Raw genomic sequence first — 54815 nt, forward strand, 5'->3', positions numbered from 1 at the left:
TATTTCGATCTGACCGATTGTATAATCCAAGGCGTCGCATTCTACACCGCCGGTTATGCCTGACAAGCGTTGAATTGAACTTTTTCGTGTCATCTCAACCGCTTACCACCCAGAGCCGGTTCAACCATACTCTGCAGCGGGAGGCGAATCATACAGCGCCAAACGACACTGTCAACCCCGCCTCGACCAGCAGCCCGCTTCCTCTAGCGAGCCCCCCCCCCAAGCAGATCCGAACATCCAACTCGTTGATTTACAAGGAGTTTTCAGCAGCTCTGCGCTGGAAGTGGGGCGCATTATAGGGCGCCATAATCTGCCGTCAACGGTTATTTGTAGTTTTATTACAAAAGTTCATTCGAAGACGCCTAAGGCGCTCTCACAGCATGAGGTTGCTTGCAAAGCGCTCGGCAAGCGCGGGAATGGTCAGGCTGGGATCACACCCGCATTCACCGGAAGGGCAGTTCCATCGACCACATGCGATCCGAGATAGCCAAGCATCTGGCGGTCGCGATCAATGACGCGTGCTCCGGCACTCCCTGGTGATCGATACTCGCCCAAGCACCTATCTATTGCTTGGAAATGCAAACTGCGCCGCTTCGTGACTGGCCCGTTGCGGCCATTTCTGGGTGATCGCCTTGCGCCGTGTATAGAACCGCACGCCATCCGGGCCGTAGGCATGCAGGTCGCCGAACAGCGAACGCTTCCAGCCACCGAAGCTGTGATAGGCCACCGGCACCGGCAGCGGTACGTTCACACCGACCATACCGACCTCCACCTCCTCACAGAACAGCCGGGCCGCCTCGCCGTCGCGGGTAAAGATGCAGGTCCCGTTGCCGTATTCGTGAGCGTTGATCAGCTGTATGGCCTGCTCCAGACTGCCGACCCGCACGATGCACAGTACCGGCCCGAAGATCTCCTCCCGGTAGATGCGCATGTCAGGCATGACACGGTCGAACAGGCAGCCTCCCAGGAAGAAACCCTGCTCATGTCCAACGACCGACACATTCCGCCCATCAAGCACCAGCTCCGCCCCGGCCGCGACACCGTCTTCGATATAGGAAAGCACCTTCTCCCGTTGAGCCGCGGTTACCAAGGGTCCCATGTCCATGCCGCATTCCGTGCCGGCCCCCACCTTCAGCGCTTGAATCTGCGGTACCAGCTTTGCCACCAGCGCATCGGCGACCTGATCGCCGACACATACCACCACCGAGATGGCCATGCAGCGCTCGCCGCACGAGCCGTATGCCGCGCCCATCAGTGCGCTAACCGCATTGTCCAGATCCGCATCGGGCATCAGCACCGCATGGTTCTTCGCCCCACCCAGCGCCTGCACCCGCTTGCCGCGCCGAGTACCCTCCGTATAGATGTGCTCGGCCACCGGCGTCGAGCCGACAAAGCTCAAGGCCTTGATTTCCGGTGCCTCGATCAGCGCATCCACCGCGGCGCGATCCCCGTGCACTACATTGAGGACGCCTTTGGGCAATCCGGCCTGCAGCATGAGCTCGGCCACATACATAGCTGAGCTGGGATCCCGCTCGGAAGGCTTGAGGATGAAGCAGTTGCCGCAGGCGATGGCCAGCGGATACATCCACAGCGGCACCATGGCCGGAAAGTTGAACGGCGTGATGCCCGCCACGATGCCGAGCGGCTGAAAGTCGCTCCAGGCGTCGATGTTCGGCCCCACGTTGCGGCTGTATTCACCCTTGAGCAGCTCCGGCGCGCCACACGCATACTCGACATTCTCGATGCCGCGCTGCACTTCCCCGGCGGCATCCTCGAGAGTCTTGCCATGTTCCTCGCTGATCAGCCGGGCGATCTCGTCGCGGTGCTCGTCAAGCAGTTGCTTGAAACGGAACAGCACCTGGGCCCGTCGAGCAGGGGGCGTATTGCGCCACACCGGAAAGGCCGCCGCGGCAGCCGCAACGGCCTGCTGCACCGTGGCGTGATCAGCCAGCGAGACCCGGCGAATTGCCAGCCCGCGTGACGGGTCAAAAACCTCCGCGGTGCGTTCGCCGAGCACCCGTTCGCCGTTGATCAGATGTGCAATGACTGACATGAGCGGCTCCTAATCCAGTCCATTGAGGGTTTCGCCGACCGCGTCGAACAACCGGTCGAGGTCGGTCGGACGGGCATTGAAGGTCGGGCCGAACTGCAGCGTGTCGCCACCAAAGCGCACATAGAAGCCCGCCCGCCACAGGCGCATGCCGGCCTCGAACGGGCGCACGATGGCATCGCCGTCGCGCGCAGCCAGCTGGATCGCCCCGGCCAGGCCGCAGTTGCGGATATCCACCACATGCCGGGCACCCCTTACGCCGTGCAACACCTGTTCAAAGTGGGGCGCCAGCTCGGCAGCCTGCTGGACCAGGTTTTCACCCGCCAGCAGGTCCAGGGTGGCCAGCCCGGCGGCGCAGGACACTGGGTGGGCCGAATAGGTATAGCCATGGGCAAACTCCACGGCGTGCTGCGGCAACACCTGCTCCATGAAGGTCCGGTAGACCTCCTCGCTGGCCACCACCGCGCCCAGCGGCACCGCACCATTGGTGAGCTGCTTGGCAAGGTTCATCAGATCCGGCGTCACGCCGAAGTACTGCGCACCACTGTAGGTGCCCAGGCGGCCGAAGCCGGTGATCACCTCATCGAAGATCAGCAGGATGTCGTGCTGGTCGCAGATCTCGCGCAACCGCTGCAGATAACCGGTGGGCGGCACCAGTACGCCGGCGGAGCCGGACATCGGCTCGACGATCACCGCCGCGATGTTCGAGGCATCGTGCAACTCGATCAGCTTGAGCAACTCGTTGGCCAGTTCCACGCCACCGCTGCCGGCCATGCCCCGGGTGAACGCCAGGTGCGGTTGCAAGGTGTGCGGCAGATGATCGGCTTCCAGTAGCTGGCCGAACATCTTGCGATTGCCACCGATACCGCCCAGCGAGGTGCCGGCGATATTCACACCGTGGTAGCCGCGCGCTCGACCGATCAGCCGCGTCTTGCTCGGCCGTCCCTTCAGCCGCCAGTAGGCGCGCGCCATCTTCACCGCCGTGTCGGCGCACTCGGAACCGGAGTTGGTGAAGAACACATGATTCAACGGGTCGGGCAGGCGCTCGGCGATCCGCTCTGCCAACTGGAATGACAGGGGATGGGCGAACTGAAAGCCCGGCGAATAGTCCAGGGTGCCCAGCTGGTGCGCCACTGCGGCCTGGATCTGCGCCCGGCAGTGGCCGGCCCCGCAGGTCCACAGGCCCGACAGACTGTCATAGACCTGCCGACCCTCGCTGTCGGTCAGCCAGCTGCCCGAGGCGCCGACGATCAGGCGCGGGTCTTGGTGGAACTGACGGTTGGCGGTGAACGGCATCCAGTGGGCATCCAGTTTCAACTGGCTGGCTACCGGGGCGGTGACGCTTTGATGGAGATTCATCGCAAGCCTCGCAAAGGACCAGAACCGCCTGAACAGCATGGCGCTTGCCGCCGACATTGCCAGCGACCTAAAGTCCGTTAAATACCGATATTCCGGAGCTCACTTCACTCATGGCTAAACAATGACTACCGTTCGGTCCCTCCCCCTGGCCCAGGTCACCGATTTCGATCTGCGCCTGCTGCGACTGTTTCGCAATGTGGTGGAGAGCGGCGGTTTTTCGGCCGCGGAAAGCGTGCTGGGCATCGGCCGCTCGGCGATCAGCCAGCAGATGGCCGACCTGGAGCAGCGGCTCGGACTGCGCCTGTGTCAGCGCGGCCGTGCCGGCTTCGCCCTGACAGAAGAAGGCCGCGAGGTCTACCAGGCGGCCCTGCGCCTGCTGGGGGCTGTGGAAGGCTTTCGCGACGAGGTCAATGCGCTGCATCGCCAGTTGCGCGGCGAGCTGCACATCGGCCTGCCGGACAACCTCGTGACCCTGCCGCAGATGCGCGTAACCCATGCATTGGCCCGTCTCAAGGCGCGCGGTCCGGACATACACATCCACATCCGCATGATCCCGCCGGCGGAAGTGGAACAGGGGGTGCTGGATGGACGCCTGCAGGTCGGCGTGGTGCCGCAGGCCGGCGCGCTGGCCGGGCTCGACTACCAGCCGTTGTACGCGGAACGCTCCCTGCTCTACTGCGCCGCCGGTCACCCACTGTTCGCCCTGGAGGATACGGCCATCGACGACGCCCTGCTGGAGCGCCAGGAAGCCATCGCCCCGACCTTCCGCCTGCCACCGGATGTGCAGCCCCACTACCGCGCGCTGCGCTGCACCGCCAGCGCCTCGGATCGCGAGGGCATGGCCTTCCTGATCCTCACGGGCTGCTACATCGGCTATCTGCCGGAACACTATGCCCGGCAATGGGTGGAAGCCGGTCGGCTGCGGGCACTCAAGCCCCGGGAACGCTTCCACGATCTGCCGCTGGCGGTGGTCACCCGCAAGGGGCGACGCCCTCAGCTGATTCTCGACGAGTTTCTCGCGGCACTGGCCGCCACCGGGGACACGCCCACATGACCTGGACCCTGAGTGCACCCTGCGATTACCAGGAAGACATCCGCAAGAGCCGCTTTGTCGCCCTGGCCGCGCCAGTCACCGACGCAGCTGCCGCGCAGGCCTTTATCGCGGCACACAGTGCCGCGGATGCCACTCACAACTGCTGGGCCTGGAAGATCGGTCAGCAGTACCGCTTCAACGATGACGGAGAGCCCGGCGGCACCGCCGGGCGACCGATCCTGGCCGCCATCGAGGGGCAGGATTTCGATCAGGTGGCGGTGCTGGTGATCCGCTGGTATGGCGGCATCCTGCTCGGCACCGGCGGTCTGGCGCGCGCCTATGGCGGCTGCGCTGCGAAGTGCCTGCAGGCGGGCCTGCGCCAGCCGCTGATCGAGCGCATCGACCTGCGCTGCCGCTGTGAATTCGCCGAGCATGCCCGCGTCCGCCAGCGCCTCATGGATTGCGGCGCGCTGCTCGATGGGGAGGATTTTCTGAGCGAGGGGGTGGAGCTGCGCTTCCGGCTGGCGCCCGACCGGCGGGAAACCCTGCAGCGGCAATTGGCCGACCTGAGTCGTGGCCGCATCCACCTGCAGGAAACATGACCTGAGTCGGGTGCCGCAACGCTGCCCACGCTGCGGCACCCGGCCCGTCAGTGGCCGTGGTGGTGGCCGCCCTGCATGGCGGGCGCCATGTGCCGTACCGGGACTTCCACGGTGAGCTCGCCGGCCTTTTCGAAACGCAGGGTCAGTGGGAACTGCTCGCCGCCCTTCAGTTGGCGGGGCAGTTCGAGCAGCATCACGTGGTAACCGCCCGGCTGAAAGCTCACCTCGGCACCCGCCGGCAGCGGAATCCCGCCGGCCACTTCACGCATCTGCATCACGCCGCCGACGTGGGCGTGCTCGTGCAGTTCGGCCTTCCCCGCGATCGGAGTGGCGGCGCCGACCAGGCGATCGGCACCGGCACCCGTGTTATGCAGCACGAAGTAGGCGGCGGCCGCCGGGGCGGTGGGCGGCATGGCCCGCGACCAGGGCTGCTCGACCCGGATATCCTGAGCCTGCGCCCAGGCGGTGGATAGACAAAGCGCCGCACCCAGCAGCGCGCGTTGAAATTTCAGCATGTGAACACCTTGATCGAATGAAGGAGAGGTAATGACCGGAAGTAAGAGGTCGCGATCAAGGTGCGCGGGGACACGCCAGGGTGTAACGGCGACGTGAACGCCGAACGGCACGCCCCGCCAGCAGGAGAAGCCCGGTTCCCGCCAGCATCGGTCCATCCGCGTTCCAGCCGCCATCGCTCGCCCCGGGGTTCTGACACAGCGGACAGCTCCAGTCACCCAGCGGTTCGGCGTCCTCTGCCGGAGACGCATCGAAGCCCGCGCTGTCACTGGAGCAGAAACCGCCCGCCAAGCCACTCAGTGCCAGTGCGCTGGACTGGCCGTGACGCAAGCCGCACAAATGCAGGCTCAGCAGCACGCTCAGGCACAGCGTCCAAAGCAGCAGGGGATGAGGTCGACGGGTGGCAATCATGCGCGCGACTCTACCAGCCACGGGCGCGACTGCAAGGCCACCCCTGAGCGACGTGATGTCACGGGGCCTCGGCCGACAGCTCGCCCCGGAGCACCCCGGCCAGCTCTTCGAGGATCGCCGGATCGTCGATGGTGGCCGGCGGCGCGTAAGGCTCGCCAGCCGCGATCTTGCGCAGCACCGCACGCAGGATCTTGCCCGAACGCGTCTTCGGCAGCCGGCGCACCACCCGCACCTGCTGGAAACAGGCCAGCGCGCCGAGCTCCTCGCGCACCCTGGCCACCAGTTCGGCCTGCAGAGCAGCCGGATCGATCGCGACCCCTTCCTTGCAGACCACCAGCGCAAGGGGCAGCTGTCCCTTGAGGTCGTCCGGCACACCGATCACCGCGCATTCGGCCACTGCCGGATGACGCGCCACCCGGTCCTCCATCTCCCCGGTGGACAGGCGATGGCCGGCCACGTTGATGACATCATCGGTGCGGCCCATGACGTAGACGAAACCGTCGGCGTCCAGGTAGCCGCCATCACCAGTCAGGTAATGCCCGGGCACCGCCTGCAGATAGGCCTGCCGGTAGCGCTCAGAATCGTTCCACAGCGTCTGCGCGCACCCCGGCGGCAACGGCAGCGAGACCACGATGGCGCCCTCCTGACCTGCGTCCAGCAGCTCGCCCTCCTCGTTCACCACCAGCACGTGGTAGCCCGGTACTGCCGCGTTGCTCGAGCCGGCCTTGCGTCGATAGTCGTCCAGCCCCACGCAGGGCGCGGTCACCGGCCAGCCGGTCTCGGTCTGCCACCAATGGTCGTGTACCGGCCGGGCGGTCTGCTCCTCGAGCCACTGGTGCGTGCTGGAATCCAGCCGCTCGCCGGCCAGGAACAGCGCGCGCAACGAACTCAGGTCGTGGCGCGCGAGCCGTTCGCCAGACGGGTCTTCCTTGCGCACTGCGCGAATGGCGGTCGGCGCACAGGTCAGCGCATTCACCCGGTACTCCTCGATCACCCGCCAGATCGCCCCGGCATCCGGCGTGCGCACCGGCTTGCCTTCGTAAAACACCGTCGCGCAACCGGCCATCAGCGGGCCGTAGACGATCATCGAATGGCCGACCACCCAGCCGATGTCCGACAGCCCCCACCAGACGTCGCCCGGCCGCATGCCGTAGACCCGTTCGAAGCAGTAGCGCAGCGCCACCGCGTGGCCGGCGTTGTCGCGCACGATGCCCTTCGGCCGCCCCGTGGTGCCCGAGGTGTAGAGGATGTACAGCGGATCGCCGCCGAGCACCGGCACTGGCTCCACAGGCGATGCCTGTGCCACCTGTTGCGCCCAGTCCAGATCGCGCCCCCCGCGCAATTGCGCCGGCGCCTGCGGACGCTGCAGCACCATCACCCGTTGCGGCGGATGCTCGGCCAGCGCCAGCGCCGTTTCCACCAGCGGCTGGTAGGGAATGACCCGGTCGAACTCGATGCCGCAGGAGGCCGTGAGCAACAGCTTCGGCCGCGCATCGTCGATGCGCACCGCCAATTCCTGAGGCGCGAAGCCGCCGAACACCACCGAATGCACCGCCCCCAGGCGCGCGCAGGCCAGCATGGCCATGGCCGCCTCCGGCACCATGGGCATGTAGATGACCACCCGGTCGCCCTTCTCCACTCCCAGTGCGCGCAACGCACCGGCCAGCCGGGCGACCTCGTCGCGCAACTGGCGGTAGCTGTACTGACGCTTCACGTCGCTGACCGGCGAATCGTAGAGCAGCGCGGGCTGTTCACCCCGGCCGTTCTCGACATGCCGGTCCAGCGCCAGATAGGCAGTGTTGAGTAGCGCATCGGCAAACCAGCGGTGCGTCCCATCGTCCAGCGCACGCAGGGTTTCGCGCGGCGCCCGGAACCAGTCCAGATCACGGGCCTGCTCGGCCCAGAAGTCGGCGGGCTCCGCCAGTGAACGCCGGTAATCCTGTGGGTAACTCATGGATGTCTGCCTCGCCGCCACGCCCTTGATGGCTTCGAGTATGGTTCGCCTGCCACACCTCGCCAGAACCTGCCGAGATGGGAAAGCGCTATCAGCGGGCCTCCACCTGGCCGCTGTACCAGGCCAGCAGCGCCGCCAGCAGCGCGCAGCCGGCGATCACCAGGGCCATCGGCAGCGCACTGCCATCATGCAGCACGCCAACCAGCGCACTGGCCAGCGCCGCCACGGCAAACTGCAGACTGCCCATCAAGGCCGAGGCACTGCCCGCCTGGCCGCCCTGGCGCGCCATCGCGCAGGCGGCGGCGTTGGGCAGGATGCAGCCCAGGCAGCCCATGGCGAGGAACAGCGGCAGCATCAGCAGCCAGAGCGGCGCGCGCCAGGCCGCAAACAGCAGCAGCAACAAAGCGCAGAACAGGAACAGAGCGCTCAGCCGGCGCAGCCAGAATCCCGGGCCGCGGAAGCGCATCAGCCAGGCGTTCACCTGGGCGGAGAGGATGAAGCCGGCGGCATTGACGCCGAACAGCCAGCCGTAGTGCTCGGCGGGCACGCCGTACAGTTCGATGAACACGAACGGCGAGCCGGCCACGTAGGCGAACATGGCGGAGATCGACAGCCCGCCTGTCAGGGCGAAGGTGAGGAACTCGCGGTCACGGAACAGTCCCAGGTAACGGCCCAGGCTACCGCGTAGCGGCAAGCGCTCGGCGCCGGCCGGCAGGGTTTCCGGCAGCCAGCGGTACAGCGCCAGGCCGACCAGCGCACTGAACAGCGTCAGGCTGTAGAAGATCGACTGCCAGCCGAACAGCTGCAGCAATAGACCGCCGGCGAGCGGTGCGAGAATCGGCGCCACCCCCATGACCAGCATCAGCTGCGAGAACACCTTGGCGGCGTCGCGTGGCTCGCAGAGATCGCGCACCACCGCGCGTGACACCACCATGCCGGCGCAACCGCCCAGTGCCTGGGCCAGGCGCGCGGCGATCAGCGCGTCGAGGCTCGGCGCCAGCGCGCAGGCCAGCGACGACAGCACGAACAGCGTCACGCCGAACAGCAGCGGCCCGCGCCGGCCGTAGCGGTCGGCCAGGGGCCCGTAGATCAGCTGGCCGAACGCCAGGCCGATGAAATACACCGCCAGCGACTGCTGCACATGCTCGACGTCGGTGCTGAACGCCTGAGCCAGGGCGGGAAAACTGGGCAGATAGAAATCGATGGCCAGCGGCCCGAAGGCCGACAGGGCACCCAGAATCAGCAGCAGACGAATGGGCATGAGCTACATATTCCTGACTGGAGCGCGCCGCGAGGCTGCGACTCTCTTACATACATTGACGTTTGTAAATCATGAATCGACAATGCCGCCTCCTTTCCTGCTGCCGAGGCCCCGGACCCACCCCATGCGTCGAACCAAAGAAGATGCCGAGAAGACCCGCGCCGCCATTCTGAACGCCGCCGAACAGCTGTTTCTCGAGCGCGGGGTGGCGCACACCAGTCTGGAGCACATTGCCCGGGCCGCCGGGGTCACCCGGGGCGCCGTCTACTGGCACTTCCAGAACAAGGCCGACCTGTTCACCGCCATGCTTAACCAGGTGCGCCTGCCGCCCGAGCAGATCGCCGAGAAACTCAGCGCCGATCCGCAGCTGTCGCTGGGCTCGCTGCGCGACATGTGCGTCGGCGGCCTGCAGATTCTGGTGCAGAACGAGCAGAAGCGACGCATCCTCACCGTGCTCATGCAGCGCTGCGAGTTCACCGACGAGTTGCGTCCGGCCGAGGAACGTCACAACCAGTTCGTCAATCAGTTCATTGCCATCTGCGAGCGTCTGCTGGAGGACTGCGAACGCCTTGGCCAATTGCATCCGGGCATCAACGCCCACCAGGCCTCACGGGCGGTGCATGGCCTGCTGATCGGCCTGATCGGCGACTGGTTGCGCGACCCGCAGCAGTTCGACCCGGAGACCGATGCCGGGCCCATGTTCGACGCACTGTTCCGCGGACTGATTCGCGAGCGCGCCTGAACGGTGGAACGCTTGACCTTGCCACGAGGTCAAGGTCGAGCATAGGGTCACTCGCAAGGAGGAACCCATGTCCGCCACCCTCGATTTCCCCATCAGCGGCATGACCTGCGCCAGCTGCGCCGGCCGGGTCGAACGCGCCCTGAACAAGCTCACCGGCGTGCGCCACGCCGAAGTCAACCTGGCCAGCGAACGCGCCCGCGTCGAAACCGACGGCGCCACGCTGGACGAGCTGATCGCCGCCGTCGAGCGCGCCGGCTACCAGGTGCCGGCGCGCAGCCTGGAGCTCGCCATCACCGGCATGACCTGCGCCAGCTGCGCCGGGCGCGTCGAACGCGCGCTGGGCAAGGTGCCCGGCGTGCGCGCCGTCAGCGTCAACCTGGCCGGCGAGCGCGCCCATCTGCAACTGGTCGGCGAGGTGCGCGACGCCGCGCTGATCGCCGCCGTCGAGAAGGCCGGCTACCAGGCCAGCCTGGCGGCCCGCGACAGCACCGACGGGGCAGACGCCGAGCGGCGCCTGCGCCGCGAACGGCTGGCGGTGATCCTCGCCCTTTTGCTGGCCGCGCCGCTGGTGATCCCGATGTTCGGCGATCTGCTGGGCCAGCACTGGATGCTGCCGGCCTGGGCGCAGTTCCTGCTCGCCACACCGGTGCAGTTCGTGCTCGGTGCGCGCTTCTACCGGGCCGCCTGGAAGGCCGTGCGCGCCGGCAGCGGCAACATGGACCTGCTGGTGGCCATGGGCACCAGCGCCGGCTACGGCCTGAGCCTCTACCAGTGGTGGGCCGCCCCGGCCGGGCAGATGCCGCACCTGTATTTCGAAGCTTCGGCGGTGGTCATCGCCCTGGTGCTGCTCGGCAAGTACCTGGAAAGCCGCGCCAAGCGCCAGACCAGCGCGGCCATCCGCGCCCTGGAAGCCCTGCGCCCGGAACGCGCCCGGCGCCTGGTGGACGGTCGCGAGGAGGAGGTGCCCCTTGCCCAGTTGCGGGTCGGCGATCTGGTGGTGGTGCGCCCGGGCGAGCGCTTCCCGGTGGACGGCGAAGTGGTCGAGGGCGAAAGCCAGGCCGACGAGGCGCTGATCAGCGGCGAAAGCCTGCCGGTGGCCAAGCAGCCCGGCAGCACGGTCACCGGCGGCGCCATCAATGGTGACGGTCGCCTGCTGGTGCGTACCCAGGCCGTCGGGGCGGAAAGCGTGCTGGCGCGCATCATCCGCCTGGTGGAAGACGCCCAGGCCGCGAAGGCGCCGATCCAGCGCCTGGTCGACCGCGTCAGCGAGGTGTTCGTGCCGGCCGTGCTGGTCATCGCCCTGCTCACCCTGGGCGGCTGGCTGCTGGCCGGCGCCGCGCTGGAAACCGCGCTGATCAACGCCGTGGCGGTGCTGGTCATCGCCTGCCCGTGCGCCCTGGGCCTGGCCACCCCGGCGGCGATCATGACCGGCACCGGCGTGGCGGCCCGCCACGGCATCCTGATCAAGGACGCCGAAGCCCTGGAGCGCGCCCACGCGGTGACGGTGGTGGCCTTCGACAAGACCGGCACCCTGACGTCCGGCCGACCGCGCGTCGTGCACCTGCACGCCGTGGACGGCGACGGGGCCGCGCTGCTGCGCCAGGCCGGCGCCCTGCAGCGTGGCAGCGAACACCCGCTGGCCCGCGCGGTGCTCGACGAGTGCGCCGAGCGCCAGCTGCAGGTGCCGGAGATCCGCGCCAGCCAGGCCCTCGGCGGACGCGGCATCGCCGGCGAGCTGGACGGCCGGCGCCTGGCCCTGGGCAACCGCCGGATGCTGGAGGAACAGGGCCTGCAGCCGGGCGCCCTGGCCGCGCAGGCCGCCGACTGGGAAGCCGAGGGGCGCACCCTCTCCTGGCTGATCGAAACGGCGCCGCAGGCGCGCGTGCTGGGCCTGTTCGCCTTCGGCGACACACTCAAGGACGGCGCTGCCGCCGGCGTGGCCGCCCTGCAGCAACGTGGCATCCACACCCACCTGATCAGCGGCGACAACCGCGGCAGCGCCCACAGCGTGGCGAAGCAGCTGGGCATCGAGCAGGTGCACGCCGAAGTGCTGCCGGCTGACAAGGCCACCGAGGTCGCGCGCCTGAAGGCGGGCGGTGCGGTGGTGGCCATGGTCGGCGACGGCATCAATGACGCGCCGGCGCTGGCCGCCGCCGACGTGGGCATCGCCATGGGCGGCGGCACCGATGTGGCCATGCACGCCGCCGCCATCACCCTGATGCGCGGCGACCCGCGCCTGGTGCCGGCGGCCCTGGAGATCAGCCGGCGCACCTACGCGAAGATCCGCCAGAACCTGTTCTGGGCGTTCATCTACAACCTGATCGGTCTGCCGCTGGCAGCGCTGGGCTTCCTCAGCCCGGTGGTGGCCGGCGCGGCCATGGCGCTGTCCAGCGTCAGCGTGGTGAGCAACGCGCTGCTGCTCAAGCGCTGGAAACCCGAGGAGTAAGGCGATGAACATCGGTCAGGCGGCAAAGCACAGCGGGTTGTCGGCGAAGATGATCCGCTACTACGAATCCATCGGCCTGCTGCGCCCGGCCGGGCGCAGCGCCAGCGGCTATCGCACCTACGGCACGGACGACCTGCATCGCCTGGGCTTCATTCGCCGCGCGCGGGATCTGGGCTTCTCCCTGGAGGAAGTGGGCCGCCTGCTGAGCCTCTGGCAGGACCGCCAGCGCGCCAGCGCCGACGTGAAGGCCCTGGCCAGCGCCCATGTGCAGGAACTGAACCGCAAGATCGCCGAGCTCAGCGAGCTGCGCGACACCCTGCAATCCCTGGTGGAGCATTGCCACGGCGATGACCGGCCGGACTGCCCGATTCTCAGCGAGCTGGAATCGGGCCCGTGCTGCTCCACAAAACAGGCGAGCTGATGCTCAGCCGCGCAGCCAGGGCGGCGTAGGTTCTTCCAGGCCGACCGGCGCGTCCGCCTCGGCCAGCGCCGCCTGGCGCCGGGCCTGATCGGCCAGGGCCGCCTTGATCTCGCGCAGCACGGCATCCAGGTCGGCTTCCTCCTCCGGCTCGGCGAACTCGCCGGTCAGCATGCTCTGCGGGGTCAGCTCACCCTGTTCATAGAGCGCCCACATTTCCTGGGCGTAACGGGTGTGCAGGAGTTCAGGCGCGTATTGGCCGAAATACTCGGCCATGTTGGTGACATCGCGCTCCAGCATGCGGAAGGCGTGGTTGTTGCCCGCGGCATCGACCGCCTGGGGCAGGTCGATGATCACCGGGCCGTCCGGGTCGAGTAGCACGTTGAATTCAGACAGGTCGCCATGCACCAGTCCGGCGCAGAGCATCTTGACGATTTCGCCGATCATCACGCCATGCAGCTCGCGGGCGTCCTCGGCGCTCATGTCGACATCGTTCAGGCGCGGTGCGGCATCGCCCTCGCCGTCGCTGACCAGCTCCATCAGCAGCACGCCATCGACGAAGTCGTAGGGCTTGGGCACGCGCACACCGGCGCTGGCCAGCCGGAACAGGGCGGAGACCTCGGCGTTCTGCCAGGCCTCCTCGCGCTCGCGCCGACCATGCTTCGAGCCCTTGGCCATGGCACGCGCGTCGCGGCTGTTACGCACCTTGCGGCCTTCCTGGTATTCGGCGGCCTGGCGGAAGCCCCGCTTGTTGGCCTCCTTGTAGACCTTGGCGCAGCGCAGCTCGTCGCCACAGCGCACCACGTACACGGCGGCTTCCTTACCGCTCATCAACGGGCGCAGGACCTCGTCGATCAGGCCATCTTCCAGCAGGGGTTCGAGACGTTTCGGGGCTTTCATGCGCAGGCGGCGGGCTCGGTGAAAAGATGGGCCGACTTATACGGCATTGCGGGAGGCTGCGGCTATTCGCAGCCTCCCGGCGGTGGCACACAGGTTCGTCAGGACAGACTCAGCTGGCCTGGGACTGCAGGTAGTTCTGCAGGCCGATGCGGTCGATCAGCCGCAGTTGCTGCTCCAGCCAGTAGGCGTGGTCTTCCTCGGTGTCGTGCAGCTGCGCCACCAGCAGGTCGCGGCTGACGTAGTCGCCCGCCTGCTCGCACAGTTCGATGCCCTTGGCCAACGCGGCGCGCACCTTGTATTCCAGCGCCAGGTCGCTACGCAGCATGGCCGGCACGTCGGCGCCGGGGTGGATGGCTTCCGGTGTCATATCCGGGCTGCCTTCCAGGAACAGGATGCGCTGCAGCAACACGTCGGCGTGCTGGGTCTCCTCTTCCATTTCGTGATTGATGCGCTCGTACAGTTTGGTGAAGCCCCAGTCGGCGTACATGCGCGAATGCAGGAAATACTGATCACGCGCGGCCAGCTCGCCCTTGAGCAGGACTTTCAGGTAATCGACGACGTTCGCTTGGCCTTGCATGGTTCAACTCCTCGGGCGTCCACGGCTCTGACTGTCCCGGCAAGCTTCGGCTTGTGCCGCCCCCAGGTCAAGCCGCGCTTACCCACAAAGCCTGGGGATAACCCCGTGGAGAAGCTGTCCACCCTACCCGTGCAGCCCGTAGGCTGCGAGGGCCGCCAGCAAATCGTGCACTTATTGCCCAAGTGCTTGTTGGACAAGGGAAAATCACAACGCCGGATTGGCTCGGAGCAGCCGACCTTACCCACAAAGCCTGGGGATAACTCCGTGGAGAAGCTGTCGACCAGGGCGGTGCGGGCCCGTGCTGGCGGGCCCTTGCCTCAGATTGTGCAGGTTTTCGCCAGGTCAGCTTTCCAGGATGGCGACCACCCCCTGACCGCCAGCGGCGCAGATCGAGATCAGCCCGCGCTTGCCGGGGCCGGCCTGGTGCAGCAGTTTGGCCAGGTTGGCGACGATACGCCCACCAGTAGCGGCGAACGGGTGACCCGCGGCCAGCGAGCTGCCCTTCACGTTGAGCTTGCTGCGGTCGATCGCGCCCAGCGGCGCGTCCAGCCCCAGGCGCGTCCTGCAGTACTCGGCATCCTCCCAGGCCTTGAGGGTACACAGCACCTGGGCGGCGAAGGCTTCGTGGATCTCGTAGAAGTCGAAGTCCTGCAGGCGCAGGCCATGGCGGGCCAACAGGCGGGGTACGGCATACACCGGCGCCATCAGCAGTCCTTCGGCACCCTGCACGAAATCCACCGCTGCCGCCTCACCGTCACAGAACCAGGCAAGGATCGGCAGGCCGTGCGCCTTGGCCCATTCCTCGCTGGCCAGCAGCACCACCGAGGCGCCATCGGTCAGCGGGGTGGAGTTGGCAGCCGTCAGGGTGCCCCGCCCGCCCTTGTCAAACACCGGCCGCAGGGTGGCCAGCTTGTCCAGGTCGATGTCCGGGCGCAGGTTCTGGTCGCGGCTCAGACTGGCGAACGGCGTGAGCAGATCGGTGTGCCAGCCCTCGTCATAGGCGGCGGCCAACTTGCGGTGGCTGTCATAGGCCAGGCGGTCCTGCGCGTCGCGGGGTATTTCCCAGTGCTGGGCCATGCGCTCGCAGTGCTCGCCCATCGACAGCCCGGTGCGCGGCTCGCCGTTGCGCGGGATATGCGGCGCCAGGTGGCGCGGGCGCACCTTGAGCAGGCTTTTCACCTTGTCGCCGGTGGACTTGCCGCGATTGGCCTCCAGCAGGATGCGCCGCAGGCCCTCGTTGACACCGATCGGCGCGTCCGAGGTGGTGTCCACACCGCCGGCGATGCCGCAATCGATCTGCCCGAGAGCGATCTTGTTGGCCACCAGGATGGCCGCTTCCAGGCCGGTGCCGCAGGCCTGCTGGATATCGTAGGCCGGGGTCTGCGGCGACAGGCGTGAGCCGAGCACGCATTCGCGGGTCAGGTTGAAGTCCCGCGAGTGCTTGAGCACTGCGCCGGCGACCACCTCGCCGAGGCGTTCGCCATGCAGGTTGAAGCGCTCGATCAGGCCTTCCAGGGCGGCGGTGAGCATCTCCTGGTTGCTGGCGGTGGCGTAGACGGTGTTGGAGCGGGCGAACGGGATGCGGTTGCCGCCAACGATGGCGACCCGGCGCAGCTGGGCCATGAACGGACTCCTGGAGAAGGTGAAAGGCGGCTGTAGGCTAGCGGCCCGGACAGACGTCGCATTGGCCGCCTCGCCGGCTGACCGGTCAGTCCGGTCAATGCGGGCTGCGCGCCAGCCGGTAGAGTGCACGCCATTCTGCCTTCTACCGGAGTCTTTCCCATGTCCGACCGCTACCTGGAATTCGCCAACTCCACCCTCGGCCGCCGCCTGGTCGGTGCTGTCGGCCTGCCGCGTCCGATCCGTCTGGAGCGCTGGGCCAGTGGTCGTTCGCGGCCGGTGGACGGGGCGATCCTGCTCGGCGGCGGCTTGCTCGCCAGCACGCTGGCCGGCAGCCTCAAGCGCCTGAGCAGCGAGCTTTACGCCGACCGCGATGGCCTCGGCGAGCTGCCGCGCTGGCCGGGCGCGAGCCCGCTCAAGGCACTGGTGTTCGATGCCAGCGACCTGGACAGCCCGGAGCGCCTGGGCGAGCTGCGCCGCTTCTTCCAGCCCGCGCTGGCCCAGCTCGACAGCTGCCCGCACATCCTCGTGCTGGGCCGCGCCCCGGAAAGCCTCAAGGACCCGTTCGCCGCCAGCGCCCAGCGCAGCCTGGAAGGCTTCACCCGCTCACTGGGCAAGGAAGTGCGCCGGGGCGGCACCGTGCAGTTGCTATACGTCGCCGAGGGTGCCGAGGATCAGTTGGAAGGCGCGCTGCGCTTCTTCCTCTCACCGAAGAGCGCCTACGTGTCCGGTCAGGTGGTCCGCCTGCAGGCCAATCGCGCCCAGGTAAAGGACTGGAGCCGCCCGCTGGCCGGCAAGCGCGCGCTGGTCACCGGCGCCTCGCGCGGCATCGGCGCGGCCATCGCCGAAACCCTGGCCCGTGACGGCGCCGACCTGCTGCTGCTCGACGTGCCGCAGGCCGGCACCGCGCTGGAGGCCCTGGCCGCGCGCCTGGGCGGGCGCTCCCTGGCGCTGGATATCTGTGCCGAGGACGCCGCGCAGCGCCTGACCGAAGCGCTGCCGGATGGTGTGGATATCGTGGTGCACAACGCCGGCATCACGCGCGACAAGACCCTGGCGAAGATGAGCGAGGAACAATGGGATGCGGTGATCGCCGTCAACCTGCGCGCACCGCAGCGGCTGACCCAGGCGCTGCTGGACGCCGGGACCCTGCATGACGACGGTCGCGTGGTGCTGATCGCCTCGATCAGCGGCATCGCCGGCAACCTCGGGCAGACCAACTACGCGGTGAGCAAAGCCGGGCTGATCGGCCTGGCACAGGCCTGGGCGCCGCTGCTGGCGCCGCGCGGCATCACCCTCAACGCGGTGGCGCCCGGCTTCATCGAAACCCAGATGACCGCCGCCATTCCGCTGACCATCCGCGAGGCCGGCCGACGCATGAACGCCCTCAACCAGGGGGGCCTGCCACAGGACGTGGCCGAGGCGGTCGCCTGGCTGGCCCAGCCGAGCAGCGGCGCGGTCACCGGCCAGGTATTGCGGGTCTGCGGGCAGAGCCTGCTGGGCGCCTGAGCGAACCTGCACGGCGTGGCGCTGCGCTCGGCTGACTTTCGAGATCAGGACACCCGGGCGGCGGCCTTGCCGCGACGGCGGAACTCCACCGGGGTTTCGCCGACCCAGCGCTTGAAGGCGCGGTAGAAGGTGCTCGGCTCGGAGAAGCCAGTGCGTTCGACGATCACCTCGATACGCTCGTCGGTCTTGAGGAGCAGCTCCTTGGCCAGCCGGCAGCGGTAGTCGGTGACCAGGTCATTGAAGCGCACCCCCGCCAGCGACAGGCGCTCACGCAAGCGCCGCGTCGGCATCTGCAGGCGCGTCGCCACCTGTTCAAGGGTCGGCCCGCCGTCCAGCAGCAGCTCGCCGATCAGTTCACGCACCTGGCGCACCAGGTCCAGACGCTCGACTTCGTGCAACTGGCGACGCGCCAGCGACTCGTGCATGCGCAGCAGATCCGGTGCGGCATGCCGCGAAGGACGTTCCAGCACCGCGGCGTCGAACACCAGTGCATAGCGCGACGCGCCCAGACGGGCCGGGCAGCCATACACCTCGGCATACCGTTCGGCGGGAGCGCCCTGCCCATGCATGAACTGCACCTCCAGCGGTCGGAACTGGCCGTCGGTCAGCGCCGAGAACAGACGGATCGCCGCCCCCGCCAGCATTTCCGGGAAGTGACGGGAGACGTCGGGCGTCCCCCCCATCACCAACACGGCCTGGCCGTCAGCAGCTTCCAGGCCGGCGGACAGGGTGTCGGAAAGCAGCCGTGCATAACGCAGCGCATGGCGCAGGCCATCGCCAAAGGTGGGACTGGAGAGAAACAGATATTCGAGCAGCAGGCCGTGATAGGGCGCCAGGTGCGCCACCAGATGCAGGCCCACATGCTCTTCGCCACAGGCTTCCGCGCAGGCCTGCCAGAAGGGTGCCTGGGCACTGTGGGGAAACCGCCCCTGTGGCAGGCCTTGCGCGGGCAGACCCAACTGGGCCAGAACCGGAGCCGGATCGACACCACTGGCACGCAGGGCCTCGATCACCGGGCGCAGCAGCGCCGCGTCATCGGTCAGATCTCGCATCGTCATTTTTGGTTTTTCTTGTGAGGCGTGACGCCCGCATCTTAGACAGCTTTTTGCCAGCTGCTCAAGGCGACGGCACTGCGGAATGGCTGCTGCGTCACCGTTGCGCGACAGCCTGGCCAATGCCACCACCGGCAAAGCCCGGGAACCTGTGCGGTCATCGGATTCAAGGAGAGCCCCGATGCTGACCGACTGGCAAGAATTGCCCCGTGCCCCCGCCCTGCCCGGGCTGTTCGCTCGCGCCGCCCTGCGCCGGGGCAACCGGGGCCGCACGCTGCCCGGGCTTGGCCTGGCCTGTAGCCTGAGCGTGGACCCCGACAACCTGGCCCGCTACCGCACGCTGTGCGGTTTCGCCGACGACGGCCGTCTGCCGCCCACCTACCCGCATATCCTGGCCTTCGCCCTGCAGATGAGGCTGCTGACCGCCAGGGATTTTCCGTTCCCGCTGCTCGGCCTGGTCCATCTGGAAAACCGCATCCGTGTGCTGCGCACCCTCGGCGGACTGGGCCCGTTCCGCGTCAGTGTCCACACCGAGCGGCTGCTGCCCCACGAAAAGGGCGTCACCTTCAGCATCATTACCCGCCTGGAAGACCAGCTCGGCCTGCTCTGGGAAGGCGACAGCCGCATTCTCTATCGCGGCCTGCGCCTGGACGGCACGCCGCCAGCACGGGTCGAGCCGCAACCCCTGCCTCTGGAGGAGATCGCCCATTGGCGGGCACCGGCGGACATCGGCCGGCGCTACGCGCGCGTCGCCGGCGACTTCAATCCGATCCACCTCGCCGCGCCGACCGCCCGGCTGTTCGGCTTCCCCCGAGCCATCGCCCACGGCCTGTGGAACAAGGGCCGCGCGTTGGCTGCCCTGGGCGAACGCTTGCCGGACAGCGGTTACGAGGTGGAGGTGCGCTTCCAGAAGCCGGTGCTGCTACCGGGCGAGGTGCGCCTGCTGGCCAGCACCCCGGCACCGGAGGGCCAGTTCGCACTGCGTGGCCGTGATGACCTGCCACATATGAGCGGCGCCTGGCGGCCCATCGAAACGCCAAGGTAGCGTGGGCCGGACCGCGCCTTCCTATCCGCGGCGAGCAACCCGCAAGCAGCGTGCCCACCGCCTGGCGGCCAGATGAAGCGTTGTCCACCCTACGAAACCCAGCCAGGTACTGGCCCTGTAGGGCCGGCTTTACGCCGGCCGGGGGATCCAAAACCCGAACCACCGCATCTCCGGCCGGGATAAACCCGGCTTCACCAACAGCCGACGGCGCTCCGCGGCGCCGGGCTTATCCCCGCCGGCATCTTCCGGGATAATCCCCGGCTCGCACTCCGGAGCCGCCATGAACCTCGACGCCCTCACCGCCCGCCTGCACGCCATCCGCGACGCCAACGACTGGCGGCGCTTCCACAGTCCGAAGAACCTGAGCATGGCCGCCAGCGTGGAAATGGCCGAGCTGGTGGAGATCTTCCAGTGGCTGGGCGAGGACGAGTCGCACCACCTGTCGCCACAGCAACTGGAACACGCCGGCCAGGAAATCGGCGACGTGGTGCTCTACCTGCTGTTGCTGTGCGCCGAGCTCGGCCTGGACATGGACCAGGTGGTGCGCGCCAAACTGGCCGATACCGAACGGCGTTACGGAAAATGAGCGACCGCCACTTCGACGAACTGGCGACGCGCTTCGCCGAGAAGATCTATGGCGGCGCCAAGGGCGCCATCCGCCTCGCCGTGCTGCAGGCCGATCTGGCCGAGGTACTGCCGTCCTGCCCGCTGCGCGTGCTCGACGTCGGCGCCGGGCTCGGCCACATGAGCCTGTGGCTGGCCGGCCAGGGCCACGCGGTGACCCTCGCCGAACCGGCCGCGCCGATGCTCGACGGCGCCCGCGAGCGCTTCGCGGCGGCGCAGCTGCCGGCGCAGTTCCTCCAGGCCTCCTGGCAGGAGCTGGCGACGCAGGCCCACGAGCCCTACGACCTGGTGCTCTGCCACGCCGTGCTGGAATGGCTGGCCGAGCCGGCCGCCATCCTTGCGCCGCTGCGCCAGCTGACCGCCGAAGACGGCTGGCTGAGCCTGGCGTTCTACAACCGCGACGCGCTGATCTACCGCAACCTGCTCAAGGGCCACTTCCGCAAGCTGCGCAAGGAACAGTTCGCCGGAGAGGGACAGAGCCTGACCCCGCAGCGTCCGCTCGACCCGCGCGAGCTGGAGGCGCAGCTGGCACCGCACTGGCGCATCGAGGCGCGCAGCGGCGTGCGCGTGTTCCACGACTACATGCCCGCCGAGTTCCAGGGCAAGGCCACCCTCGAAGACCTGCTGGAGATGGAGCTGACCTATCGTCGCCATCCGGCCTTCGCCGGGCTGGGTCGCTATCTACACTGGATGTGTCGCCCCGTTGTATGACCGTGCGGGGCCCGGGAGTCGTGTATGCCCCGTTCAGTCCTGCTGGTCCTGTATGCGCTGCTGGTCGCCTGCCAGACAACCAGCAGCACCTCTCCCACCTCATGGCCGGCGCAAGCCGGCGCCGACAGCCCGGATGTCGTCCAGCCCGCCCCCGGGGCGTATTACCCGGCGACCCAGCGTGATTACGCTGCCTACCGCACCTGGCGATGGCAACAGGAGCCGACCGGCAGCGCCCACTACAGCGCCGCACAGGTCCGCGACGCCGTTACCGCCGAGCTGGAACGGCTCGGGCTGCGTGAACGCCACGACGCCAGCGCCGACCTTACGGTCTGGGCCGAGCTGTTCCAGACCAGCCGCCTGCAACAGGTCGTCGAGCCTTACGGCGGCAGCCAGGGTTTTGCACCTCACGTCGGCGCCTTCGGTGGCGGATGGAACGCCATGCCCAGGGTCTACGCCTATCGGCGCAACATACTGGTCTTGAACCTGGAGCTGCGCGACAGTGACGACGGCCAGGCGGTCTGGCGTGGCCATGGCGAGTCCCCCGTCGATGGCGCCGACCGAACCAGGCTATACCAGGCCGCGCGCAGAGCGCTGTCCGGCTTTCCGCCGTAGACTGACCGGCGTCACCGAACCGGAGGTTACCGCCATGCCGTACCGCCTCTTGCTGATTCCGCTGCTTATGGTGCTCGGCGCCTGCCAGAGCACCATGGAGCTGGATTACGACCCCACCCGCGACTTCGCCGCCTACCGCAGCTGGAGCTGGCAGGAGCCCGCGGTGCGCTACCGTCCGGACGATCCGGTGATCAAGAGCGACCTGACCGAGCAGCGCATTCGCGAAGCCGTCGGCCAGCAACTGGAACAACGCGGCCTGCGTCAGGCGACCAGCGGCCAGGCCGACCTGAAGGTGCAGGCCTGGTTCAGCGTCGAGCGTCGCCAGGACAGCTACACCACCTACTACGGCGGCATGTTCATGGGCTACCCGAGCGGCTGGTGGGGCGGCCCGTCCTACGCCCAGACCAACACCTACGACTATCGCGTCGGCATCCTGCAGGTCGACCTGCTGGATGGGCGCGATGGCCGGCTGGTGTGGCGCGGCAGTGACGAGCAGGTGCTGTCGCGCGGTCAGCAAAGCCCGAGCGAGCGCGCCACGCTGATTCGCGAAACGGCGGCGCGGGTGCTCAGCCAGTATCCGCCGCGCGCCCGCTGACGGAGGCGACATGGACAGTCGCGACATACTGATCCTGGTCACCAGCGGACCGAGCACCCCGGCCCGCTGCGCCGCCCCCTTCCACATCGCCACATTGCTGGCCTGCATGGATGCGCGGGTCACGCTGTTCCTCACCGGCGAGGCCACGCAACTGGCCCGTCGTGAAATGGCCGAAACGGTACGCCCGATGGCCGATGGTGAATGCGTGCTGCACTTCATCCGCCAGGCCAAGCAGGCCGGCGCGCGTCTGCTGATGTGTCGCCAGCCGGGCGTGGCGCTGGACGCGGCGCTGCTCATCGAGGAGCTGGACGAGATCTCCAGCGGCGGTGAACTGGCCCGGCTGATCCTCGAAACGGAAAAGGTACTGAGCCTGTGAATATCCAAGGACTGGAGTTCCCCGACGACTTCCAATACGCCCCGGCGCTGGGCCTGTGGCTGCGCGAGGAGGCGGACGGACAACTGACCCTCGGACTGAACGCCTACGGCTGCGCCCTGTACGGCGAAATCTTCGCCTTCACGCCCAAGCGCCTCGGCGCACGCATCGAGGAAGGACGCAGCTTCGGCGTGCTGGAATTCGCCAAGGCGGCCACCTCCTCGCGCAGCCCGCTGGGCGGCGAACTGAGCGCGATCAACGAGGCCCTGGAACAGCGCCCGGCGCTGATCCATCGCGATTGCTACGGCGCCGGCTGGCTGGTGCGCCTGCGCCCGGAGGACTGGCCCGCCCAGCGCCAGCGCTTCCCCCAGGGCGAAGCGGCGCGCGGCGCGCTGGAGGCGCAGATGCGCCTGGACGGCTTCGACCCGGACAACCCGGCGGTGCAGGCGCTGAAGTGGAAGAAGTAGCGGGACGGCGCAACCGCGTTGCCGGCCGAACCCAGAAGCTCGCGGATAAATCCGCTCCCACAGGCCGCGATCAGAGATCAATGGCGGAAGGCAGTAGGAGTCGAACCTACCCGGGAGCGGCTGCCGCCCCCAACTGAATTTGAAGTCCAGCCGCGCCACCGGACACGCTTGCCTTCCAGGCTCGGTAACCCTAGTTGCCCACCAGCCCGCTGTCACGCCGCACCCGGCGTTCGTTGCCGAAGCGGCGGGTCAGGCCGACGCGGTCGAAATGCTCCAGCAGCTGGATGCTGCGCTTGCGGCCCAGGCCGATGCGGTCGCGGAAGGCGGCGGCGCGCACGGCGCCCTGCTCGGTTTCGAGCGCCAGCAGGATGCGCGCCGCGCGCCGCAGCGTGGCTTCCGGGTAGAACAGATCGCGCACCACCTGCTGCAGCTGCCCCAACCGTGCCAGCTTGCGCAGCAGCAGGCGCATGTCCGCTTCGGTCGTGCCCGTCTCACGGGCCAGATCGCGCACCCAGGGCGGGTCGAAGCCGCCGGCGTCCAGCAGCGGCCAGATACGCGCCTTGAGCGCTTCCTCCGTCTCGCCCAGGCGCACCTGGTGGTCGGGCCGATGCAGCCAGGGGCCGCTGCTGGCCACCGCGCCAGCGGCCAGGCTCTCCTCCAGCCGGGCGATGAATACGGCGCGCTCCAGCTGCGGCAGCGCGTAGCGACGCAGGCGATCCCGGTCCGGGCCCAGCTCGTCCGGCTGTTCCTCGTGAAAGCGCTGCAGGCCGGTCACCAATGTCGCGCCCAGTTGCCGCCAGCGCTCGGCCAGCAGCAACCGGGGGCCGACGCGGGTGGCAATGCGCAGCACCCCTGCGGGCAGCGGCCAGCTGTCCGGCAGGCGGTTGAACTGCCGCTCCAGCATCGCCGGCTCCAGGCCGTTGGGCGCATGGGCCAGCAGCACAGGCAGGGCGCTTTCCAGTCCGCCATCGACCAGCGCCCGCAGTTGCGCCAGACGCTCCGGGCTGCGCCGTTGGCGACTGGGCGCAAACGGGTCCAGCACCCGGCCGCCGCCCAGGGTCTGGCGGGCGCTCTGGTCGCGCAGCACCAGGGCATCGCCGTGCCCGGCGTGCAGCGGTGCGTTCAGCACCAGTTGCGCCAGGCCCGGCGGGCCCGGCTCCAGTACCTCGCCGTCCAGCAGAGCGACGCGTCCGCTGACATCCTGCGCGCCGAGGTGCACATGCACTGGCGTCCAGTGGCGCAGCGGGCGCGCGCCGGGCAGCAGGCGCACCTGTACATCCACACGGCTGGACGGCGCATGCAGCGCCGGCGCCAGCAGCCAGTCGCCGCGCCGGATGCGCTCCGGGGACACGCGCTCGCCGGCCAGGTTCAGCGCCACCCGCTGGCCGGCCCAGGCCTGCCGGGCCTCCCGGTTCTGCGCGTGCAGGCCGCGTACCCGCACCTTGAACCCGGCGGGACTGAGCACGAGCTCGTCACCCACGCTGACCGTGCCGGCAAAAGCCGTGCCGGTGACCACCGTGCCGGCCCCGCCGATGCTGAACGCGCGGTCGATGGCCAGGCGGAAGTGGCCATCGGCACGCTGGCGGCGACAGGTGCCGGCTTCATCGGCCAATGCAGCACGCAACAGGTCCACGCCTTCACCGGTGAGCGCCGACACCGGAAACAGCGGCGCCCCGGCATACGGCCCCGGCGCCAGCAGCCGACGCACCTCCTCGGCCGCTTCGGCGACCCGCCCCGGCTCGACACGATCAATCTTGGTGAGAGCCACCAGGGCACGCGGAATGCCCAGCAGCTCGACAATCGCCAAGTGCTCGCGGGTCTGCGGCATCACGCCGTCATCGGCGGCCACCACCAGCAGCACCCGATCAATGCCGCCGGCACCGGCCAGCATGTTGTGGATGAAGCGCTCGTGGCCCGGTACATCGATGAAACCCAGCGGCTCGTCCAGCCCGAGCTCCAGGTACTGGTAGCCGAGGTCGATGGTCATGCCGCGCTCGCGCTCCTCGCGGCGGCGGTCGCCGGCCTGGCCGGTGAGGGCCTGCAGCAGCATGGTCTTGCCGTGGTCGATATGGCCGGCGGTCCCGATGATCATTCGCGCAGCAATGGCCACTGGGCCAGGAAGGCCGGTTCGTCATCCAGCTGCCGCAGGTCCAGCCACAGGGCGTCGTCGTCGATGCGCCCGAGCACCGGAATCGGCAGGCCGCGCAGGGTCTCCTCCAGCTGGCGCAGGGCGCGGCTCCTCAGGCGGCGCGGCTGTTGCGGCGTGAAGCGCAGCGCCGCGCTAGGCAGCCGTGCCACCGGCTGGGCACCGCTGCCGATCATGCCCAGGGCGTCCACCGCCTCCAGTTGCCAGTCGGCCGGCAGTGCGTCGCTCAGCGTCGGCAGCAGGCGCAAGGCCTGGGCGCGGATCTCCGCCTGCGGGCGGGTGAGCAGGCGCAGCGTGGGCAACCGCTCGGCCAGCCGCTCCGGGTCGCGGTACAGACGCAACACCGCTTCCAGGGCGGCGAGGGTCAGCTTGTCGACGCGCAGGGCGCGTTTGAGCGGATTCTTCTTCAGGCGCTGGATCAGCTCGCGCCGGCCGACGATGAGCCCGGCCTGGGGGCCGCCGAGCAGCTTGTCGCCGCTGAAAGTCACCAGCCCGGCGCCGTCGGCCAGCGCCTGGCGCACCGTGGGCTCCTGGGGCAGGCCCCAGCGCGACAGGTCCAGCAGGCTGCCGCTGCCCAGGTCCTCCAGCAGCGGCAGGCCGTGCCGGGCGGCAATGCGCGCCAACTGGTCGGTCGGCACGCTGGCGGTGAAGCCCTGCACGCTGTAGTTGCTGGTGTGCACGCGCATCAGCAGCGCACTGCGCGGGCCGATGGCAGCCTCGTAGTCGCGCGCATGGGTGCGGTTGGTGGTACCCACCTCGACCAGCTTCACGCCGGCGCGGGCCATGATGTCGGGGATGCGGAAGGCGCCGCCGATCTCGATCAGTTCGCCCCGCGAGATGATGCCTTCCTTGCGCGCGCCCAGGCTGTTGAGCGCCAGCAGCACGGCGGCGGCGTTGTTGTTGACCACGGTGACCGCCTCGGCGCCGGTCAGCTCGCACAGGAGTTCCTCGACCAGCGCGTCGCGATCACCGCGCCGGCCGCTGGCCAGGTCGAATTCCAGGTTGCCCGGATGACGGGCCGCCAGCGCCACCGCCTCGATGGCTTCCTCCGGCAGCAGGGCACGCCCCAGGTTGGTGTGCAGCACCGTGCCGGTCAGGTTGAACACCCGGCGCAATTGGCTGCGTTCCCGGCTGGCCAGCCGCTCGCCGACGCGGCCGGCCAGCACGGCGGCCTCCAGCTCCACGGCGGACAAGCGGCCCTGCAGGACGGGTTCGCGCAGCTCGTCCAGCAACTCGCGCAGACTGTGCAGCAGCGCCGCGCGCCCGTGCCGCTCCTGCAACGGAGCCATGGCCGGCGCCTGTAGCAGGCGCTCCACCGAGGGCAGGCGCACCGCCTCGTTCATCCCTCGCCTCCCGGCGCCAGCAGCAGGTTGGGCGCCAGGCGGTGAAAGCCCTGCTCATTCATCAGCATGTCCAGCTCCAGGCTGGCCAGGTCGGCGGACAGGCATTCCCCATCGGAGCGACGCTCCAGGTAGAGCAGCTTGAGGTAGCCATGGCAGCTCGGGCAGGCCTCGGCCTGCACATCGCCGGGCGTGCCGTCGCGGCGCACGTAGTCCAGCTCGCGGGTGGACAGGCACTGGCTGCACTTGAGGCGCACGAAGTGCCACTGCGCCGAGCAGAGCGAGCAGACCAGGTAGCGCAGGCCGTTGAACACGCCCCGGTGGCGGATCACCCCGGCCATGGGCGGCGCGCCGCAGCACGGGCAATGGGTCAGCTCGCCCGGTTCGGGCAGGGCTTCGAGGCGCTCGCGCAGACCGAGCAGCCAGTGGGTCCAGGCCAGTTGCAGACCGGCGCCGAGAAACGGCACCAGCGCCGCCGGCAGGCCTTCGTACTGGCCGGCCAGCAGCGCCACCGCCCAGGCCTTGCGCTGCGACTCGTCGGCGCGGTGCAGGCGCGCCAGCGCGGCGCGCACCGTGGGGTTGTCCGCGGTGTAGAAGATGTCCAGCCAGGCATCCAGCAGCGGCTGCCAGCCCCCCTCACGCACCAGGGTATCGACCGACAGCGGCGGCAGCCCGTGGCGCAGGGATTCCTGGATGCGCCGTTCGCTCAGCGCCGGCAGGGCGGGCGGCTGGTCGAGGACCTGCTGCTGGGCCCGGCAGACGCCGGCCAGCAGGCGCAGGTATTCGCCCAGCGGGTGATCGGTGGCCAGTGTGTCGAACTGCGCGGCACGCAGCGCGAAAAGGTCATGCGGTGGCAGCTGGATGAACGGCGGCCGTTCGGCCGCCGCCTCGATCTGCCCCGGTTCGAGAAGTTTCCCTGTCACACGACTGTCCTTTTCCGGGTTGGCGCATTCAGCCTAGCTGCGCGGCGGGCGATGCACGGTGCGTGTCGTCGGCGTTTCCTCGCCGGTGAGGTGCCGATACCAGAGGTAATGGTGCTTGCGCGCCCAGGCGCGACTGACGGTGCCGAACAGCATGGCGTCCATCGAGCCTTTCACCCAGATACCGGCATACACGTGCACGATGATGCTCATCACCAGCAGCCAGCCGGCCGCCGCATGAATCACGCTGGCCAGGCGCAGGCTGGTGAGGTCGAACAGGTGGCTGAACCAGGCGCGCCAGATGACCAGGCCGCTGAGCAGCAGCACCAGCATGAGCACGATCAGCACCCAGAACAGCAGCTTCTGGCCGGCGTTGTAGCGACCCACCTCCGGCAGCCGCTCCTCGCGGTTGGCCACCACGTCGTTCATCTGCCTGAGCCATTGCCAGTCGCGCCGCTCCATGCCGTTGTGGCGGGCGAAGCGGATGACCAGGAACAGGAAGAACACGAACATCGCCACGCCGAACCAGGGGTGCAGGATGCGCGTCCAGGTCCCGCCGCCGAACAGGCCGGACAAGCCGAACAGCCACGGGTGGAACAGCGCCAGCCCGGACAGGCCGGCGGCCAGGAACAACAGCGCCACCAGCCAGTGGTTGACGCGCTGACCGGCGGTGTAGCGAACGATGGGTCTGCTGCGGATCATCTCGGGGTTCCTCCGCTTCGCGGGTCGCGGGGATCGACCTGGTGCACACCGGGGTCGACCTGGTGCACTACAGGCTCGCCAGAAGGCGGCAGCGGATCGCCTGCCTCGGGGTCGTAGTCCTCCTCGACGCGGTTCGGGCCGATTCCCACGTAGTGGAAGAAACCACCGAGCACCGCCGCGCCCATGGCCAGCAGCGCCAGCGGCTTGGTGACGCCCTTCCACAGGCTGACCAGCGGACTGATGGTCGGGTCCTGGGCCAGACCGCTGTACAGCTGCGGCTGGTCGGCGTGGTGCAGCACATACATCACGTGGGTGCCCCCAACACCGGCCGGATCGTACAGCCCGGCCTGCTCGAAGCCGCGCTCCTTGAGGTCGGCGATGCGTCCGGCGGCGTGGTTGCGCATGTCGTCCTTGCTGCCGAAGACGATGGCGCCGGTCGGGCAGGTCTTCACGCAGGCCGGCTCCAGGCCCACCGCCACGCGGTCGGAACACAGGGTGCACTTGTAGGCCTTCTTGTCCTTGGCGGACAGCCGCGGGATGTTGAACGGGCAGCCGGTGATGCAGTAGCCGCAGCCGATGCAGTGGTCCTGGTTGAAGTCGACGATGCCGTTGGCGTACTTCACGATCGCGCCGGGGCTCGGGCAGGCCTTCAGGCAGCCCGGCTCGGCGCAGTGCATGCAGCCGTCCTTGCGGATCAGCCATTCCAGGTTGCCCGAGTCCGGGTTCTCGTACTCGGCGAAGCGCATCAGCGTCCAGGACTCGGCGGTCAGGTCCATGGGGTTGTCGTAGATGCCGTGGTTCTCGCCCACCTCGTCACGCAGGTCGTTCCACTCCGAGCACGCTACCTGGCAGGCCTTGCAGCCGATGCACTTGGAGGTGTCGATCAGCTTGGCCACCTCCATCGTGTCGCGCACCGAGGGCGGTTGCGTGGTGGTGGCGGAGCGGGCAATCAGGTCTTGGGTCGCCATGTCATGCCTTCTCCACGTTGACCAGGAAGGACTTGAACTCCGGGGTCTGGGTGTTGCCGTCGCCCACGAACGGAGTCAGCGTGTTGGTGATGAAGCCGTTCTTGGCCAGTCCCGAGAAGCCCCAGTGCAGCGGGATGCCCACGTGGTGCACCGTGCGCCCGTCCACGGTGAGCGGGCGGATGCGCTTGGTGACTACCGCCACCGCCTTGATGTAGCCGCGGTTGGACGACACCTTCACGCGGTCGCCGGCGGCGATGCCCAGCTCGCTGGCCAATGCCTCGCCGATCTCCACGAACTGCTCCGGCTGGGTGATCGCATTCAGCCGGCAGTGCTTGGTCCAGAAATGGAAATGCTCGGTGAGGCGGTAGGTGGTGGCCGCGTAGGGAAATTCCTCGGCGGTGCCGAACAGCTCCATGTCGTTCTTGAACACCCGCGCCGCCGGGTTGCTGCGCGCCAAGGGGTTGTCCGGGTGCAACGGGTTGCGGCCGATGGGCGTCTCGAACGGCTCGTAGTGCTCGGGGAACGGGCCCTCGGCCATCATGTCCACGGCGAAGAAGCGCGCCGTGCCCTCGGGGGTCATGATGAACGGGCTCATGCCCTCCTCCGGCGGCGAGTCGAGCTTGAAGTCGGGGACGTCCGTGCCGGCCCAGCGCGTGCCGTTCCACCACACCAGGCGCTTCTTCACCGGATCCCAGGGGTGGCCGTCCGGCCGCGCCGAGGCGCGGTTGTAGAGAATCCGCCGGTTGGCCGGCCACGCCCAGGCCCAGCCCAGGGTCTGGCCCATGCCGAAGGGGTCGGCGTTGTCGCGCCGCGCCATCTGGTTGCCCTGCTGGGTCCAGGAGCCGGACCATATCCAGCAGCCGCAGGCCGTGGAACCGTCGGCGCGCAACTGGCCGAAGCCGGCCAGCTGTTCGCCGGCACGCACCTCGACCGCGCCGGTGTTCGGGTCCGTCAGGTTGGTCAGCGCCTTGCCGCTGTACTCCATGGCGATTTCTTCGGCGCTGGGCTCGTCGGGGCGTGCGTAGTTCCAGTGCAGGCCGAGGATCGGATCGGGGAACACGCCGCCCTCGCTCAGGTAAAGCTCGCGCAGCCGGTGATACAGGCCGGCCATGATGTGCACGTCGGTGCGCGCCAGCCCTGGCGGGTCACCGGCCTGCCAGTGCCATTGCAGCCAGCGACCACTGTTGACCAGCGCGCCATTCTCCTCGGCGAAGCAGGTGGTGGGCAGGCGGAACACCGTGGTCTGGATGGCGGCGGTGTCCACATCGTTGTGCTCGCCGGCGTTGCGCCAGAACTCGGCCGTCTCGGTCTGCAGGGGGTCCATGACCACCAGGTACTTCAGCCGCGACAGCGCAGCGCTGACCTTGGCCTTGTTGGGGAACGAGCCGATGGGATTGAAGCCCTGGCAGAAGTACCCGTTGATCTGCCCCTCGTACATCATGTCGAACACTTTCAGCACGTCGTAGCCGGGGATATCCAGCTTCGGCAGCCAGTCGTAGGCCCAGTTGTTTTCCACCGTGGCGTTGGGTCCGAACCAGGCCTTCATCAGGCTGACGTGGAAGCGCTCGTAGTACTGCCAGTAGGACAGCTGGTTGGGCCGCAGCGGCCGCGGCGCCCGCCCGGCGATGTAGGCGGCGTAGTCCTGCTCGGTGTCCCGGGGCAGGGTCAGGTAGCCGGGCAGCAGGTTGGAGAGCAGGCCCAGGTCGGTGAGTCCCTGGATGTTGGAGTGACCACGCAGGGCGTTCATGCCGCCGCCCGGCATGCCGATGTTGCCCAGCAGCAGCTGCACCATGGCGCCGCAGCGGATCATCTGCGAGCCCACGGTGTGCTGGGTCCAGCCCAGGGCGTACATGATGGTCATGACCTTGCCGGGCGCCGAGGTTTCCGCCACGGCCTCCCAGACCTTGAGCATCAGGTCCTGCGGCGTGCCGCAGATGCTGCTGACCAGTTCCGGCGTGTAGCGGCTGTAGTGGGCGCGCAGCAGCTGGTAGACGCAGCGCGGATGGCTGAGCGTCGGGTCGGTCAGCGCGTAGCCGTCCGGGCCGATTTCGTAGTTCCAGGTCGACTTGTCCGGATAGCCGCGTCGCTCGGCGTCGTAGCCGTCGAACAGGCCGTTCTCGAAGCCGAAGCCCTCGCGCACGATCAGCGGCAGGTCGGTGTAGTTGCGCACGTACTCGTGCTGGATCTTGTCGTTCTCCAGCAGGTAGTTGATCAACCCGCCCAGGAAGGCGATGTCGGTGCCGGTGCGGATCGGTGCGTACAGGTCGGCCACCGAGGCCGAGCGGTTGAAGCGCGGGTCGACCACGATCAGCCGGGCCTTGTTGTGAGCCTTGGCTTCGGTCACCCACTTGAAGCCGCACGGGTGGGCTTCGGCGGCGTTGCCGCCCATGATCAGGATCAGATCGGCATTCTGGATGTCACTCCAGTGGTTCGTCATGGCACCGCGGCCAAACGTCGGGGCAAGACCTGCCACCGTCGGGCCGTGTCAGACACGCGCCTGGTTATCGAACCCCAGCATGCCGAGGGCGCGCACCACCTTGTGGGTGATGTAGCCGGACTCGTTGGACGACGCCGAGGCCGCCAGGAAGCCGGTGCTCAGCCAGCGGTTGACCGTCTGCCCCTGTTCGTTGCGCTCGATGAAGTTGGCGTCGCGATCGTCCTTCATCAGCCGGGCGATGCGATCCAGGGCGTCGTCCCAGCTGATCGGCGTCCACGTGTCGCTGCCGGGCTCGCGCACCTCCGGCTGGGTCAGGCGGTGCGGGCTGTGGACGAAGTCCAGCAGGCCGGCGCCCTTCGGGCACAGGGTGCCGCGATTGACCGGATGATCCGAGTCACCCTCGATGTGGATGATTTCCTGGCTGACGTTCTTGCCACCACTGCCCTGGCTGTACAGGATCAGCCCGCAGCCGACCGAGCAGTACGGGCAGGTGTTGCGGGTTTCCCGGGTGTGGGCGAGTTTGAAGTGGCGAATCGATTCGGCGTAGGCGGGTGGCGGAGCCATGCCCAGCGCCGCCAGGCTGGACGCCCCAAGGCCGACACCGCAGACCTTGAAGAACTGCCGACGGTTCATGTCCATCACGCATCTCCTGCTCAGGCTGGCCGGTCCCTGCGGTCGTGCGGTGCCGCAGGCTGTGCCGGCAGGCGCGACCTCTGCCAAGGTCGTCACCTCTGGTTAAACAGTAGCCAATGCCGGCCAGTTGGCAATCGACCGGCCCGACGGCCACCCCACAGGCTCGCAAAGTCACGCCGAGAGCCCCTACACTGCGCGTCCATTCAACGGAAGGTCGATGCGATGCGGGTTGAAGGCTTTTTCGAAAGCATGGGCGAGGCGCTGGGCACCCTGCTGCGCTGGATCATCGATGGCCTGTATGGACTGTTCGAGGCGATCGCCGATGCCGGCCGCGGCTTTCTCAACGGCCTGGCCAGCGCCCTGGGCATGGACGCCTCGCTGCTCAGCCTGGCGGCGCTGGTCGTCGGCCTGCTGATCCTGGTGTCGGCGGTGCGCGCCCTGCTGCGCCGCGCCTTCATTTCCGGCGTGCTGCTGTTGCTGCTGGGCCTGTGGCTGCTCAGCCTGTTCATTCACTGAACAGCCGATTGGGCAGCCTCACACGCTTCGAGTAAACTGCGCCGTCTTTTACCCCGATGAAACGATCAGTCTGATGCCCAAGACGTTCCATGAAATCCCCCGCCAGCGTCCCGCCACGCCCCTGCTCGACCGCGCCGCAACGCCCGTCGAGCTGCGCCGTCTGAGCGAAGCGGAACTGGAACAACTGGCCGACGAACTGCGCCAGGAGCTGCTCTACAGTGTCGGGCAGACCGGCGGCCACTTCGGCGCCGGGCTCGGCGTGATCGAGCTGACCATTGCCCTGCACTACATCTTCGACACCCCGGATGACCGGCTGGTGTGGGACGTGGGCCATCAGGCGTATCCGCACAAGATCCTGACCGGTCGTCGCCAGCGCATGGGCACCCTGCGCCAGAAGGACGGCCTGGCCGCCTTCCCGCGCCGCAGCGAGAGCGAGTACGACACCTTCGGCGTCGGTCACTCCAGCACCAGCATCGGCGCGGCGCTGGGCATGGCTATCGCCAACCGCCTGCGCGGTGAGAAGCGCAAGGCCATCGCGGTGATCGGCGATGGCGCACTGACCGCCGGCATGGCTTTCGAGGCGCTCAACCACGCCCCGGAAGTCGGCGCCGACATGCTGGTGGTGCTCAACGACAACGACATGTCGATCTCGCGCAACGTCGGCGGCATGTCCAACTACCTGGCCAAGATCCTTTCCAGCCGTACCTACGCCTCCATGCGCGAGGGCAGCAAGAAGGTGCTGTCGCGCCTGCCCGGCGCCTGGGAAATCGCCCGCCGCACCGAGGAATACGCCAAGGGCATGCTGGTGCCCGGCACCCTGTTCGAGGAACTGGGCTGGAACTACATCGGCCCCATCGACGGCCACGACCTGCCGACCCTGATTGCCACCCTGCGCAACATGCGCGACCTGTCCGGGCCGCAGTTCCTGCACGTGGTGACCAAGAAGGGCAAGGGCTTCGCCCCGGCCGAGCTGGACCCGATCGCCTGGCACGCCATCAACAAGCTGGAAGACGCACCCAAGGCCCCGAAGAAGCCGGCCGGCCCGCGCTATTCCAACGTGTTCGGCCAGTGGCTGTGCGACATGGCCGCCCAGGACGCGCGCCTGCTGGGCATCACCCCGGCCATGAAGGAAGGCTCCGACCTGGTGGCCTTCAGCGAGCGCTTCCCGGACCGCTACTTCGACGTGGCCATCGCCGAGCAGCATGCCGTGACCCTCGCCGCCGGCATGGCCTGCGAAGGCGCCAAGCCGGTGGTGGCGATCTACTCCACCTTCCTGCAGCGCGCCTACGACCAGTTGATCCACGACGTGGCGGTGCAGGACCTCGATGTGCTGTTCGCCATCGACCGCGCCGGCCTGGTCGGCGAGGACGGCCCGACCCACGCCGGCAGCTTCGACCTCTCCTACCTGCGCTGCATCCCCGGCATGGTGGTCATGACCCCCAGCGACGAGAACGAGTTGCGCCGCATGCTGACCACCGGCTTCCTGCACAACGGGCCGGCCGCCGTGCGCTACCCGCGCGGCACCGGCCCGAACGCGCCGCTGGAGCCGGGCCTGCAGCCACTGGACATCGGCAAGGGCGTGATCCGTCGCCAGGGCCGGCGCGTCGCCCTGCTGGCCTTCGGCGTGCAGCTGGCCGAAGCCTTGAAGGTCGGCGAAACCCTGGACGCTACCGTGGTCGACATGCGTTTCGTCAAGCCGCTGGACGAGGCCCTGGTGCGCCAACTGGCGGCCGAGCATGAGCTGCTGGTGACCATCGAGGAAAACAGCATCATGGGCGGCGCCGGCAGCGCGGTCAGCGAGTTCCTGAGCAGCAAAGCCATCGTCAAGCCGCTGCTGCACCTGGGACTGCCCGACCGTTACGTCGAGCACGCCAAGCCCAGCGAGATGCTGGCCGAGTGCGGGCTGGACGAGGCGGGGATCGAAGCGGCGGTGCGAAAGCGGCTGGACAGCCTGTAGGGCGGACAACGCTGTTTTGTCCGCCGGACACGGCTTCGGTTGGGAACCATCGGCGGACAGGAAAGCGCTGTCCGCCCTACATCCGGTCGGTGCAGCTGTAGGGCGGACAACGTTGTTTTGTCCGCCGAACGCGGCTTCGGTCGGGAACCATCGGCGGACAGGAAGGCACTGTCCGCGCTACGCCCCTAGCCCCCCTGATGCTTGTCCCGCCCCGCTCCCGGCAGTAAGGTTCCGGCGGCCCCCTTTTTCATTCCTTCCGCACCGGCCCGCCCCGGTGCTATCGAGCGCCTTGATGTCTTCCCTGCCCTGCTTCAACCTTTCTGCCCCCGACACCGCCATCCTTCCGGCCCTGCGCCACAAGATCGATCGCAAGACCAAGCCCCTCGGCGCCCTTGGCCAGCTGGAGGCGCTGGTCTTGCAGATCGGCTGGGTACAGCAGACCCTCAGCCCCGAGCTGAACCGCCCGAGCCTGACCATCTTCGCCGCCGACCACGGCCTGGCCCAGTCCGGCGTCAGCGCCTATCCGGCCGAAGTCACCCCGCAGATGGTGTACAACTTCCTGGCCGGCGGCGCCGCCACCAACAGCTTCGCGCGCCAGCATGGCTTCGCCTTCCAGGTGGTGGATGCCGGGGTGAACCACGACTTCCCCACCGACCTGCCGCTGCGCCACGAGAAAATCGCCCACGGTACCGCCAACTGCCTCGAAGGCCCGGCCATGAGCCGCGAGCAGGCGCTGCGCTGCCTGGAAACCGGCCGACGCATCGCCCACGAGGAAGTCGCCCTGGGTAGCAACGTGCTGGCCTTCGGCGAGATGGGTATCGGCAACACCTCCGCCGCCACGCTGCTCAGCCACCTGCTGGCCGACCTGCCGATCGCCGCCTGCACCGGACGCGGCACCGGCCTGGACGACGCCGGCCTGGCGCGCAAGGTCGCCACCCTGCAGGCGGTGGCCGAGCGCGTCGGCCCCGGCCCGCACGACGCCCTGAATGCTCTTGCCGAAGTCGGCGGCTTCGAGGTGGCGATGATGACCGGCGCCATGCTGGGCAGCGCCGAGAAGGGTGCGCTGATCCTGGTCGACGGCTTCATCGCCACCGCCGCGCTGCTGGCCGCCATGCAGATCGCGCCGGCGGTGCGCGACTACGCGGTATTTGGCCATCGTTCCCAGGAAGGCGGTCACCCGCTGTTGCTGGCGCACCTCAAGGCCACGCCCCTGCTGCAGCTGGACCTGCGCCTGGGCGAAGGCAGCGGCGCGGTGCTGGCCTTCCCGCTGTTGCAGGCCGCCTGCGGCTTCCTCAACGAGATGGCCTCGTTCGAATCCGCCGGCGTCTCCGACCGATGAGCGAGCGTTCCGCCCTGCGCCGGGAGACCGACCGTTTCCTGTTGTCCCTGCAGTTCTTCACCCGGGTGCCGATCCCCGCGCGGGTGCCCTATTCCGAGGACGAGCTGAACAGGGCGGCGATTTACTTCCCGCTGATCGGCACGCTGATCGGCGCGGCCTGCGCGCTGGTCTACTGGGGCGCCAGCTTCCTGTGGGATGCGCCGATCGCCATCTTCCTGAGCATGGTGTTCGGTCTGCTGCTCACCGGCTGCTTCCACGAGGACGGCCTGGCCGACTGCATGGACGGCATGGGTGGCGGCTGGGACCGCGAGCGCATCCTCACCATCATGCAGGACTCCCGGCTGGGCACCTACGGCGCCGCCACGCTGCTGGCGGCGCTGGGCGGCAAGTTCCTGCTGCTGGTGTCGCTGCCCGCCGCACTGGTGATTCCGCTGATGATCCTCGCCCATGCCGTCGGCCGCCTGAACGCGGCGACCATGATGCTCACCGAGTCCTATGCGCGCCCGGAAGGCAAGGCCAAGCCGCTGGCGGTGCGCATCTCGCTGCTCGGCCTGCTGATCGCCGCCGCGCTGGCCCTGGCGCCATTCCTGTGGATCGAACTGCCGCCCCTGCTGTGGCTGGCGGTGCTGCCGCTGATTCCCCTGCGCCTGTGGTTCGCCCGCTGGCTGCGCAAGTGGATCGGCGGGTTTACCGGCGACTGCCTGGGTGCGCTGCAACAATTGAGCGAGCTGACCTTCCTGCTCGGGGCGTTGGCGCTGTGCCGCTTTATCTGATCCGCCACACCCGCGTCGGCTGCGCGCCGGGGCTGTGCTACGGCCAGCTGGATGTACCGCTGACCGACAGCTTCGCTGCCGAAGCCCAGGCCGTGCGAAATGAGCTGGCCCAGACCTTTCCCGACGGCCTGCCGCCGGTGTGGAGCAGCCCCAGCCTGCGCTGCCGCACACTGGCCGATGCGCTGGAAGTGCCCTACTGCGCCGATGCGCGGCTGATGGAGCTGAACTTCGGCGCCTGGGAAGGCCGCACCTGGGCGGAGCTGGATTCCCCCGAGGCGCGCCACTGGGGCGATCACTGGCAGAGTGCCGCGCCGCCCGGCGGCGAATCCCTGCCCGAACTGCTGGCCCGGCTGCGGGAGTTCCTCGACGAGATCGAAACCGGCGATGCCCTGCTGATCACCCATGCCGGGCCGATCCGCGCGCTGCATCACCTGCTGCTCGGCGAACCCCTGGAAACGGCGTTTCGCCGGCCGGTGGGCTACGGCCAATTGCTGCGCCTGTAACAGAAGCGCGGCCTGCGCACTGACCTGTGGGAGCTCATTCGCGAGCTCTTAGTGCGCTCCGCAGCCAGAAGCTCGCGAATGAATTCGCTCCCACAAGCACAAAAGCGGCGCCGCGCATCGGACGCCGCCACCCGCAGGCGCCAGGCCATTCTTAACCCCGGTCATTGCCTCCACGCCCCCCGCCCGTTATGGTGCGCGCGTTTTTCTTGTCGGTGCGCAAGCGTTTTTGCGTTAAACGGGAAGCCGGTGGCGCTCTTTGGAGCCATCCCGGCACTGCCCCCGCAACGGTGAATGACCGCCCCTCGGGCGGCGACTCCAACAGCCACTGGGAATTTTCCCGGGAAGGCGGAGTCGTCAGGGTCATGAGTCCGGAGACCGGCCGACAGGAAGCGACTGGTGTTGCGGAGGGCGGCACCGTCAAGCGCTGTCTCCCGTATGCCGCGCTTGTGTTCCTGCCCTCCTCAAAAGCATTGATCTTTTGAGGAATTCTTCTGATGAAACTGTCCCGCCTGGCCCTGGCGATTGCCCTGGCCTCCCCTGCGGCATTCGCCGCCAATGAAACCCCACGCTTCGATGAACAGCTGAAGCTGCCGGAGGTGGTGGTAACGGCCTCGCGTACCGCCGAAAGCAAGGGCGACACCTACAGCGCCGTAACCGTGTTTACCCGCGATGACATCGAACGCCTGCAGCCGAGCACTGTGCCCGATCTTCTGCGCCGCACCCCAGGCGTGCAGGTCATGCAGAACGGCGGACGCGGCTCAACCGTTGGGGTGTTCGTCCGCGGCACCAAGACGGCACAGACACTGGTGCTGATCGACGGCCAGCGCGCCAACGACACCAACCTCGGCGGTGCTCCACTGAACACTCTGAGCGTGGATCAAATTGAACGGGTCGAAATCCTGCGCGGCCCGCGCTCAGCCATCTACGGTTCCGATGCCATCGGCGGTGTCATCCAGATCTTTACCCGCCGAGCCGAAGGACCCGGCCTGTCTCCGCGCGTTCGGGTTGCCTACGGCAGCCACGACACATGGGAGCAATCCCTAGGCCTGTCCGGCGGCAACAACGCCACCCGCTTCAACCTGAGCCTTAACCACGAGCAGAGCAATGGCTTCAGCCGCTCCAGCCTGCGCACCGGAACGGATGCCGACAACGACGGGTTTGAAAACTCCTCGATTGCCCTGAATCTCAATCATCGTTTCAGCTCGCAGACCGAGGCCGGGCTGAACATCAGCCACACGGATAGTGAGTACGAATACGATGGCTTCGGCTGGAGCCAGTTCCCCTACGACGAGGTCAAGAACAGCTTCTATTCCGCCTACCTCAGCCACCAGTTGACTCAACTCTGGAGTACACGCCTGGAACTGGGTTACTCGGAAGGCGAAATGCACAACCTCGACAGGGCGGCGGTGACCGACAGCTTCAACGAAACCGAGCGCGAAAGCCTGAACTGGACAAACAGCCTGTCCCTGAGCGATGCACAGCGCCTACAGGTCGGCCTCGACTGGTACCGCGACCATATCCACAACTCCGGACGCTACACGGAAGACTCCCGCTACAACGCAGCCGCCTTCCTCCAGCACAGCTACAACGGCGAGAATTTCGGCACCGAAGTGGGCGTGCGCCACGATGACAACCAGCAGTTCGGCACTGAGAACTCGTGGAACGCCGCATTCAAATTGCCCCTGAATGACCGGCACCAGGTCACGCTATCGTATGCGGAAGGCTTCCGGGCTCCGCTGCTCAGCGACCTTTACTACCCAGTGAACTGTTATCCCGGCTGGGGATGCTCCGGCGGCAACCCGGACCTACAGCCGGAAACCTCGCGAACCTACGAACTGCGCTGGACCGGCCTGGTCAGCCCGCAGGTGGATATCGAGGCAGCTGCCTATCGCACCGAACTGGAAGACGCCATCAACGGTTGGCCGCCGGCCAACCTGGACGAGGCCCGCATCGACGGCATCGAAGTCACGGTGTCGGCAGACCTGCTGGGCTGGCAGAACCACCTCAGTCTGAGCCTGCTGAACGCCGAGGACCGTGCGACCGGCAACGACTTGGTCAACCGCGCCCGGAAGACGCTGAGCTGGGACATCGATCGCCACTTCGGTCAGTTTGCGGTAGGCGCCAGCTGGAGCGCCTCCGGCCGGACCTATTTCGACCCGGCAAACACCACCGTTATCCCGGGCTATGGCTTGCTGGGACTGCGCGCCCGCTGGCAGGCGCATCCTGAGCTGGAGGTGGCGGTAAAGGTCGATAACCTCTTGGACAAGGCGTACTACACCACCACCAACTTCGGAGTCCCCTATCAGGAAGATGGTCGCTCCGCGCAGCTGGCTTTTACCTGGACTCCCTCCCTGTAACCCCCTAGCGGTTGCCGGCACGCCGGCAACCCGCCATATTCCGCGGGCGCCGCCGATGCGGTGCGTCCCCCTGATTCGACGAGGCGGTATTTCTTGCTGCGAGCCCTGTTCCTGCCCCTGCTCCTGTCGCTTGCCCTGCCGGCACAGGCGGGCGACGCGCCGCAGCGTGTCCTCTCCCTCGACCTGTGCCTGGACTGGATGGTCGTCCATTACCTCCCGCCTGACCGGGTGCTGGCCCTGTCGCCCATGCAGCAGCGCTACCCCATCGCCTGGATCGGCCCGCAGTGGCCGACCCACGACGGCAGCCTCGAACAGATCTACGCGCTGCAACCGGACCGGGTAGTGGTCGGGCAGTTCACCAATACCCTGTTGCGCCAGCGGCTGCAGGCGCTCGGCCTGTCGGTGGAGGTGCTGCCGCTGCCGACGACGCTGGCGCAGGTGGCGGCCTATGAGCGGCAGTTCCTGCGCGCCGTTCAGCTACCCGAAACCCTGGCCAGTGCGCCACCCGCGGCGCTGCCGGCGCCGGCTCGCCCGCAGCGTCTGCTGCTGCTCGGCGCCAACGGCATCGGCACCGGGCGCGGCACGCTGGAACACGAAATCCTCGAACGCGCCGGCTGGCGCAACTACCTGACCGCCGAGGGCTACCAGCGCCTGGACCTGGAGCTGGTGGTGGCCGACCCACCGGACGCGATCCTCTGGGCCGCGCCGGAACACCAGGCGCTGGCCAACCAGTTCGCCGAACACCCGGCGCTCAAGCACGCGGTACCCGCCGACCGCTGGCTCACTACCGATTACTGGCGCTGGCAATGCCCCGGCCCCTGGACCTGGGAACTGATAGGACAACTGCACCGATGGCTCGACTGATCACTCCCCTGCTCGCCCTGCTGGCGCTGGGCCTGGCGCTGCTGTCGCTGGGCCTGGGCTCGACGCAGGTGTCGGTCATCACCGGCCTGCTCGACTGGCTGAGCGGCGGCAACGGCGCGGACGCCATCGTGATCGGCGAGATCCGTTTGCCACGCACGCTGCTGGCGCTGGCGGTGGGCGCCGCACTGGGGCTGGCCGGTGGGGCGCTGCAGGGCCTGCTGCGCAACCCGCTGGCCGATCCGGGGCTGACCGGCGCCAGCCAGGGTGCGGCGCTGGGCGCGGCCACGGTGTTCTATTTCGGTCTGCTGCCGTGGGCCGGCGCCTTCGCCCCGGCGCTGGCCGGCCTGTGCGGCGCGGCCATCGCGCTGGTGCTGATGCTGGCGCTGGCCGGTTCCAGTGGCGCCGGCATGGTGCTGCTCGCCGGTCTGGCGATCAGCACGCTGAGCGGCGCGCTGCTGGCGGCGGTGCTCAACTTCGCGCCCAATCCCTATGCCATGCAGGAGCTGGTGTTCTGGCTGCTGGGCTCGGTGTCCGAGCGCGGCCTGGAGCATCTGCTATTGCTCGGCCCGGCGCTGCTAATCGGCTTCGGGCTGATCTGGAGCCAGCGCCGCCTGCTGCTCGGGCTGAGCCTCGGCGAGCAGGTGGCGCAGAGCCTGGGCCTGGCCCACAAGCGCGGCAGCCGGCTGATCGTGCTGGGTTGCGCGCTGCTGGTCGGCGCCTCGGTGGCGGTCGCCGGCGGCATCGGCTTTGTCGGCCTGCTGGTCCCGCACCTGGTACGTCCGCTGGTGCGCCATCGCCCGGACCGTCTGCTGATTCCCTCGGCGCTGGCCGGCGCCAGTCTCGTCTGTCTGGCCGACATGGCGGTGCGCCTGCTGCCGCCGGGCCGCGAACTGAAGCTGGGCGTGCTGACCGCGCTGATCGGCGCGCCGCTGTTCATCTGGCTGGTGTGGAAGGAACGCAAGCAATGGATCTGATTCGCCTCGACCGGCTGGCCGTGCCCGGCCGCCTGCAGCCGCTGCGCCTGGCCCTGGCGCCTGGCGAGATGCTGGGCGTGATCGGTCCCAACGGCGCCGGCAAGTCCACGCTGCTCAACGCCCTGGCGGGCGTGCAGCCCTACACCGGCACGCTGGACTACTTCGGTTTCGATGCCCGCCGCCTGGGGCCGAAGCAGCGCGCCCAGCGCATCGGTTTTCTGCCGCAGAGTCATCACAGTGCCTGGTCGCTGTGCGTCGAGGACGTGGTGGCGCTCGGCCGTTTGCCGTGGGGCGACGAGGACACCGCGCTGATCGAGTCGGCGATGGCGCGCACCGGCGTGCTGCCCTGGCGGCGGCGCAAGGTGGCGCAGCTGTCCGGGGGCGAGCAGGCCCGCGTGTGGCTGGCCCGTGTGCTGGCCGGCCAGCCGGTGCTGCTGCTGGCCGACGAGCCGGTGGCCAGTCTGGACCTGCTGCATCAGCGCAAGGTGATGGAGCTGCTGCGCGAGCATGCTCGCCAGGACCGCGCGGTGGTGCTGTCGATCCATGATCTGGGCCTGGCCGCGCGCTACTGCGACAAGCTCTGCCTGCTGGCCGAGGGGCAGTTGCTGGCCTTCGGCACCCCTCGGGAAGTGCTGACCGAGGCCCATGTGGCGGCCGCCTTCCAGGTCGAGGTGCATGTGGACCTCGACGCCCAGCCGCCGATCATCCTGCCCAAGTGAGTTCGCCATGGTGCTGAAACTGAGCAAGAACCTCGACGAGGTCTGCTACCCGTTCATCCAGGACACCTCGTACCTGTGCGACTTCGAGGTGGTCACCGACGAGCTGTGCGCACTGATCGGCGGCGCGCTGGCCTACCTGCCGGACGACATGCCCGACCTGCGCGCCGACCTGGAGCAGCTGCAACCGCTGGCCTTTCACGTCAACGGCTCGGTGCGTGGCCGGCTGGCCGTCGAGGAGGCGGATATCGCCTGGCTGAGCGCGCGCCTGGCCCATTACCGGGAGGAAGTGGCGGAACGACTGAAGGGCTTCGTGCTGCCGCGCGGCCTGCCGCCGGTGCCGCAGCTGCACCAGGCGCGCTCGGCGGCGAAGAAGGCGATTCGCGCGCTGGTGAGGGTCGATCAGGAAGGCATCGAGGTGCCCCTGATTCTGCCGCGCATGTGCAACCTGATGTGCAACTTCTTCTTCGTGCTGACGCTGGTGGTGAACCAGCGCCGCGGCTTCGCGGAGCGCTACTTCGCCAGCAAGAGCTACGGCAGGAGCACCTGACGCGGGATGCGGTAGACGAGGGAAAACAGCGCGCTGCCGGTCACCAGCAGCAGGCCCGCCACGCCTTCCAGGCCCAGCGGACTGGCCAGCGCGGCCTGCCAGGCCGGCAGGCTGGCCCACAGCATGCCGTTGCGCTGCGCGCGGGCCAGGACGGCCCAGCGCTGGTCTTCCAGCGCCGCATCGAACGGCGGTTTGAGCGCCCAGAGCGCACGCTTGAAGTGCGGGAAGATCTTCAGGGTCGGCAGCAGACCGCACAGGCCGATGACGAACAGCGTCATCGGCGGCAACTGCGCCACTTCCGGCACGTTGACCAGCAGCAGCCAGGGCAGCACAGCGGCCAGCAACATAAGCCACCACACACGATTGAGCCGTCGATGCCGTGTCATGCGCTCCATCAGGTGTCCGACTCGTCCTGATGCAGGTTGCCGAGCATGTGGCCGAGCTTGCCGGCCTTGGTGCGCAGGTAGTTGCGGTTGTGCGGGTTGAGGCCGGTGAGCAGCGGCTTGCGCTCGGCAATGCGGATGCCGAAGCCTTCCAGCGCATTCACCTTGCGCGGGTTATTGGTCATCAGCTTGAGCGAATGGATGCCCAGGTGGTCGAGCATCGGCAGGCAGATGCTGTATTCGCGCTGGTCGGCGGCAAAGCCCAGGCGCTCGTTGGCTTCCACGGTGTCGGCGCCGCCGTCCTGCAGGTGATAGGCGCGGATCTTGTTCAGCAGGCCGATGCCACGGCCTTCCTGGCGCAGGTAAAGCAGCACGCCGCGCCCTTCCTTGGCGATGGCCTGCAGTGCCGCTTCCAGTTGGTAGCCGCAGTCGCAGCGCTGGCTGAACAGCGCATCGCCGGTCAGACACTCGGAGTGCACGCGACCGAGCACCGGGGCGCCGTCCTCGAAGCTGCCCATGGTCAGCGCCACGTGCTCCTTGCCGGTGGCCTCGTCGAGGAAACCGTGCATGGTGAATTCGCCAAAGGGGGTGGGCAGTTTGGAAGCGGCGACGAAAACGACGGACACCGGAGGCGCTCCAGAAAAGGAAAGGCCGGGATTATAACCCCAGTCAAGCGGCTTGCGGGCGACGCCCGGCCGCTACAGACGCGACTCCAGCACCAGCACGCCGTGCTCCTCACGCCAGCGCACACGGTTGAGGAAGCTCATGCCCAACAGCGCCTGGTTGAGCGCGTTGCCCTGCAGCACCACGGCCTCCACGCCGGGCACTTCCAGGCCGCCGACGTTGACCCGGTCCAGGTGCACGCGCCAGCCATTCACCACGCCGTTGGCGGTGTTGGCCCGCATCGGTGTGCCCTTCTGATAATCCAGGCCAAGGCGTCGCGCCTGCTGCTCATTGATCGCTAGACTGGTGGCGCCGGTGTCCACCAGCAGCGGCAGCGAAACGCCGTTCACCGCGCCGATCACCCGGTAATGGCCACCCTCGCCCCGGGCGATGCTGACCTGCTGACGGGTCGGCGCGCTGAAGCCGGCGGACTGCTCGCGACCCAGCTCGACACGCCGCGTATGACCATCAATGCGCAGCAACGCGCCCTGCGCATCAGCGGCCACCAGCACCACCCCGCCAGGACCGGTCTCGCCGACCCGCACCAGCTTGCGCTCGCCGTCCACCGTCAGCACGGCGGCATTGGGAAACAGACCGACCACCTGCACGTGACCCGGCGCGGCTTGGGCGAGCGAGGCAGCCAGCATCAGGCTGGCGAACGGAAGGAAACGGAACATCGGCACTCCCTGCGCGGCATCGGAAAAGGATGGGCAGGATAGCCAGCTTCATGCACGGGGACGCGGGGATGGGTCACAGCGCAGGCGGCAATCGTCAGCCGGAGTCGGCAAGCGTTGTCTGCGAATCGTTACCCATTCACTGGCCGCGGCCACAGCCCACAAGGGTTGCGTGGAATTGGCATGCATGCTGCTAAATCCTCGTTGTGCATTAGCAACCCTGCGAAATGGAGATCCAGCATGCAAATTGCCTCGCCCTCGGCTTCACCCATCCAAGCCTTCACTCCCAGCGCTGCCAGAGCGACGCAAACACCAACCGAAGCCACGCCCCAAGCGTCCAATCGCCCGGCTGATCGCGTCACGCTGTCCGATGCCGGTCTGCGGGCAGCCAAGGCGGCGCAAACACCTGATCATCCGCTAGAGATGTACCAGTTGCCTGCCTGGATGGCCGGCAGCTATATCGAGGCGCCCAATACCCTGGGGGCAAGCGCCAATTGGTTGGATGAGCGCTATCCCCAGGTTGCGGCGGCCTCGTCCGCCGAGCGCACCGAATACTCCCAGCTGCTGCAGAGTACCTACCAGGCGCTGCTGAAGGACAACGGCATCCAGAGCGTGGAGGATCACTACCAGGCCGTGATTCTCGACCGCGAATCCAGCGAGTCGCTGCGGCTGCAGATGCGGGAGCGAGTGGCGGCTGATCCCCGATTGCTGGAGCTGATGAATCGGCTGGGGCTGGGCAAGGAGTGGGCCTAGTCCTGTGCGAGCTTCGTAGGGCGGACAGCGTTGTCCTGGCCGCCGTCGCGCCGGAACGGCGTGCCTAACGGCCCGCTTGGTGGCTCGGTGAAGCGCGAGCCACCCTACGACTCGTGCCGTGGGAGCGAATTCATTCGCGAGCTGTTAGACACGCCGCGAAAAGCTCGCTGGCAAGTCCGCTCCCGCCGCGGCGTTCAGCCCACCAGCCAGACCAGCCCCTGCATGCCCAGCCAGGCGAACACGCCGGCCAGCACGTCGTCGAGCATGATGCCGACGCCGCCGTGCACCTGGCGGTCGATCCAGCGGATCGGCCAGGGCTTGAGGATGTCGAACAGGCGGAACATCAGGAAGCCGGCGAGCAGCCAGTACCAGCCCTCCGGCACCAGCCAGAGGGTGATCCACATGCCGACCATCTCGTCCCAGACGATGCCTTCGTGGTCGTGCACGCGCAGGTCGTTGGCCACCTTGCCGCACAGCCAGACGCCGAACAGCATGGTGACGCCGAGCATCAGCCAGTAGCCCCAGTCCGGCAGCATCTGCCAGAGCGGCACGAACGGCAGCGCCACCAGCGAACCCCAGGTGCCCGGCGCCTTGGGCAGGGTACCGGAGCCGAAGCCGAAGGCCAGGAAGTGCCAGGGGTTGCGCCATACCGACGGCGGCACGGGGGCGGAATGTTCGGTCACGGGATCATCCAAAATGTTGGTAGCCACGGGCAGCGAGGGCCAACTCGCGTCCCTGCTCATCGTAGAGGTGCACGCCCTCGCCCGCTTCGACGCGACCGATGACGGCCATCTCCGGGAACTCGGTCTGCAAGGCAGCCCGTTCGCTCGCCGGCAGGGTGAACGCCAGCCGGTAATCGTCGCCGCCGGACAGCGCACAGCGCAGCGCCTCGTCCGCAGGCAACCGCTCGTGCAGGGCGGCCGACAACGGCAGGCGGGCCCGTTCGATGCACAGCGCCACGCCGGAAGCCTGGGCGATATGCCCGCAATCGGCCAGCAGGCCATCGGAGATGTCCAGTGCCGCCGTGGCGCGGCCGCGCAGCGCCTGGCCGAGGGCCAGTTGCGGCTGTGGCTGCCAGTAGCGCGCCAGCAGGTACTCCGCCGCCTCGCCGTCGGCCGGCCGCTCGCCCAGCACCAGCGGCAAGGCGCCCGCGCCGTCCCCCAGGCTGCCACCGACGCACAGCAGATCGCCCGGGCGAGCGCCCGCACGGGTCAGGGCCAGCCCCTTGGGCACGCGGCCGAACACCGTCATGCCGAGGGTCAGCGGGCCGCGCGTGGTATCGCCGCCCAGCAGGGTCATCCTGCACTGCGCGGCCATGCGCTGCAGGCCGTCGGCGAAGCGCCGCAACCAGGTTTCGTCGGCGTCCGGCAGGGTCAGGGCGAGGGTGAAGCCGATGGGCGTGGCGCCCATGGCGGCCAGGTCGCTGGTGGAAACCGCCAGGGCGCGCTGGCCGAGCAGGAAGGGATCGTGTTGCAGGGGAAAATGGCTGCCGGCCACCAGGGTGTCGGTGGACACCGCCAGTTGTTCGCCGGGCGGCAGTTCGAGCAGGGCACAGTCGTCGCCGATGCCCAGTGCCACGCCTTCGCCACCTTGCGCACAGGGCGCAGTGGCGAAGAAGCGGCGGATCAGCTCGAACTCACCCACGGATCAGCGTTTGCCGGCCCGCAGCTCGGCGCTGCGCAGCTTCGGCGCCAGCTTGTCGAGCACCCCGTTGACGAACTTGTGGCCGTCGGTGGCGCCGAAGGTCTTGGCCAGCTCGATGCCCTCGTTGATCACCACGCGGTAGGGCACGTCGAGGCGCTGCTTCAGCTCATAGGTGGACAGGCGCAGGATGGCCAGCTCCACCGGGTCCAGGTCGTCCATGGGACGGTCCAGGCAAGGCGCGATCAGCTCGTCGATCTCGCCACGGTTGCTGAGCACGCCGTTGAGCAGTTCATGGAAATAGGCACCGTCGACGCCGACGAAGGCGTTGTCGACGCGGAACTGGGCTTCGATCTCGTGCGGAGCCTGGCGCGCCATGTGCCACTGGTAGAGGGCCTGCATGCCCAGGGCGCGCGCCGCGCGGCGCGCGCCACCCTTGGTCGGCTTGCCGGCCGGCTGCGGGGCGTCCTGACTGTCGTCGTGGTGCAGGCTCACTTGACCTCCAGGGCGGTCAGCAGGCTGACCATTTCCAGTGCGGACAGGGCTGCTTCGCCGCCCTTGTTGCCCGCCTTGGTGCCGGAGCGCTCGATGGCCTGCTCGATGGAATCGACGGTCAGCACGCCGAAGGCGACCGGCACACCGTATTCCATGGACACCTGGGCCAGGCCCTTGGTGCATTCGCCGGCCACGTACTCGAAGTGCGGGGTGCCGCCACGGATCACCGCGCCAAGGGCGATGATGGCCGCGAATTCGTCACGCTGAGCGACCTTCTGGGCCACCAGCGGCAGTTCGAAGGCGCCCGGGGCGCGGATGATGGTGATGTTGTCTTCGCTCACGCCGTGGCGAACCAGGGTGTCGATGGCGCCGCTTACCAGGCTTTCGACGACGAAGCTGTTGAAACGGCCTACCACGAGGGCGAACTTGCCCTGGGGTGCAACGAAGGTGCCTTCGATGGTCTTGAGGGTCATGAAAAGGGTCTCTTTCGAAAAAGAACAAAGGCGCCGCGATCCTGCGGCGCCCTGAGCATCATTCTGCGGCGACGTATTCTACAACTTCCAGGTCGAAACCGGATATCGCGTTGAACTTCATCGGCGCACTCATCAGGCGCATCTGACGAACGCCCAGATCGCGCAGGATCTGCGAGCCGGCACCGACGGTGCTGTACATCGCCGGAGTCGGCGCCTGGGTGCGGTTGAGCTGCGCCAGCAGCTCCTGGCCGCTGAACGGCTTGCCGAGCAGCAGCACCACGCCCTTGCCGGCGCTGGCCACCTCGGCCATGGCCGCACGCAGGCTCCAGCGGCCGGGCACCTTGACCTGCAACAGGTCGCGCAGCGGCTCCATGTTGTGCACGCGCACCAGCGTCGGCACTTCCGGAGTGATGTCACCCATGATCAGCGCCATGTGCACGTCGTTTTCCACGCTGTCGCGGTAGGTGACCAGCTTGAACTGGCCCAGCTCGGTGTCCAGCGGCTGTTCGGAAATCCGCTCCACGGTGCGCTCGTGGATCATGCGGTAGTGGATCAGGTCGGCGATGGTGCCGATCTTCAGGCCATGCTGTTCGGCGAACACTTCGAGTTCCGGACGGCGGGCCATGGTGCCGTCGTCATTCATGATCTCGCAGATCACGCCGCTGGCATCGAAGCCGGCCAGGCGCGCCAGGTCGGTGGCCGCCTCGGTATGCCCGGCACGCGCCAGCACGCCGCCAGGCTGCGCCATCAGCGGGAAGATGTGCCCGGGGCTGACGATGTCCTCGGCCTTGGCCTCGCGGGCGGCGGCGACCTGCACGGTGCGTGCGCGGTCGGCGGCAGAGATGCCGGTGGTCACGCCTTCAGCCGCCTCGATGGAGACGGTGAACTTGGTGCCGAAGCCCGAGCCGTTGCGCGGCGCCATCAGCGGCAGGTTCAGGCGCTCGCAGCGCTCCTTGCTCATCGGCATGCAGATCAGGCCGCGGGCATGGCGGGCCATGAAGTTGATGTGTTCAGCCTGGCAGCACTCGGCGGCCATGATGATGTCGCCTTCGTTTTCGCGGTCTTCGTCATCCATGAGGATGACCATCTTGCCCGCGCGGATGTCGGCAATGATTTCTTCGATCGTGTTGAGAGCCATCGGGCCCGCTCCTTACTTGGTCAGGTAGCCGTGCGCGGCCAGAAAGCTTTCGGTGATGCCGGTGCTGGTCGGCTCGGCAGCCTTGTCACCCAGCAGCAGGCGTTCCAGGTAACGGGCCAGCAGGTCCACTTCCAGGTTCACGCGGCGACCGGCGCGGTAGTCGGCCATGATGGTCTCGGCCAGGGTGTGCGGCACGATGGTCAGCTCGAAGTCGGCGCCGTCGACGCCGTTCACCGTCAGGCTGGTGCCGTCCACGGTGATCGAGCCCTTGAGGGCGATGTACTTGGCCAGCTCGCGCGGCGCGCGGATGCGAAATTGCACGGCGCGGGCGTTGTCTTCGCGGCTGATGATCTCGCCCACGCCGTCGACGTGGCCGCTGACCAGGTGGCCACCCAGGCGGCTGGTAGGCGTCAGGGCCTTTTCCAGATTGACCCGACTGCCGGATTTTAGGTCGGCAAAGCCGGTGCGGGCCAGGGTCTCGCGACTGACGTCGGCCCAGAATCCGTCGCCGGGGAGCTGCACGGCGGTCAGGCACACGCCGTTGACGGCAATGCTGTCGCCGAGCTTGACGTCGCCCAGATCGAGCTTGCCGGTCTTCACATAGACACGGACGTCGCCACCCTTGGGGGTGATGCTCTGGATAGTGCCGATGGCTTCGATTATGCCGGTGAACATGTCGCCTCCCGGCCGGAGCAAAGAACGCACTGCATGGAACGAACTCCTGTTTTCGTGGAAAAACAGGGCGCTGCTGATCGAAGGGGAAACGGACGCGCGCACGGACCGCACGCGTCGAGGCGTCCCGCTCTCTCTCATCCGGACTCTTACCGTCGGCTCCGGAATCACACCGGATCTGCTGACCCCGCCGAAGGCGGGCGCTCGCGGGCTTGGGCCATTCAGGCCATCACCGCCGGTGGGGAATTTCACCCCGCCCTGAGAACGTTGGATCGGAGGGCCGATCCGCCGGCGTTTTTACCACAAATGGCTGCGGCATGCAGCCACAGGGGGAGTAGGGGCTTTGCGAGGGTCGTGTCAGTCCGTAGGGTGGTCAACGCGCCGCGTTGGCCACCATGGGGGTTGGGTGCACCGCCGGCGGCGGCCAGATAAAGCGCTGACCGCCCTACGCAGGTACCGCGATGATTCGCCAGTCATCGCCCACGGCGCGGATCTCGCGAATGCGCAGCTCCGGCACCTCGGCCATGCGCTGCAGCGGCCAGTCCAGCAAGGGCCGCGCGCTGGAACCGAGGAACTTGCCGGCCATGAAGATCTGGAACTCGTCCACCAGGCCCTGTTGTGCGAAGGCGCCCGCCAGACGCGGACCGGCCTCGATCAGCACCTCGTTGGCACCGCGCCCAGCGAGCGTGCGCAGCAACGCCGCCAGGTCCACGTGTTCGCCCTCGCCCGGCAACGCCAGGCACTCATGCCCAGCCGCGACGTAATCCACCGGGGTATCCAGCGCGGTGACCACCAGCGCCGGACCCGCCTGGAAGAACGGCGCCGACAGCGGCACGCGGCCCCGGCCATCCACCAGCACGCGCAGCGGTGGGCGACCCAGCGCCAGCGCGGCCTGCTCGGGCGAAACGCCCAGCTCGTCGCTGCGCACGGTCAACCGCGCAGCGTCCATCAATACGGTATCGGCGCCGGTGATCACCACACTGGAGCGCGCGCGCAGCCGCTGCACGGCAGCGCGCGCCGCCGGCCCGGTGATCCACTGGCTTTCGCCGCTGGCCATGGCGGTACGGCCGTCCAGGCTCATGGCCAGTTTCACCCGCACATGGGGCAGGCCGCTTTCCATGCGCTTGATAAAGCCCACGTTCAGCTCGCGGGCTTCCGCTTCGAGCACGCCGGAGCAGACCTCGATGCCCACGCTGCGCAGCCGCTCCAGGCCACGCCCTGCCACTTGCGGATTGGGATCCTGCATGGCGGCCACCACCCGGGCAACACCGGCCTGGACCAATGCTTCGGCGCAAGGCGGGGTGCGGCCGAAATGGCTGCAGGGCTCCAGCGTCACATAGGCGGTGGCGCCACGCGCCAGCTCGCCCGCCTGGCGCAGGGCATGCACCTCAGCGTGCGGTTCGCCGGCACGCACGTGCCAACCTTCGCCGACGATCTGGCCGTCACGCACGATGACGCAGCCGACCCGGGGATTGGGGTGGGTGGAATACAGGCCCTGCCGCGCGAGCTCCAGGGCCCGTGCCATATAACCCTGATCGTTCATTGCCGGGCCGGCTCGCGGGACAGGCGCTCAATTTCCTCGCGGAATTCGTTGAGGTCCTGGAAACGGCGGTATACCGAGGCGAAGCGGATATAGGCGATCTCGTCGAGCTTGCGCAGCTCGTCCATCACCAGTTCACCCACCATCAACGCCTTGACCTCGCGCTCGCCGCTGGCACGCAGCTTGTGCTTGATATGGGCAATGGATTCTTCCAGGCGCTCCACGCTTACCGGGCGCTTTTCCAGCGCGCGCTGCATGCCGGCGCGCAGCTTTTCCTCGTCGAACGGCTGACGGCTGCCGTCCTGCTTGATGATCCGCGGCAGCACCAGTTCGGCAGTCTCGAAGGTGGTGAAGCGATCACCGCAGGCCAGGCATTCGCGCCGGCGGCGCACCTGGTCGCCCTCGGCGACCAGACGCGAGTCAATAACCTTGGTGTCGTGCGCACCACAGAAGGGACAGTGCATGGGAAGCGCCCGTATGGCTTGAAAGTGCGGCCATGGTACTCGATAGCCCGGGCGAGACAAATTGCCCGGCTTTGCGCTATACAGGCGCGCCTTTTATCACCGAACGCCGTTGCCATGCTGCCGCCCGCCTCCCTGCAAACCGCCCTCGATTCCCTGCTGGGGGATGCCCGCCTGACCGCCACGCGGCTACCCGGCACGGACCTGTCCCTGTGGCTGATCGACCCGGCCAATATGGAGCGCGCCTTCAGCCCCGAGGAAACCCGGCGCATCCTGGAAGAGCCGCCCTACTGGTGCTTCTGCTGGGCCAGCGGCCTGGTGCTGGCGCGCTGGCTGGCCGAGCGCCCGGAGTGGGTATGCGGCAAGCGGGTGCTGGATTTCGGTGCCGGTTCCGGCGTGGCGGCGATCGCCGCGGCCAAGGCTGGCGCCGCCGAGGTGGTGGCTTGCGACCTGGATCCGGTTGCCCTGGAGTCCTGCCGCGCCAACGCCGAACTCAACGGCGTGACGCTCGGCTATTCGGCGGACTTCTTCGCCGAGGAAGACCGCTTTGATCTGATCATCGTCGCCGACGTGCTGTACGACCGCGCCAACCTGCCGCTGCTCGACGCCTTTCTCAGCCGTGGGCAAGAGGCACTGGTGGCCGACTCGCGGGTAAAGGATTTCCAGCATCCGCTGTATCGCCACCTCGGCCAGGAGGACGCCTGCACCTGGCCGGACCTGGCGGAGCCGGCGGAATTCCGACACGTGAATCTGTATCACGCCCAGCGCAACGAAAACGCCCCGCATTGAGCGGGGCCTTTTCATGCAGCGCACGTTCGGCTTAGAAGGTCAGGCCGACGTTCATCCGTGCGCCATCGAACTCTTCCTTGTCGTGGCTCTGATAGCTGGCACCCACGAAGAACTGGGTGTTGGTGGAAGCCCAGGCCGACCAGCCGAAGTTGACGCCGTATTCCCTTACCTGTTCGGAATAGAGCGCATCGCCCGAGTAGCGGGTGTCGCGCACGAACACCTGGGTCGCCAGCTTCCACGGCAGGGCGATGTGCCAGGCCAGCCCGTTGGTCATGGCCTTGTTGCTCAGGTCGTAATCGATCGCGTAGGTCACCGGATCTACATCGTCGTCGTCCTCGTATTCGAGGCGCTCACTGTCGATCTTCGCCATGCTGTTGCTCAGGGTGAATTCCTGGCCGAACAACGAGAAGTCGTAGCGGGTGGTCAGCGACAACGCACGCAGCACGCCCACGCTGAGGATTTCAGCGGAACCGGCGACGCCGTAGTCAATGGCCGGCGTAATCTCCAGGCCATCGATCAGCGGAATGGTCCAGCCGAAGCCCAGCTGCAGGCTGTAGCTCTTGGCATCTTCGTTGATGGTGGTGTAGCTCATCGGCAGGCGGAACTGCAGACGGTGGCCGGGGAACCAATCCAGCTTGAAGGTGTAGGCCAGCGGCAGTTGATAGTTGACCACGTCCTGGTTATCCAGGGTGGTGTAGCTGCTTTGGCGCAGGCCGATATCCCACTGGTTGTCGATATTCTGGCGATCGGTGCCGGTGATCGAGCTGTTGGTCAGGAAATAGATGTTGTCGACCATGGTCGACATCAGGCTGCTGGGGTTACCGGCAACCGGGTCGAAACTGGTGGATGCGGCGGCGGCCTTGTTGATCTGGGTGAGAATCTCGTTCTCGCCTTTCTCGACCAGAAAGTCCTTGAGTTGGTCGAGGGCATCGTCGCCTTGCGGGTCGTCAGTGAATTCCTGGTAGATCCCCAGGCTGGGAATGTCCAGGATCAGCTTGTTGCCTTGCTGGTAGGTCAGTTGAATGGGCACGCCGCGGAACTTGATGTCGGCGATGGCGGTGTCAGTAGTCTCGTTGAAGCCGCTCTGACCCCACTTGTCGATAATGAAATCGATGTCGACGACATCGATGGCCTCCTCGGCATCGTTGAAACTGAAGTTCTCCGTGACGAGCGTGCCGTTGTTATTCCAAGACAAAGTGACATCAAACAACTTTGCCTGCGCAGGCGTAGCCGCCAGCGCAATGGCCGAAGCCAGCACTACTTTACGAAACATGGTTTTCCTCCCCCGTTGATAATCCCTGCCCCGGCGTTGGCAGATTCCGTTCGGCAGGGTGCCATTATTTTGCCTTTATTCCCGAATGCCGGCTAGAAGCGGTCTACGGGAATCTGTCAAGACCGGCACGGTAAGCAAATGTCGCGCCGCCCGATCGAATGCCTTCAAACCGTTCGTCTGGATAAGCGGCTGGCTTTCCGCCGGCGGCGGGCCGTCTTACCATTCCACCCAACGAACATCCCCCGAGAGAGCCCATGAGCGCGACTCCGTACATCTTCGATGCCACCGATGCCAGCTTCGAACAACTGGTAATCGAGAACTCCTTTCACAAACCGGTGCTGGTGGACTTCTGGGCCGAATGGTGTTCGCCCTGCAAGGCGCTGATGCCGGTGCTGGCGAAGATCGCCGAGGACTACCAGGGCGAGCTGCTGCTGGCCAAGGTGAATTGCGATATCGAACAGGGCGTGGTGATGCGCCTGGGCATTCGCAGCCTGCCGACCGTGGTGCTGTTCAAGGACGGACAGCCGGTGGACGGTTTCGCCGGCGCGCAGCCGGAATCGGCCATCCGTGCCATGCTCGAGCCCCACGTGCAGCTGCCGGCCGCTCCCGAGGCCGATCTGCTGGACAGCGCCCGGGCGGCCTTTGCCGAGGGCCGCATCGGCGAAGCGGAAGCGCTGCTCAAGCAACTGCTTAGCGAGGACAATCAGAACGCACCGGCGCTGATCCTGTATGCCCGCTGCCTGGCCGAGCGCGGCGAGCTGGGCGAGGCCGAGACGGTGCTCAACGCCGTCCCGGCCGGCGACGACCACAAGCAGGCCCTGGCCGGCGCCCGCGCCCAGCTGACCTTCCTGCGCCAGGCAGCCGACCTGCCGGAGGTCGCCTTGCTCAAGTCACGCCTGGCACGGGATGCCAGCGACGACGAGGCGGCCTACCAACTGGCCGTCCAGCAACTGGCCCGCCAGCAGTACGAGCCGGCGCTCGACGGATTGCTGACGTTGTTCATGCGCAGCCGACACTATGCCGATGGCCTGCCGCACAAGACCCTGTTGCAGGTATTCGACCTGCTGGGCAGCGATCACCCGCTGGTGACCCAGTACCGCCGCCGCTTGTATCAGGCGCTGTACTGAGGCGCTGGGCGATTCGGAAGGGGCTGCAGCCATGACGCGCGGTACCACCAACGCCACACCGCGCCTCAGCCGACCCAGCGATAAAGAGGCGCACCGCCCACCGGTTCGACTTTCACCTGGGCGCAGTGGCGCAAACGCACCAGCAGCCGCTTGCCGGCCTGGGG

General features: G+C 67.7%; 55 protein-coding genes, 1 tRNA gene and 2 riboswitches (1 of these 58 running past the window's edge). Of the genes, 26 read left to right on the forward strand and 30 right to left on the reverse strand.

Features of this window, described 5'->3' with window-relative positions:
- Positions 1–559: 559 nt before the first annotated feature.
- Positions 560–2053, reverse strand: a complete 1494-nt coding sequence (locus tag PT85_RS16835) for a CoA-acylating methylmalonate-semialdehyde dehydrogenase (protein ID WP_039607301.1) — start codon at positions 2051–2053, stop codon at positions 560–562.
- A gap of 9 nt (positions 2054–2062) precedes the next feature.
- Positions 2063–3409: an aspartate aminotransferase family protein gene (locus tag PT85_RS16840; RefSeq protein ID WP_039607302.1), complete on the reverse strand. Its 1347-nt coding sequence runs from the start codon at positions 3407–3409 to the stop codon at positions 2063–2065.
- Between the two features lie 121 nt (positions 3410–3530).
- Here PT85_RS16840 and PT85_RS16845 point away from each other — a divergent pair, with 121 nt between their 5' ends.
- Complete coding sequence (locus PT85_RS16845) at positions 3531–4463, forward strand: LysR family transcriptional regulator (RefSeq protein ID WP_039607303.1); 933 nt, start codon at positions 3531–3533, stop codon at positions 4461–4463.
- Positions 4460–5044 carry an IMPACT family protein gene (locus PT85_RS16850; protein WP_039607304.1) on the forward strand — a complete coding sequence of 195 codons (585 nt, stop codon included), beginning with the start codon at positions 4460–4462 and terminating at the stop codon, positions 5042–5044. The genes PT85_RS16845 and PT85_RS16850 overlap by 4 nt, the downstream gene beginning before the upstream one ends.
- A gap of 47 nt (positions 5045–5091) precedes the next feature.
- Here PT85_RS16850 and PT85_RS16855 read toward each other — a convergent pair whose 3' ends face one another.
- The 4 genes from PT85_RS16855 to PT85_RS16865 form a co-directional block, all read right to left on the reverse strand.
- Entirely contained in the window at positions 5092–5559 is a 468-nt protein-coding gene (locus tag PT85_RS16855; RefSeq protein WP_039607305.1) for a copper chaperone PCu(A)C, read from the reverse strand.
- Between the two features lie 55 nt (positions 5560–5614).
- Positions 5615–5968: a DUF2946 family protein gene (locus tag PT85_RS18095; protein ID WP_139182070.1), complete on the reverse strand. Its 354-nt coding sequence runs from the start codon at positions 5966–5968 to the stop codon at positions 5615–5617.
- Between the two features lie 58 nt (positions 5969–6026).
- Positions 6027–7922, reverse strand: a complete 1896-nt coding sequence (locus PT85_RS16860) for a propionyl-CoA synthetase (protein WP_039607306.1) — start codon at positions 7920–7922, stop codon at positions 6027–6029.
- Positions 7923–8013: 91 nt separating this feature from the next.
- Positions 8014–9183 carry a Bcr/CflA family multidrug efflux MFS transporter gene (locus PT85_RS16865; protein WP_039607307.1) on the reverse strand — a complete coding sequence of 390 codons (1170 nt, stop codon included), beginning with the start codon at positions 9181–9183 and terminating at the stop codon, positions 8014–8016.
- A 124-nt stretch (positions 9184–9307) separates the two neighbouring features.
- On the opposite strand from PT85_RS16865, the gene PT85_RS16870 reads away from it, so the two are divergent.
- The 3 genes from PT85_RS16870 to cueR all read left to right on the forward strand — a co-directional run bounded on the left by PT85_RS16870 (position 9308) and on the right by cueR (position 12792).
- Positions 9308–9925, forward strand: coding sequence for a TetR family transcriptional regulator (locus tag PT85_RS16870; RefSeq protein WP_027590587.1), 618 nt, complete (start codon positions 9308–9310; stop codon positions 9923–9925).
- Between the two features lie 67 nt (positions 9926–9992).
- Positions 9993–12371, forward strand: coding sequence for a heavy metal translocating P-type ATPase (locus PT85_RS16875; protein ID WP_039607308.1), 2379 nt, complete (start codon positions 9993–9995; stop codon positions 12369–12371).
- Positions 12372–12375: 4 nt separating this feature from the next.
- Positions 12376–12792 (forward strand): Cu(I)-responsive transcriptional regulator, encoded by a 417-nt coding sequence (cueR, locus tag PT85_RS16880; protein ID WP_027590589.1) that lies wholly within the window; start codon positions 12376–12378, stop codon positions 12790–12792.
- Between the two features lie 3 nt (positions 12793–12795).
- Here the strand turns inward: cueR and PT85_RS16885 are convergent, their stop codons facing one another.
- The 3 genes from PT85_RS16885 to PT85_RS16895 all read right to left on the reverse strand — a co-directional run bounded on the left by PT85_RS16885 (position 12796) and on the right by PT85_RS16895 (position 15889).
- Entirely contained in the window at positions 12796–13689 is an 894-nt protein-coding gene (locus PT85_RS16885; RefSeq protein WP_039560151.1) for a PA4780 family RIO1-like protein kinase, read from the reverse strand.
- Between the two features lie 109 nt (positions 13690–13798).
- The gene (gene bfr, locus PT85_RS16890) at positions 13799–14266 is read right to left on the reverse strand and encodes a bacterioferritin (RefSeq protein WP_027590591.1); all 468 of its coding nucleotides are present in this window, start codon (positions 14264–14266) and stop codon (positions 13799–13801) included.
- A 342-nt stretch (positions 14267–14608) separates the two neighbouring features.
- Positions 14609–15889 (reverse strand): acetyl-CoA C-acetyltransferase, encoded by a 1281-nt coding sequence (locus PT85_RS16895; RefSeq protein WP_039607309.1) that lies wholly within the window; start codon positions 15887–15889, stop codon positions 14609–14611.
- Positions 15890–16048: 159 nt separating this feature from the next.
- Between PT85_RS16895 and PT85_RS16900 the strand changes: the two genes are divergently transcribed.
- Positions 16049–17395: a 3-oxoacyl-ACP reductase gene (locus tag PT85_RS16900; RefSeq protein WP_027590593.1), complete on the forward strand. Its 1347-nt coding sequence runs from the start codon at positions 16049–16051 to the stop codon at positions 17393–17395.
- 44 nt (positions 17396–17439) lie between these two features.
- On the opposite strand, the gene PT85_RS16905 is transcribed toward PT85_RS16900, so the two are convergent.
- Entirely contained in the window at positions 17440–18447 is a 1008-nt protein-coding gene (locus PT85_RS16905) for an AraC family transcriptional regulator (protein ID WP_027590594.1), read from the reverse strand.
- A gap of 181 nt (positions 18448–18628) precedes the next feature.
- Between PT85_RS16905 and PT85_RS16910 the strand changes: the two genes are divergently transcribed.
- The 7 genes from PT85_RS16910 (at position 18629) to PT85_RS16940 (ending at position 22874) form a co-directional block, all read left to right on the forward strand.
- Positions 18629–19492 (forward strand): MaoC family dehydratase, encoded by an 864-nt coding sequence (locus tag PT85_RS16910; RefSeq protein WP_039607310.1) that lies wholly within the window; start codon positions 18629–18631, stop codon positions 19490–19492.
- 280 nt (positions 19493–19772) lie between these two features.
- Positions 19773–20078, forward strand: coding sequence for a MazG-like family protein (locus tag PT85_RS16915; protein WP_039607311.1), 306 nt, complete (start codon positions 19773–19775; stop codon positions 20076–20078).
- Entirely contained in the window at positions 20075–20827 is a 753-nt protein-coding gene (locus PT85_RS16920; protein WP_039607312.1) for a methyltransferase domain-containing protein, read from the forward strand. Before PT85_RS16915 ends, PT85_RS16920 begins: the two co-directional genes overlap by 4 nt.
- 24 nt (positions 20828–20851) lie before the next feature.
- Positions 20852–21439 carry a DUF4136 domain-containing protein gene (locus tag PT85_RS16925; protein WP_052237733.1) on the forward strand — a complete coding sequence of 196 codons (588 nt, stop codon included), beginning with the start codon at positions 20852–20854 and terminating at the stop codon, positions 21437–21439.
- A 34-nt stretch (positions 21440–21473) separates the two neighbouring features.
- Positions 21474–22034 (forward strand): DUF4136 domain-containing protein, encoded by a 561-nt coding sequence (locus PT85_RS16930; RefSeq protein ID WP_027591797.1) that lies wholly within the window; start codon positions 21474–21476, stop codon positions 22032–22034.
- Between the two features lie 10 nt (positions 22035–22044).
- Positions 22045–22410: a DsrE family protein gene (locus PT85_RS16935; protein WP_039607313.1), complete on the forward strand. Its 366-nt coding sequence runs from the start codon at positions 22045–22047 to the stop codon at positions 22408–22410.
- Positions 22407–22874: a glycine cleavage system protein H gene (locus PT85_RS16940; protein WP_039607314.1), complete on the forward strand. Its 468-nt coding sequence runs from the start codon at positions 22407–22409 to the stop codon at positions 22872–22874. Before PT85_RS16935 ends, PT85_RS16940 begins: the two co-directional genes overlap by 4 nt.
- Before the next feature lie 81 nt (positions 22875–22955).
- Here PT85_RS16940 and PT85_RS16945 read toward each other — a convergent pair.
- The 7 genes from PT85_RS16945 to fdnG form a co-directional block, all read right to left on the reverse strand.
- Positions 22956–23051 (reverse strand) — tRNA-Sec (locus tag PT85_RS16945).
- A 13-nt stretch (positions 23052–23064) separates the two neighbouring features.
- Complete coding sequence (gene selB / locus PT85_RS16950) at positions 23065–24966, reverse strand: selenocysteine-specific translation elongation factor (protein ID WP_039607315.1); 1902 nt, start codon at positions 24964–24966, stop codon at positions 23065–23067.
- A complete protein-coding gene (gene selA / locus PT85_RS16955; RefSeq protein WP_037008642.1) occupies positions 24963–26363 on the reverse strand; it encodes an L-seryl-tRNA(Sec) selenium transferase in 1401 nt (466 codons plus the stop codon). The genes selB and selA overlap by 4 nt, the downstream gene beginning before the upstream one ends.
- Positions 26360–27283, reverse strand: a complete 924-nt coding sequence (gene fdhE / locus PT85_RS16960) for a formate dehydrogenase accessory protein FdhE (RefSeq protein ID WP_027589826.1) — start codon at positions 27281–27283, stop codon at positions 26360–26362. Before fdhE ends, selA begins: the two co-directional genes overlap by 4 nt.
- 33 nt (positions 27284–27316) lie before the next feature.
- On the reverse strand, positions 27317–27982 hold the full coding sequence (locus tag PT85_RS16965; protein ID WP_052199713.1) for a formate dehydrogenase subunit gamma: 666 nt from the start codon (positions 27980–27982) through the stop codon (positions 27317–27319).
- The gene (gene fdxH / locus PT85_RS16970) at positions 27979–28950 is read right to left on the reverse strand and encodes a formate dehydrogenase subunit beta (RefSeq protein ID WP_027589825.1); all 972 of its coding nucleotides are present in this window, start codon (positions 28948–28950) and stop codon (positions 27979–27981) included. The genes PT85_RS16965 and fdxH overlap by 4 nt, the downstream gene beginning before the upstream one ends.
- A 1-nt stretch (position 28951) precedes the next feature.
- Positions 28952–32026 (reverse strand): formate dehydrogenase-N subunit alpha, encoded by a 3075-nt coding sequence (gene fdnG, locus PT85_RS16975; protein WP_139182071.1) that lies wholly within the window; start codon positions 32024–32026, stop codon positions 28952–28954.
- A gap of 216 nt (positions 32027–32242) precedes the next feature.
- Between fdnG and PT85_RS16985 the strand changes: the two genes are divergently transcribed.
- The 10 genes from PT85_RS16985 to PT85_RS17030 all read left to right on the forward strand — a co-directional run bounded on the left by PT85_RS16985 (position 32243) and on the right by PT85_RS17030 (position 42569).
- Entirely contained in the window at positions 32243–32536 is a 294-nt protein-coding gene (locus PT85_RS16985) for a hypothetical protein (protein WP_027589822.1), read from the forward strand.
- A gap of 73 nt (positions 32537–32609) precedes the next feature.
- Positions 32610–34493: a 1-deoxy-D-xylulose-5-phosphate synthase gene (gene dxs / locus PT85_RS16990; RefSeq protein ID WP_039607317.1), complete on the forward strand. Its 1884-nt coding sequence runs from the start codon at positions 32610–32612 to the stop codon at positions 34491–34493.
- A 292-nt stretch (positions 34494–34785) separates the two neighbouring features.
- Complete coding sequence (gene cobT, locus PT85_RS16995; RefSeq protein WP_039607318.1) at positions 34786–35832, forward strand: nicotinate-nucleotide--dimethylbenzimidazole phosphoribosyltransferase; 1047 nt, start codon at positions 34786–34788, stop codon at positions 35830–35832.
- Complete coding sequence (locus PT85_RS17000; RefSeq protein ID WP_082013097.1) at positions 35829–36605, forward strand: adenosylcobinamide-GDP ribazoletransferase; 777 nt, start codon at positions 35829–35831, stop codon at positions 36603–36605. Before cobT ends, PT85_RS17000 begins: the two co-directional genes overlap by 4 nt.
- Positions 36590–37108, forward strand: a complete 519-nt coding sequence (gene cobC, locus PT85_RS17005; RefSeq protein ID WP_039607338.1) for an alpha-ribazole phosphatase family protein — start codon at positions 36590–36592, stop codon at positions 37106–37108. The genes PT85_RS17000 and cobC overlap by 16 nt, the downstream gene beginning before the upstream one ends.
- A gap of 193 nt (positions 37109–37301) precedes the next feature.
- A riboswitch (cobalamin riboswitch) is annotated at positions 37302–37506 on the forward strand.
- Between the two features lie 96 nt (positions 37507–37602).
- Positions 37603–39465, forward strand: a complete 1863-nt coding sequence (locus tag PT85_RS17010) for a TonB-dependent receptor domain-containing protein (protein WP_039607319.1) — start codon at positions 37603–37605, stop codon at positions 39463–39465.
- Between the two features lie 93 nt (positions 39466–39558).
- On the forward strand, positions 39559–40329 hold the full coding sequence (locus PT85_RS17015; RefSeq protein ID WP_039607320.1) for a substrate-binding domain-containing protein: 771 nt from the start codon (positions 39559–39561) through the stop codon (positions 40327–40329).
- Positions 40317–41303, forward strand: coding sequence for a FecCD family ABC transporter permease (locus PT85_RS17020; RefSeq protein WP_039607321.1), 987 nt, complete (start codon positions 40317–40319; stop codon positions 41301–41303). Before PT85_RS17015 ends, PT85_RS17020 begins: the two co-directional genes overlap by 13 nt.
- Entirely contained in the window at positions 41294–42022 is a 729-nt protein-coding gene (locus PT85_RS17025) for an ABC transporter ATP-binding protein (protein WP_039607322.1), read from the forward strand. The genes PT85_RS17020 and PT85_RS17025 overlap by 10 nt, the downstream gene beginning before the upstream one ends.
- A 7-nt stretch (positions 42023–42029) precedes the next feature.
- Complete coding sequence (locus PT85_RS17030; protein WP_039607323.1) at positions 42030–42569, forward strand: hypothetical protein; 540 nt, start codon at positions 42030–42032, stop codon at positions 42567–42569.
- Here the strand turns inward: PT85_RS17030 and PT85_RS17035 are convergent.
- The 3 genes from PT85_RS17035 to PT85_RS17045 form a co-directional block, all read right to left on the reverse strand.
- On the reverse strand, positions 42551–42916 hold the full coding sequence (locus PT85_RS17035; protein ID WP_052237734.1) for a hypothetical protein: 366 nt from the start codon (positions 42914–42916) through the stop codon (positions 42551–42553). The genes PT85_RS17030 and PT85_RS17035 overlap by 19 nt on opposite strands.
- A gap of 47 nt (positions 42917–42963) precedes the next feature.
- Positions 42964–43578 carry a GTP cyclohydrolase II gene (gene ribA, locus PT85_RS17040; RefSeq protein WP_027591597.1) on the reverse strand — a complete coding sequence of 205 codons (615 nt, stop codon included), beginning with the start codon at positions 43576–43578 and terminating at the stop codon, positions 42964–42966.
- A gap of 72 nt (positions 43579–43650) precedes the next feature.
- On the reverse strand, positions 43651–44292 hold the full coding sequence (locus PT85_RS17045; protein ID WP_039560171.1) for a retropepsin-like aspartic protease family protein: 642 nt from the start codon (positions 44290–44292) through the stop codon (positions 43651–43653).
- Positions 44293–44529: 237 nt separating this feature from the next.
- Between PT85_RS17045 and PT85_RS18100 the strand changes: the two genes are divergently transcribed.
- Positions 44530–45042 (forward strand): hypothetical protein, encoded by a 513-nt coding sequence (locus PT85_RS18100; RefSeq protein ID WP_139182072.1) that lies wholly within the window; start codon positions 44530–44532, stop codon positions 45040–45042.
- 194 nt (positions 45043–45236) lie between these two features.
- Here the strand turns inward: PT85_RS18100 and PT85_RS17055 are convergent, their stop codons facing one another.
- From PT85_RS17055 to nrdR, 8 genes are all read right to left on the reverse strand, one after another.
- A complete protein-coding gene (locus PT85_RS17055) occupies positions 45237–45725 on the reverse strand; it encodes a phosphatidylglycerophosphatase A family protein (RefSeq protein ID WP_234702724.1) in 489 nt (162 codons plus the stop codon).
- A 4-nt stretch (positions 45726–45729) separates the two neighbouring features.
- Positions 45730–46686, reverse strand: coding sequence for a thiamine-phosphate kinase (gene thiL / locus PT85_RS17060; RefSeq protein WP_039607326.1), 957 nt, complete (start codon positions 46684–46686; stop codon positions 45730–45732).
- Between the two features lie 3 nt (positions 46687–46689).
- Complete coding sequence (gene nusB, locus PT85_RS17065) at positions 46690–47178, reverse strand: transcription antitermination factor NusB (RefSeq protein WP_039560175.1); 489 nt, start codon at positions 47176–47178, stop codon at positions 46690–46692.
- On the reverse strand, positions 47175–47651 hold the full coding sequence (ribH, locus tag PT85_RS17070) for a 6,7-dimethyl-8-ribityllumazine synthase (protein WP_027591635.1): 477 nt from the start codon (positions 47649–47651) through the stop codon (positions 47175–47177). The genes nusB and ribH overlap by 4 nt, the downstream gene beginning before the upstream one ends.
- A 58-nt stretch (positions 47652–47709) precedes the next feature.
- The gene (gene ribBA / locus PT85_RS17075; RefSeq protein WP_027591634.1) at positions 47710–48789 is read right to left on the reverse strand and encodes a bifunctional 3,4-dihydroxy-2-butanone-4-phosphate synthase/GTP cyclohydrolase II; all 1080 of its coding nucleotides are present in this window, start codon (positions 48787–48789) and stop codon (positions 47710–47712) included.
- Between the two features lie 12 nt (positions 48790–48801).
- Positions 48802–49464 (reverse strand): riboflavin synthase, encoded by a 663-nt coding sequence (locus tag PT85_RS17080; protein WP_039607327.1) that lies wholly within the window; start codon positions 49462–49464, stop codon positions 48802–48804.
- A gap of 122 nt (positions 49465–49586) precedes the next feature.
- Positions 49587–49731, reverse strand: a riboswitch (FMN riboswitch).
- 175 nt (positions 49732–49906) lie between these two features.
- The gene (gene ribD / locus PT85_RS17085; protein WP_074467551.1) at positions 49907–51004 is read right to left on the reverse strand and encodes a bifunctional diaminohydroxyphosphoribosylaminopyrimidine deaminase/5-amino-6-(5-phosphoribosylamino)uracil reductase RibD; all 1098 of its coding nucleotides are present in this window, start codon (positions 51002–51004) and stop codon (positions 49907–49909) included.
- The gene (gene nrdR, locus PT85_RS17090) at positions 51001–51465 is read right to left on the reverse strand and encodes a transcriptional regulator NrdR (protein WP_027590540.1); all 465 of its coding nucleotides are present in this window, start codon (positions 51463–51465) and stop codon (positions 51001–51003) included. The genes ribD and nrdR overlap by 4 nt, the downstream gene beginning before the upstream one ends.
- A gap of 114 nt (positions 51466–51579) precedes the next feature.
- Here nrdR and PT85_RS17095 point away from each other — a divergent pair, with 114 nt between their 5' ends.
- Complete coding sequence (locus PT85_RS17095; protein ID WP_039607328.1) at positions 51580–52251, forward strand: class I SAM-dependent methyltransferase; 672 nt, start codon at positions 51580–51582, stop codon at positions 52249–52251.
- Positions 52252–52282: 31 nt separating this feature from the next.
- Here the strand turns inward: PT85_RS17095 and PT85_RS17100 are convergent, their stop codons facing one another.
- Positions 52283–53524: a hypothetical protein gene (locus PT85_RS17100; RefSeq protein ID WP_039560180.1), complete on the reverse strand. Its 1242-nt coding sequence runs from the start codon at positions 53522–53524 to the stop codon at positions 52283–52285.
- A gap of 254 nt (positions 53525–53778) precedes the next feature.
- Between PT85_RS17100 and trxA the strand changes: the two genes are divergently transcribed.
- A complete protein-coding gene (gene trxA, locus PT85_RS17105; protein ID WP_027590537.1) occupies positions 53779–54651 on the forward strand; it encodes a thioredoxin in 873 nt (290 codons plus the stop codon).
- A gap of 65 nt (positions 54652–54716) precedes the next feature.
- On the opposite strand, the gene PT85_RS17110 is transcribed toward trxA, so the two are convergent.
- A protein-coding gene (locus tag PT85_RS17110) for a hypothetical protein (protein ID WP_039560195.1) crosses the window boundary here: on the reverse strand, positions 54717–54815 show its 3' end. It continues 237 nt past the right edge of the window; only the last 99 of its 336 coding nucleotides appear in the window; its start codon lies off the right edge, out of view; its stop codon occupies positions 54717–54719.

The organism is Pseudomonas flexibilis (genome assembly GCF_000806415.1).
Lineage (GTDB): Bacteria > Pseudomonadota > Gammaproteobacteria > Pseudomonadales > Pseudomonadaceae > Serpens > Serpens flexibilis.

What these genes read in the sequence shown, in the direction of transcription:
- PT85_RS16835 (WP_039607301.1), bottom strand. Translation starts at nt 2,053, where the DNA reads ATGTCAGTCATTGCACATCTGATCAACGGCGAACGGGTGCTCGGCGAA.
- PT85_RS16840 (WP_039607302.1), bottom strand. Translation starts at nt 3,409, where the DNA reads ATGAATCTCCATCAAAGCGTCACCGCCCCGGTAGCCAGCCAGTTGAAA.
- PT85_RS16845 (WP_039607303.1), top strand. Translation starts at nt 3,531, where the DNA reads ATGACTACCGTTCGGTCCCTCCCCCTGGCCCAGGTCACCGATTTCGAT.
- PT85_RS16850 (WP_039607304.1), top strand. Translation starts at nt 4,460, where the DNA reads ATGACCTGGACCCTGAGTGCACCCTGCGATTACCAGGAAGACATCCGC.
- PT85_RS16855 (WP_039607305.1), bottom strand. Translation starts at nt 5,559, where the DNA reads ATGCTGAAATTTCAACGCGCGCTGCTGGGTGCGGCGCTTTGTCTATCC.
- PT85_RS18095 (WP_139182070.1), bottom strand. Translation starts at nt 5,968, where the DNA reads ATGATTGCCACCCGTCGACCTCATCCCCTGCTGCTTTGGACGCTGTGC.
- PT85_RS16860 (WP_039607306.1), bottom strand. Translation starts at nt 7,922, where the DNA reads ATGAGTTACCCACAGGATTACCGGCGTTCACTGGCGGAGCCCGCCGAC.
- PT85_RS16865 (WP_039607307.1), bottom strand. Translation starts at nt 9,183, where the DNA reads ATGCCCATTCGTCTGCTGCTGATTCTGGGTGCCCTGTCGGCCTTCGGG.
- PT85_RS16870 (WP_027590587.1), top strand. Translation starts at nt 9,308, where the DNA reads ATGCGTCGAACCAAAGAAGATGCCGAGAAGACCCGCGCCGCCATTCTG.
- PT85_RS16875 (WP_039607308.1), top strand. Translation starts at nt 9,993, where the DNA reads ATGTCCGCCACCCTCGATTTCCCCATCAGCGGCATGACCTGCGCCAGC.
- cueR (WP_027590589.1), top strand. Translation starts at nt 12,376, where the DNA reads ATGAACATCGGTCAGGCGGCAAAGCACAGCGGGTTGTCGGCGAAGATG.
- PT85_RS16885 (WP_039560151.1), bottom strand. Translation starts at nt 13,689, where the DNA reads ATGAAAGCCCCGAAACGTCTCGAACCCCTGCTGGAAGATGGCCTGATC.
- bfr (WP_027590591.1), bottom strand. Translation starts at nt 14,266, where the DNA reads ATGCAAGGCCAAGCGAACGTCGTCGATTACCTGAAAGTCCTGCTCAAG.
- PT85_RS16895 (WP_039607309.1), bottom strand. Translation starts at nt 15,889, where the DNA reads ATGGCCCAGCTGCGCCGGGTCGCCATCGTTGGCGGCAACCGCATCCCG.
- PT85_RS16900 (WP_027590593.1), top strand. Translation starts at nt 16,049, where the DNA reads ATGTCCGACCGCTACCTGGAATTCGCCAACTCCACCCTCGGCCGCCGC.
- PT85_RS16905 (WP_027590594.1), bottom strand. Translation starts at nt 18,447, where the DNA reads ATGCGAGATCTGACCGATGACGCGGCGCTGCTGCGCCCGGTGATCGAG.
- PT85_RS16910 (WP_039607310.1), top strand. Translation starts at nt 18,629, where the DNA reads ATGCTGACCGACTGGCAAGAATTGCCCCGTGCCCCCGCCCTGCCCGGG.
- PT85_RS16915 (WP_039607311.1), top strand. Translation starts at nt 19,773, where the DNA reads ATGAACCTCGACGCCCTCACCGCCCGCCTGCACGCCATCCGCGACGCC.
- PT85_RS16920 (WP_039607312.1), top strand. Translation starts at nt 20,075, where the DNA reads ATGAGCGACCGCCACTTCGACGAACTGGCGACGCGCTTCGCCGAGAAG.
- PT85_RS16925 (WP_052237733.1), top strand. Translation starts at nt 20,852, where the DNA reads ATGCCCCGTTCAGTCCTGCTGGTCCTGTATGCGCTGCTGGTCGCCTGC.
- PT85_RS16930 (WP_027591797.1), top strand. Translation starts at nt 21,474, where the DNA reads ATGCCGTACCGCCTCTTGCTGATTCCGCTGCTTATGGTGCTCGGCGCC.
- PT85_RS16935 (WP_039607313.1), top strand. Translation starts at nt 22,045, where the DNA reads ATGGACAGTCGCGACATACTGATCCTGGTCACCAGCGGACCGAGCACC.
- selB (WP_039607315.1), bottom strand. Translation starts at nt 24,966, where the DNA reads ATGATCATCGGGACCGCCGGCCATATCGACCACGGCAAGACCATGCTG.
- selA (WP_037008642.1), bottom strand. Translation starts at nt 26,363, where the DNA reads ATGAACGAGGCGGTGCGCCTGCCCTCGGTGGAGCGCCTGCTACAGGCG.
- PT85_RS16965 (WP_052199713.1), bottom strand. Translation starts at nt 27,982, where the DNA reads ATGATCCGCAGCAGACCCATCGTTCGCTACACCGCCGGTCAGCGCGTC.
- fdxH (WP_027589825.1), bottom strand. Translation starts at nt 28,950, where the DNA reads ATGGCGACCCAAGACCTGATTGCCCGCTCCGCCACCACCACGCAACCG.
- PT85_RS16985 (WP_027589822.1), top strand. Translation starts at nt 32,243, where the DNA reads ATGCGGGTTGAAGGCTTTTTCGAAAGCATGGGCGAGGCGCTGGGCACC.
- dxs (WP_039607317.1), top strand. Translation starts at nt 32,610, where the DNA reads ATGCCCAAGACGTTCCATGAAATCCCCCGCCAGCGTCCCGCCACGCCC.
- cobT (WP_039607318.1), top strand. Translation starts at nt 34,786, where the DNA reads ATGTCTTCCCTGCCCTGCTTCAACCTTTCTGCCCCCGACACCGCCATC.
- PT85_RS17000 (WP_082013097.1), top strand. Translation starts at nt 35,829, where the DNA reads ATGAGCGAGCGTTCCGCCCTGCGCCGGGAGACCGACCGTTTCCTGTTG.
- PT85_RS17010 (WP_039607319.1), top strand. Translation starts at nt 37,603, where the DNA reads ATGAAACTGTCCCGCCTGGCCCTGGCGATTGCCCTGGCCTCCCCTGCG.
- PT85_RS17020 (WP_039607321.1), top strand. Translation starts at nt 40,317, where the DNA reads ATGGCTCGACTGATCACTCCCCTGCTCGCCCTGCTGGCGCTGGGCCTG.
- PT85_RS17025 (WP_039607322.1), top strand. Translation starts at nt 41,294, where the DNA reads ATGGATCTGATTCGCCTCGACCGGCTGGCCGTGCCCGGCCGCCTGCAG.
- PT85_RS17030 (WP_039607323.1), top strand. Translation starts at nt 42,030, where the DNA reads ATGGTGCTGAAACTGAGCAAGAACCTCGACGAGGTCTGCTACCCGTTC.
- PT85_RS17035 (WP_052237734.1), bottom strand. Translation starts at nt 42,916, where the DNA reads ATGTTGCTGGCCGCTGTGCTGCCCTGGCTGCTGCTGGTCAACGTGCCG.
- PT85_RS17045 (WP_039560171.1), bottom strand. Translation starts at nt 44,292, where the DNA reads ATGTTCCGTTTCCTTCCGTTCGCCAGCCTGATGCTGGCTGCCTCGCTC.
- PT85_RS18100 (WP_139182072.1), top strand. Translation starts at nt 44,530, where the DNA reads ATGCAAATTGCCTCGCCCTCGGCTTCACCCATCCAAGCCTTCACTCCC.
- ribH (WP_027591635.1), bottom strand. Translation starts at nt 47,651, where the DNA reads ATGACCCTCAAGACCATCGAAGGCACCTTCGTTGCACCCCAGGGCAAG.
- ribBA (WP_027591634.1), bottom strand. Translation starts at nt 48,789, where the DNA reads ATGGCTCTCAACACGATCGAAGAAATCATTGCCGACATCCGCGCGGGC.
- PT85_RS17080 (WP_039607327.1), bottom strand. Translation starts at nt 49,464, where the DNA reads ATGTTCACCGGCATAATCGAAGCCATCGGCACTATCCAGAGCATCACC.
- ribD (WP_074467551.1), bottom strand. Translation starts at nt 51,004, where the DNA reads ATGAACGATCAGGGTTATATGGCACGGGCCCTGGAGCTCGCGCGGCAG.
- nrdR (WP_027590540.1), bottom strand. Translation starts at nt 51,465, where the DNA reads ATGCACTGTCCCTTCTGTGGTGCGCACGACACCAAGGTTATTGACTCG.
- PT85_RS17095 (WP_039607328.1), top strand. Translation starts at nt 51,580, where the DNA reads ATGCTGCCGCCCGCCTCCCTGCAAACCGCCCTCGATTCCCTGCTGGGG.
- PT85_RS17100 (WP_039560180.1), bottom strand. Translation starts at nt 53,524, where the DNA reads ATGTTTCGTAAAGTAGTGCTGGCTTCGGCCATTGCGCTGGCGGCTACG.
- trxA (WP_027590537.1), top strand. Translation starts at nt 53,779, where the DNA reads ATGAGCGCGACTCCGTACATCTTCGATGCCACCGATGCCAGCTTCGAA.